The following is a 55,299-nucleotide window of genomic DNA, read 5'->3' on the forward strand; positions in this document are numbered from 1 at the left end:
CATCAGACAAAGACTTAAGGCGCGTCGCCTGAATTCATTTCAGCGCGACGCGCCTTAAGACGTTCCCAACCACGGAGGCATGCCATGAATTCCGTTCACGATATCGAATTGACCGAAGAGACCCCGGCCGCCGCCGGGGCCACCGAAATCGCTTCCGACAACATGCTCGACCACGCCGCCGCCGCAGCGGTCGAAGCCGCCGAACCGTCTGAAGACGATGAAGAAGAAGGCGGCGAAGACGCCGATGAGGAAGCCTCGGGCGGCGAGTCGGAGGATGAGGACGACGAAGACGGCGACGACGATGCGGACGCCGACGAAGAAGCCAAGGCCTCGGGCGACGACGAAGATGAAGACGGCGAAGACGACGACGAGTCCGAAGATGACGACAAGGAAGAAGCGGCCTGAGCCGTTTCTCGCCGCTTGGAAAGAAGGAGGGGCGACACGGGCCGCGTCGCCCCTTTTTGTCGGTCCTGAAGGGTTGCGCGCCTACATTGCCTTGCTGAAGCGCGGCGATATCGGGGGCTCTTGCGGTTGGGCTTGCGGCTGCGCCTGGCCGTCCGAAGCGCCTGCGGTCGCGGCGGCCTTGTTGTCGGCCGTTTTGGTGTCGCCGTTGGGGGCCGCCGCGGCCGTGCCGTTGGGAGACGTGGCCGCAGCCGGCGCAGTGCCGTTTGCCGGTGTTGCAGCCGCCGGCGCTGGGGATTTGGCCGAGGCGGTCGCCGCGGGCGCTGCTGAAGCGCCACCGACGATACCGCCGCGAATGATCGTCGGCGCCTGCGCGTGCCTCTGCCCGGACTTCTCCGGGATTGCGGCCACCTTCTCATCGGTGACGGCTGGCACCGGCTCGTCGAGCGCCACTATGGATGGCGTGGAAGCCTCGGAAACCTTGCCGGGCTCGATCGCGGCCAGCCTGACAACGGATGGCGTCGAGGTTGGAACGCCAGGCACGACAATGGACGAAGCCTGCGCCAAGCCGGTCGTCGCCAAAAGCCCGATACCGACCGCTCCCAGAGCAATTCCAGGAAAAATGCGTAACGGTTTTCCGTCCGCAATTGCGTCAAAGCAAAGCATACGCATCACGATAACTCCCGAGCCCAACAACCGGAAATCCGCACCCTAGGGGCGGCGAATTGATGCCGGCTTGCGCGGAAACTTAACATTTTAGGGATTGATAAATCGCCAATGGCCGCCCTTGCCCCTTGTTCCATGCCGTATTACGGGGACCCGCGTGTTCAGGATCGGTGGTGAATTTGGCTGAGATACTTGCCGTCGGCGAGGCGATGGAGCGGGCGCTGGCGCTGCTCGAAGGCGGCGATGTCGTCGCCATCCCGACCGAGACCGTCTACGGGCTGGCGGGCGACGCCACCAACGGCGTCGCAGTGGCGCGCATCTTCGAGGCCAAGGGCCGCCCGCACTTCAACCCGCTGATCGCCCATGTCGCCGACCTCGCCATGGCAGGCCGCATCGCCGGCTTCGATCCGCTGTCGGTGAAACTGGCCGAGGCCTTCTGGCCCGGTCCGCTGACGCTGGTGCTGCCGCAGCGCGCGCAAAACGGCATCCATCCGCTGGTCACCGCAGGGCTGGATACGATCGCGCTGCGCATGCCGAGAGGCTTCGGCGGTGAGCTGATCGCGCGGCTCGGCCGGCCGCTCGCGGCTCCCAGCGCCAATTCCTCCGGCAGGATCAGCGCCACGACGGCCGAGGCCGTGGCGGCCGATCTCGGCGAGAAGATCAAGCTGGTGGTCGATGGCGGCGCGACGCCCGTCGGCCTGGAATCGACCATCGTCAAGATCGAGGACGGCAAGCTGTGGCTGCTGAGGCCCGGCGGCATCGCTGCCGGCGAGATCGAAGCTATTGCGGGCATAAAGATGATGCGCGGCGCTGCCGGCATCGAGGCGCCGGGCATGCTCGCCTCGCATTACGCGCCGGGCGCATCGATGCGGCTCAATGTCGGCAAGATCGCGAGCGGCGAGGCGCTGCTCGCCTTCGGCCGCGATCGCGCCGAAGGCTGGCGGGATGCCGTGGCGGTGCGCAATCTCTCCGAGGCCGGCGATCTGCGCGAAGCCGCGACCAATCTGTTCGCCTATATGCAGGCGCTCGACCGCAGCGGCGCCGCCACCATCGCCGTCGAGCCGATCCCGCTTGAGGGCCTGGGGGAAGCGATCAACGACCGGCTCGCGCGCGCCGCCGCCCCGCGTGACAAGATCGCCTGAGCACCATAGGTTTGGGCTCATGAACGACCAGCCTTTCGATCTCGACCCCCACCTCATCGACCGGTTCGCGGCAATCGTCGGCGACAAATACGCGCTGCGCGACCAGGCCGACATCGCGCCTTACATAACCGAGCGGCGCGGCCTCTGGCATGGTAGGACGTCGCTGGTGCTGCGGCCGGGCAGCGTCGAGGAAGTGAGCCGCATCATGCGGCTGGCGACCGAGACCGGAACGCCGGTCGTGCCGCAGAGCGGCAACACCGGCCTGGTCGGCGCCCAGGTGCCGGACAAGTCCGGGCACGATATCGTGCTGTCGCTCTCGCGGCTGAACCGCATCCGCGAGATCGATGTTTTGTCGAACACGGTCACCGCCGAGGCCGGCGTCATCCTGCAGACGCTGCAGGAAGCGGCCGACGCTGCCGACCGGCTGTTTCCGCTGTCGCTCGCGGCCCAAGGCTCCTGCCAGATCGGCGGCAATCTGTCTTCGAACGCCGGCGGCACCGGCGTGCTTGCCTATGGCAATGCGCGCGAGCTCTGCCTGGGCGTCGAGGTGGTGCTGCCGACCGGCGAAGTGTTCGACGATCTGCGCAAGCTGAAGAAGGACAACACCGGCTACGATCTAAAAAACCTCTTCGTCGGCGCCGAGGGCACGCTTGGCGTCATCACTGCCGCGGTGCTGAAGCTCTTTCCCAAGCCGAAGGGCAGGGAGGTCGCCTTCGTCGGCCTGTCTTCGGCTCAGGCTGCGTTGTCGCTATTCACCCTGGCGACGGACCAGGCCGGGGCAGCGCTCACTGCTTTCGAGCTGATCGGCAAGAGGCCGTACGACTTCACATTGAAGCATGCGCAGGGCGTGGCGCGGCCGCTGGCCGACGACTGGCCATGGTATGTGCTGATGCAGATCTCGTCGGGCCGCTCGGAAGAGGACGGCAGGGCGTTGATCGAGGAGGTGCTTGCCGCCGGCCTCGAGCGCGGCATCGTCGGCGACGCGGTGGTCGCGGCCAGCCTTGCCCAGGGTGATGCCATCTGGAATTTCCGCGAAGTGCTGCCCGAGTGCCAGAAGCCGGAGGGCGCTTCGATCAAGCATGACATCTCGGTGCCGATCGCCGCGATCCCGGACTTCATCGAAAAGGCGGCCGGGGTGGTGGAGACGGTTTGCTCCGGCGCGCGCGTCGTCTGCTTCGGCCACATGGGCGACGGCAATCTTCACTACAACATCTCCCGCCCCGTGGACTGGCAGGACGCGGCGTTTCTCGACCTGTACCATCCCATGAACAAGGCCGTGCACGACGTCGTGCGCTCCTTCCACGGCTCGATCTCGGCCGAGCATGGCATCGGCCAGCTGAAGCGCGACGAGCTCATCGCCACGGCGCCGCCGATGGCGATCGATCTGATGCGCCGCGTGAAGGCGGCCTTCGATCCGGCCGGAATCATGAATCCCGGTAAGGTTATCTAATTCTTCCAACATCTAAAGCAATTCCAGGAAAAGTTCACAGCGGTTTTCCGTCCGGAATTGCGCAAAACAATGCCGAGAGCGGTTCAGCAATTCTATCAAAAGGATGAACCGCTCTTGTGGTTGGTCGCATTCCGATAACCATCGGCTCCGATCAGCAAAATTTAACTGACTTTCTTAAGCGCGGCGGTAAGAAGCGAGCGCTAATGTTTCTCCTCATAACGAGGCCGGAAAAACCGGCCCGGAGAGAACCGGAAAACGGCCCTCAGGAGAAACAGGAAGGCATTCGATGAACACTGGACTGAAGCCAGTCTGGGCGGGACGCAACATGCGCCTCGACCCGTTTCGCCTGCCGCAGATGGTAAGCTATGCCACACGCGACGACTATGGCGATGTCACCTTCACTATCGACCAGCGCGGCGCCGTCATCCGGCGCATGCTGGAGATGAGCGGCGTGCCGGCGATCATCGCGCTGCCCGCCAATGCGTTCCGCGGCGTCGCCGCCCGCGCCATGGAAGATCCCGACGGCAACGTCACCGTGACGCTCGAACTCCTGCACAATGATCCGATGCTGTCGGTGCCGCTTTTGGTCGCCGACGATCTCGACGACGTCGCCGCCGACTGGCGCGCCTGGGCCGACGCCTATCGCCTGCCGATGCTTCTGATCGAGGCCGACGGCATTGCCCGCACGCTGGAAGAATCGCTCGGCGCCGCCATCAAGGCGCTGCCGCCGCAGGAACGCCGCAAGGGCCGTGTCTCCAACATGCGCCGCCCGCGCTTCCTCGCCCGCCGCAGGACCGGCAATCTCGGCCTGCGGCTCGTCATCGGCGGCGAGGAAATCATCGCGCGGGAGTAGTCTGCTTGTCACGCTGACGATTGGCGAAACCGCCGATGACAGCCTTCTTCTCCCCGTCACTATACGGGGAGAAGTGCCCGGCAGGGCGATGAGGGGCGGCATAGTGACGGGGAGAAGGGAGACTTCCCTTACACCAGCGGCTTCAGCGCCACCCACAGCGCGCCGCCAATCAGCCCCAGGAAGATCAGCCAGCCGACCTGGTTGTTCGACTTGAACAGCTTCAGGCATTGGTCCGGATCGTTGATGTCGAGCCGGATGATCTGGCGCGCCATATGCGCGCCGGCTGCGATCAGCCCGGCCAGCGCCGGCATCGGCACCTGCGCCGAGGCAAAGGCGATGGCGAAGCAGACGAGCGTGCCGCCATAGAGACCGACCAGCCAGGTCTTGGTGTTGTCGCCGAAGAGCCGCGCCGTCGAGCGCACGCCGACGATGGCGTCGTCTTCCTTGTCCTGATGCGCATAGATCGTGTCGTAGCCGATCACCCACAGGATCGAGCCGATGTAGAGCATGATGGCGGGGCCATCGAGGTCGCCGAACTCGACCGCCCAACCCATCAGCGCGCCCCAGGAGAAGGCCAACCCAAGCACGAATTGCGGCCAGTTGGTGATGCGCTTCATGAACGGATAGACGGCGACGATGGCGAGCGAGGCGATGCCCAGCGGAATGGCGAAGCTGTTGAACTGCAAAAGCACGCCAAGCCCGACCAGCGCCTGGATGATCAGAAACGCCCACGCCTGGCGGCGGGTCACCTTGCCGGCCGGCAGCGGCCGCGAGCGGGTGCGCTCGACCTGGTTGTCGATGTCCTCGTCGACGATGTCGTTGTAGGTGCAGCCGGCGCCGCGCATGGCGACGGCGCCGACGAAGAACAGGAGCAGGTACCAGGGCGCCGGCAGCAGCGTCAGCAGCGGATCCGTCGGGCGCGGATAGGCGCTAGCCGCAAGGGCTGCCGACCACCAGCAGGGCCACAAAAGCAATTGCCAGCCGATCGGCCGGTCCCAGCGCGCGAGCTGCGCATAGGGCCACAGCCAGCGCGGCAGCACCCGGTAGACCCAATGGCCGCTCGGTGCGTCGGCGACGCGGCCCTGGGCCGCTTTCGACTGGATGGTTTCCATCGCGATGGAGTGGCAGCAGCGATGGGCGGCGTCAAGCGGCCGCGTTGTCGCTCAAGTGGTGAAAACATCGTGACTGGCGAACCACGCTTTCGCCGTCTCGATGAAGGCGAGCGCCGCCTTCGGCAAGCGCTGGCGCGTGTCGTGGGCGAGAATAATGCGCTGCATGGGAAGCGGGTCGGAAATCGGCTTGCAGATCAGCGGCAGGCCGTCATAGCTCATGTCGCCATGCGGCCTTGTATAGCTGACCGCGACGCCGAAGCCGTTGGCCACCATGCTGCGCTGCAACTCGAACGAGCTTGTCGATGACTGGGTGACGGGCGACAGGCCGCGGCTGAGGAAGAGATCGAGCATGTGCTGCCAGCTGTGCGGCTGATCGGTTGTGATCAGCGGGTGAGCGGCGAGATCCGCCAGGCTGACTGTCTGCTTGTCCGCCAGCACATGGCCGGCCGGCAGCAGCGCGTGCGGCCGAAGCTCATGCAAGAGGATGCGCTTGAAATGCGCCGGCAGGCCGAGATCGTAGGTCAGGCCGAGATCGACGGCGCTGTCGGCCAGGCGCCGTCCGAGCGTCTCGAAGGTCTCGTCGCGGACGATGACGGTCACCGACGGACAGCGCTCGGAGAACGAACGGATCAGCGCCGGCGCGAAATAGGGCGCCAGATCCTCGAAGCAGCCGAGCACCAGTTCGCCGCCGACGTCGGCTTCGCGCGATCCGAGCGCGGCCAACTCATCCGCCTCGGCCAGCACCTGCCTGGCCTTCGCAACGGCGCCGCGGCCGAACGACGTCAGCGCGATGCCGCTTCCCCGCTGGCGCGCGAACAGCTTTTGGCCGAGCGCGTCCTCGATGTGGTCGATCGCCACCGAGATTGAAGGCTGCGACACATTCAGCGCCTTGGCGGCCATGGTGACGCTGCCGTAGCGTGCCACGGCGACGACATAGCGCAACTGCGTGAGGGTCAAAGCCATAGAGTAAAACTATAAGTGAGATGAGAAGTTATTATTTTACTCGATATTAGGCGGCTGCGATAGTTGGGCCCTCAACTCTAGGAGAGCGACATGGCCAGCCAAAAAATCGACGCCGCAACGATTGCCGACTACCAGCGCGATGGCGCGGTCTGCATCCGCGGCGCGTTCAGGGACTGGGTCGATGTCATCGCCGACGGCATCGAGCGCAACATGCAAAACCGCAGCGCCACCGCCTCCGACATCGCCAACGGCAAGGGCAGCTTCTTCGACGACTATTGCAACTGGGAGCGCATCCCGGAATTCGTCAGGATCGTACGGGAATCGCCCGCCGCTGAACTGGCGGCCGCCGTCATGCAGTCGCGCAGCGCGCAGTTCTTCCACGACCATGTGCTGGTCAAGGAGCCCGGAACGCAGAAACCGACGCCATGGCACCAGGACATCCCCTACTATTTCGTCGACGGCAGTCAGACGGTGAGCTTCTGGATCCCGATCGATCCGGTGAAGGAGGCGACGCTTCGGCTGATCGCCGGCTCCCACAAGTGGGACAAGATGGTCCTGCCGGTGCGCTGGCTGAATGACAGCAATTTCTATGCCGACGAGGGCGACTACCTGCCGGTGCCCGATCCCGACAACGACCCGTCGATGAAAGTCCTCGAATGGGAGATGGAGCCCGGCGATGCCATCCTGTTCGATTTCCGCACCGCCCATGGCGCGCGCGGCAACATGACCTCGGCCCGGCGCCGGGCGCTGTCGCTGCGCTGGGTCGGCGACGACGCGCATTATGTCGAGCGTCCGGGCCGCACCTCGCCGCCCTATCCGGGCCACGACATGAAGCCCGGCCAGAAACTGCGCGAGGACTGGTTCCCCATCGTTTTCCAGAGCTGAGGCGTTTTCCGGGGGACTGATCGGCCGGACCACCTCGCCAGGCTCGACCTTGTCTCATCTCTTCTTGATGAGGGCCATGTTCCCGTGCGCAATTGCCGCCAAATTGCCAACACGCCTTGACCCGTCGCCCGCGGACCAATAGCGGGTTCAGGGAGACGATCAGCAAGAGGTGGCCATGAACGTTCTTCTTCTCGGCTCGGGCGGCCGCGAACATGCGCTTGGCTGGAAGATGTCCGCCTCGCCGCTGCTGACGAAGCTCTATGCCTCGCCCGGCAATCCCGGCTTCGGCCGCGTTGCCGAACTGGTCAAGCTCGACATTTCCGACCATTCCGCCGTGGCTGCCTTCTGCCAGGAGAAGAAGATCGACCTCGTCGTGGTCGGTCCGGAAGCCCCGTTGGTGGCCGGCATCGCCGACGACCTGCGCGCCTGGGGTATCCGCGTCTTCGGTCCGTCCAAGGCGGCGGCGCGGCTCGAAGGCTCGAAAGGCTTCACCAAGGACCTCTGCGCGAAATTCAACATCCCGACCGCCGCCTATGGCCGCTTCAGCGATCTCGTCTCGGCGAAGGCCTATGTTGAGAAGACGGGCGCGCCGATCGTCATCAAGGCCGACGGGCTTGCCGCCGGCAAGGGCGTCACCATCGCCATGACGCTGGAGGAGGCGCTGGCCGCGCTCGAGGCCTGTTTCGACGGCGCTTTTGGCGCCGCCGGTGCCGAGGTGGTCGTCGAGGAATATCTGACCGGCGAGGAGGCGAGCTTCTTCTGCCTGTGCGACGGCGCCACGGCACTGCCCTTCGGCACCGCGCAGGACCACAAGCGCGTCGGCGACGGCGATACCGGCCCGAACACCGGCGGCATGGGCGCCTATTCGCCGGCGCCGGTGATGACGCCCGAAATGACCGAGCGAAGCATGCGCGAGATCATCGAGCCGACCATGCGCGGCATGGCCAATCTCGGCTCGCCTTTCGCCGGCATTCTCTTCGCCGGGCTGATGATCACCGATCAAGGCCCGAAGCTCATCGAATACAACACCCGCTTCGGCGATCCCGAATGCCAGGTGCTGATGATGCGGCTGAAGGACGACCTGCTCGTGCTCCTCAACGCCGCCGTCGACGGCCAGCTCGCGCACATGTCGGCGCGCTGGAGCGACAAGGCGGCGCTCACCGTGGTGATGGCGGCGAGGGGCTATCCCGGCACGCCGGAAAAGGGCTCGGTCATCCGCGGCTTGGAGGAGGCCGCGAGCGAAGGCGCCGAGATATTCCATGCCGGCACCGCCATCAACGGCGGCGCGCTGGTCGCCAATGGCGGCCGCGTGCTCAACGTCACAGCAACCGGCGCCACAGTCGGGGAGGCGCAGAAGAAGGCCTATGCGGCGGTCGACCGTATCGACTGGCCGCAGGGCTTCTGCCGCCGCGACATCGGCTGGCGCGCCGTCGAGCGCGAGAAGGCTGGCGCCTGATCAGGCAGCCGCGCTTTTGCGGCCGCTACGCGCCCAGGCCGGCAGCCAGTCACCGTGAGCGGCGATCAGGTCGTTGACCAGCGACCAGATCTGGTCGAGATCGAGTTCGGCCGCGGTGTGCGGATCCATCATCGCCGCGTGGTAGATGTGCTCGCGATTTTCCGCCATCAGCGCCCGCACCGTCAGTTCCTGCACGTTGATGTTGGTGCGAATCAGCGCTGTGAGCTGCGGCGGCAGGTCGCCGATATAGGTCGGCTGTATGCCCGAGGCATCGACCAGGCACGGCAATTCGGCCGCGCAATCGAAGGGCAATGAAGTGATGCAGCCATTGTTGCGGACATTGCCGTAGATCACCGACGGCTCGCCGGTCCAGACCGAGTTCATGATCGAGGAGGCGTATTCCTTCGATTGCTCGACCTCGATCCGGTCGGCCGAGCGGTAGGCCTCCGCCTGTCCCTTCCAGCGCTCGATCTGCTCGATGCAGCGCTTCGGATATTCATCGAGCGGGATGCCGTATTTCTCGATCAGGTCGGGGCGACCGTCCTTGATGAAATAGGGAGTGTATTCGGCGAAATGCTCCGAGCTTTCGGTGACGAAATAGCCGAGCCGGGTCAGCATCTCGTAGCGCACCTTGTTGGGGCAGCGCGGGTTCCAGCCGGGCTTGGGCGCGCGGCCTTCGCGATAGGCGCGGACAAGGTCGGGATAGAGGTCGCGGTACGACCCGTCCGGCTGGCGGTGCTCGAACTTCAGATAGAAGGCCATGTGGTTGATGCCGGCCGAACGGTAGCGGATTTCCTCGTAGGGAATGTCGAGGTCGTGCGCCAGTTCCATCGCCGTGCCTTGCACCGAATGGCAGAGACCGACCTGCTTGACGGCAGGGTATTTCTCGGCGATCGCCCAGGTGTTGATTGCCATCGGGTTGACGTATTGCAGCATGATCGCCTCGGGGCAGACAGCGAGCATGTCCTCGCAGATCTTCCACAGATGCGGCACGGTCCTCAATCCGCGCATGATGCCGCCGACGCCGAGCGTGTCGGCGATCGTCTGGCGCAGGCCGTATTTCTTCGGCACCTCGAAGTCGGTGACGGTGCAGGGCTCGTAGCCGCCGATCTGGAAGGCGACGACGACGAAGTCGGCGCCGGCGAGCGCCTTGCGCTGGTCGGAATAGGTCTCGGCCTTCGCCCTCACGCCGAGTGTCGCGATCAGCTTGTTGACGACGACGGCACTCTCTTCCAGCCGCTGCGGATTGATGTCCATCAGCGCGATCGTCGCGCCTGACAGCGCCGGCCGCTGCAGCACGTCGCCGACAATGTTCTTCATGAACACCGTCGAGCCGGCGCCGATGAAGGTGATCTTGGGATTTCTAGCCACTATGAACCTCCGGCAAATGTTCAGGCCACGTCGAAGGCGGCCCTGACGAGCCGTTCGGTGTAGGCGGTCTTGGGATTGGAAAGCACCTCGTCGACGGGTCCCTGCTCGACGATCTTGCCGTGCTGCATGACGATGACGCGGTGGCAGAGCGCCCGCACCACCTTGAGGTCGTGCGAGATGAACAGATAGCTCAGGCCCCGCTCGTCCTGCAGCTTGCGCAACAGGTCGATGATCTGCGCCTGCACCGAGAGGTCCAGCGCCGATGTCGGCTCGTCGAGCAGGATGAACTCGGGCTCCAGCGCGATGGCACGCGCGATCGCGACGCGCTGCCGCTGGCCGCCGGAGAATTCGTGCGGAAACCGCGACAGGATATTGCCGGGCATGCCGGCGCTGATCAGCGCCTCGCGCACCCGCTCGTTCCGCTCGCGCCGCGTCGCGCCGATCCTGTTGACGACCAGACCTTCCTCGATGATCTGGCCGATCGTCATGCGCGGATTGAGCGAGGAGAACGGATCCTGGAAGACGACCTGCATGCGCGAGCGCAGCGGCCTCATCTCGGCGCGCGTGAGACCCTGGATCGGCTTGCCGTCGAAACGGATCTCGCCACGCTTGGCGTCCAGCAGCCGGAGCAGCGCCTGGCCGAAGGTGGTCTTGCCGGAGCCGGATTCGCCGACCAGTCCGAGCGTCTCGTGGCGGCAGAGTTTTAGATCAAGGTCGTCGACGGCGACCAGCTCGCGCCAGTCCGGCTTCAGGAATGTGCCGTGGCGTAGCGTGAAGCAGACGCGCACGCCGTTCGCCTCGAGGATGGTGCCGGACTTATCGGGCAGCGATTTCGGCCGTCCGCGTGGCTCCGAGGCGAGCAGCCGCTGCGTGTACGGATGCTGGGGATCGGCGAACAGCCGCTCGGTGACGTTGTGCTCGCGCATCTCGCCATTCTGCATCACATAGACGTAGTCGGAGAACTTGCGCACCACGGTGAGGTCGTGCGTGATCAGGATCACCGCCATCCGCATCTCTTTCTGCAGGTTGCGGATCAGGTTCAGGATCTGCGCCTGGACGGTGACGTCGAGCGCGGTGGTCGGCTCGTCGGCGATCAGCACGTCGGGCTCGTTGGCCAGAGCCATGGCAATCATGACACGCTGGCGCTGGCCGCCGGAGAGCTGATGCGGATATTGCTTGAGCCGCGCCTCCGGCTCCGGAATCTGGACATGCTTGAGGAGTTCGAGCGCCCGGGCCCAGGCTTGCCTGCGGCTCACCTTGCGATGCACCCTGATCGCTTCGACGATCTGGCTGCCGACCGTGTAGATCGGGTTGAGCGAGCTCATCGGCTCCTGGAAGATCATCGAGATGCGGTTGCCGCGCAGCTTGCGCCGGGCGCGCTCGGAGAATTTCAGGATGTTCTGCCCGAGATAATCGACACTCGACCTCGGCGATACGGTTGCCCGCCGCGACAAAAGCCCCATCACGGTGCGCGCAGTCACCGACTTGCCGGAGCCGGATTCGCCGACGATCGCGATCGTCTCGCCGCGATAGAGCTGGAACGAGATGTCCTTGACCGCCTCGACGGTGCCATGCTCGACCTTGAAGGCGACCTCGATGTTGCGGGCGTCGATGACGGGCTGGTCATGGCGGCCGTCATGGTCGAGCCGGACGGCTGGTGCGAAGGATTCTGCGAGCGCGATCGTCGTCATTCCGGCCACCTCAATAAGGATCGACGGCGTCGCGCAGGCCGTCGCCCAGCGCGTTGAAGGCGAAGACGGTGACCAGCACGAAACCGACCGGCGACAGGATCCACGGATAGGTGCCGATGACCGAATAGGTCGCGGTATCCTGCAGCATCAGCCCCCACGAGATCAGCGGCGGCTTCACCGCGAAGCCGAGGAAGCCGAGGAAGGATTCCAAGAGCACCACCGTCGGGATCGCCAGCGTCACGGCGACGATCACATGGCTCATCACATTAGGGAAGATGTGCTGCATGATGATGCGCCGGTCGGTGGCGCCGACCGCCATGGCGGCGCGCACATAGTCGATGCGCGCCAGCGCCAGCGTCTTGCCGCGCACCTCGCGCGACATCTGCGCCCAGCCCAGCGCCGACATGACGATGATGACGAAGGCGAGGAAGACATTGGTCGGCGCGGTGACCGGGATCAGCGTCGTCAGCGCCAGATATAGCGGCAGTTGCGGGAAGGCGAGCACCAGCTCGACGAAGCGCTGCATCCAGACATCGAACCGGCCGCCGAAATAGCCGGAGACCATGCCGACGGTGGTGCCGATGACGGTAATGATGAAGACGACCGTCAGCGCGATCATCAGCGAGACGCGCGAGCCGTGGATGGCGCGCGATAGCACGTCGCGGCCGAACTTGTCGGTGCCAAGGAAATGCACCGGCTCGCCGTCCATCGAGCCGAAGAAATGCCGGTCCGCCGGAATGAAGCCGAGCAACTTGTAGGGCGCGCCTTCGACGAAGAAGCCGAGCAGTCGCGGATGGTCGTAGTCGGGGCCGACGATCGGCTGGAATGTGACCGGGTCGAGGTCGGTCGACTCGGCCAGCGCATAGATCCTGGGCCGGGCGGTAAAGTTGCCGTCCTTGTCGTGGAAGCTCGGCACCTGCGGCGGCGCGAAGGCGATATCGGTGGCCTTCGGGTCCAAAGGCGCCAGGAATTCCGCGAGCACGGCCATGAGAAGCAGCAGCACGACCAGGCAAAGCCCGGCCATGCCGGTCCAGGAGCGCCTCAGCCGGCGCCAGACCAGCGCGATGTAGCTTTCATTGCCGTGCGCGGGTTGGCTCACGGCGCCTTCCGCCGGCGGTGGCGGGGGTGATGGATCGCGCGCCAGCATCTAATGCTCCCCGTACTGGCGCACGCGCGGGTCGAGAAGCGCGAGCAGCATGTCGGCGATGATGTTGCCGACGATCAGCGTCGCCGACAGCACCATCATGAAGGTTGCCGTCACATAGACGTCGCCGACCGCCATCGAGCCGACGATTGCCGGTCCGACGGTGGGCAGCGCGAAGATGATCGCCGTCTCGATCTCGCCGGTCAGCATGTAGGGCAGCACCACGCCCTGATACATGACCAAAGGGTGCAGCGCGTTGGGCACGGCATGCCGCATCACCACCGCGCCGCCGGTCAGGCCCTTGGCCTTCGCCGTCTCGACATATTGGGCATTGAGCGTGTCGAGCAGGTTGCCGCGCATCACGCGCATGTTGTAGGCGAGGCCGCCGAAGGTCGCGATCGCCACCACCGGCCAGACATGCTTGACGAGGTCGACGAACTTCGCCCACGACCATGGCGCGCCGCCGTATTGCGGCGAGAAGAAGCTGCCGATCTCCGACACGTTGAACTGGAAGACCAGCAGATAGACGATGATCAGCGCCATCAGGAAGCGCGGCACCGTCATGCCCAGGAACGAGATGGCCGAAAGTGTGGAGTCGATCCAGGTGTACTGGCGTGTCGCCGCCCATATGCCGAAGGTAATGCCGAGCACCGAGGCGAGCAGGTGGCAGACCAGCGCCAGGAGCAGCGTGCGTGGCAGGCGCTCGCCGACCACGTCGGCGACCGGCTTGTTGTAATAGAGGCTGTAGCCGAAATCGCCGCGGGTGACGATGCCGCCGATCCAATTGAGATACTGGACGGGCAGCGGCTTATCGAGGCCATGTTCCTTGCGATAGGCCTGGGCTTGCGCGTCGGCCTCGGCATAGGAAGCGCCGCCCTGGTTGATGAGTTGCGATTTGATGTAGTCGGCATAGTCGCCAGGCGGCGCCTGGATGATGGCGAAGGTGACCAGGCTCAAGATGGCGAGGACGGGGATCGCCGACGCTATGCGCATGAGCAGGAATCGCAACATGGACGGTCTGCTTCCTTTTCTCGCCGGTTCACGCGTTCGCCGCGTTTGGAGGATCTGCTTTTGTCCGGCCGCGCCGCAACGCGGCCGGACGTCTCTTCGTCAGGGAGGTTAACTAGTCCATCGGCCCCTTGTCTCCCGGCTTGCCGGGCAATTCCTCGGGGAACAGCTCATGCTTGGCCTGCTTATCGGCCGCGACGAAGACGCGTTCGCGGATGATCGAATCCTCGGCCCAGTTGAACATGAAGATCGGGGTGCCCTGCGGAATGTTGGAGAAGCGCTTGTTGACGATCAGCGCGCCGGGATATTCCGTCAGGCCGACATTGTAGACGTTTTCCGTCGAGATCTTCTGGAACTTCTTCATCAGGTCGGCGCGCTGGTCGTTGTCCTGCGTCGAGACGAACTTGTTGACGATGTCGACGAGGTCCTTCTCGAACGGCATCAGATCGACCTCGCCGCTTTCCGGCGCGCGATGGTTCCAGCTGGTCTTCGGACCGACGGGGGCAAGCTGCTCGGTGTTCTGCACGACGGAGGTGAGCTCCTGGTCATTGCGCCGGATCAGCCAGTCGAAGCGGCCGGAATATTGGATCGCGTCGCGCTGCGTGCCGTTGACCCCGTTCAGCACGACTCTCAAGCCCAGCTTTTCCATCTGCGCCACGACGCCTTCGGCAAGGCTCTTGTCGGTGGTGTAGTCATTGTTGACCAGCATGACGATCTCGACATTCTTGCCGCCGGCGGTGCCGGCCGGGAAGTTCACGAAGCCGTCGCCGTCCGTATCCTTGAGGCCGGCCTTGGCGAGCTCGGCCTTGGCGCCTTCGAGATCGAACGGATAGTAAACCGTCGACTTGCGATCATAGAAGCTGGTGCCGGAGGAGAAGCCGCCGGGATAGATGGCGGTGAACGGTCCCTTGACCAGCGAGTCGCCGAGCGCCTTGCGGTCGATGGCCATGGTCACGGCCTTGCGGAAATCCTCATTGCGGTTCAGCTCGCGCAGCGCCTGGCCGCGTTCGTCCGGATTGCCCCAGCCATTGGCGGAGAAGTTGAAGCGCAGATTGTAGCCGATGAGGCGCGGACCGAAGGCAAGCCGTGCCGGCGCGTTCTTGTCAGCGGCGCGCTTCAGCGAGGCGACGAAGTTTTCCGGCTGCTCGAGGTTGGAGAAGTCGCCCGAGCCTGCGACCGCCTGGACGTCGCGATCGGCCCAGGTCGAGAGCTTATATTGCAGCTCGTTGAGATAAGGCAGTTGGTTGCCCTTCTCGTCGACCTTCCAGTAGTAAGGGTTGCGCCGCATAACGATGATGTCGTCCGGGCGGTATTCGACCGGCACCCAGGCGCCCATCACCGGCATGTTCATGAATTCCGGCGGGAAGGCGTTCTTGAACTGGTCGTAGGTGTTCTTCGAATATTTCGGATGATGCGGCTTGAGGATATGCGAAGGGCCGGGGCAGAACGTGCCGTAGGCCATCGCGTAGAGATACTGCCTCGGGAACGCCTCCTTGAACGTCCATTCCACGGTATAGTCGTCGACCTTCTTCAGTGTGGTGCCGACGCCGAATGTTTCCGGTGTCGCGCCGTTGAGCGGCGAGACGTTGGGATCGACGACCTCGTCGTCCCAGTAGAACATCACATCATCGGCGTTGAAGGGCACGCCGTCCGACCATTTGGCGCCTTCGATGAGATGCATGGTGAGCTTGTGGCCGTCTTTCGACCATTCCCAGCTCTTGGCGAGGTTCGGCAGCGGCTCGGTGTCCTTTGCATCGACCTGGAACAGCGGCGCGGTGCGTGTCAGGCATTCGGAAAGCGCGATGTCGATTCCGCCCCAGCCTTGCGTTTGGCCAGCACCGTAATTCCAGCCTTCCGGCCTGCCGCCGATGACATGGCGCATCGTGTCGCCATAGACGCCGGTGCCGTCCGGCATGTTGGCGGTCTTGAAGACCAGCGGCTCCTTGGGCAGCCGGTCCTTGAGCAGCGGCAGCTTGCCGGTCTTGACGTATTTCTCCGTCACCCAGTCCGGCTCGTGATACTCGGGCAGCGCTTTGAACTCCAGAATGGAGTCGCGCGCCACATAATGGATCTTGCCCTCGGCTGGAAATGCCGCCGGCGCCGGCGGCACCGTTGGCTCGGAAGCGAAAGCGTTGAGCGCCGGAATTGAAACGCTCAGAACCAATCCGGAGGCAATGCCAATTCTGCGTAAGGTCCTCATAGTCTTCCTCCCACGTGTTAGACGTCTGCTGTTGCCCGCCTTCTATTCGGTGCGGCTGATAGCGGCGGACCAACCTCCCGTCGGTCCGTTTCCACAGCCAAGTTGTCAGCCGGCCTGTTTGAGCGCCGCCTTTTCGGCGCGCAATTCCTCGATCGAGCGCACGCTTCGCCGCGCCGCGCCCGCCCATTCGCGGGTCTTGACGCTCGATTTCGAAAGCCGCTCTTTTGCCGCCGGCACGGCACCGGCGTATTGCGGCAGCCAGGCGGCTTGGGCGACGACCATCTCGTCCACCATCTGCCAGACCTCTTCCGGCGTCGATACCGCGCCGACCAGCGGATCGTGCAGCACAGCGAGCTTCAAGAGGTCGATGTCGCCGGCGATCGCGGCATGCACCGACATGCGCTGGACGTTGATCGAGGACATGCAGGTGGCGGCACAGGCCTCAGGCAGCGTGATGCCGGCCGCCATGTTGATGCCGAAGCGGTCGACGAAGCCGGGTGATTCGATGATGGCGTCCTGCGGCAGGTTGGCGATCACGCCGTTGTTCTTGACGTTGAAGTGCCCGCGATAGACGCGGTTCGTCTCCAGCGCCTCGAGAATGTGGCTGGCATGCTCGTTGGAGCGTTTTGCCGGATCGATCGGCTTCGACGCCGCTTCGAGGAACTGCGGATATTCCGTCTCGAACCAGTTGCGGGTCTCGGTCGAGTAGCGCAGGTAGCCGCCGGTCTCGCCATGGATCCAGTCCGACATGTCGATCCAGCGCGTGATCTCGTCGGGGCGCTTGCGGTACCAGGGCAGATATTCGGAGAGATGCCCGTTGCTCTCGGTCGAATAGACGCCGAAGCGCTTCAGCACGTCGATGCGCAGCTTCTCCTGCTTCGAATAGACCGGATGCGCCTCGAAGGCGGCGATCAATTCGTCCTTGCCGATCGGCCGGCCGTTCAGCCGCAATTCGATGAACCAGGTCTGGTGGTTGATGCCCGAACAGACATAGTCGAGTTCCCGGGGCGATTTCGCGCCGAGCACCTCGGCGATCTGCTCGGCGCCGTGCTGCACGCCGTGGCAGAGCCCGACCGTGTCGACCTTGCCGTATTCGATCGCGGCCCAGGTGTTCATCGCCATCGGGTTGGCGTAGTTGAGGAACTTGGCGCCGGTCGCGGCGACCTCGCGTATGTCCTTGCAGAAGTCGAGGATCACCGGGATGTTGCGTTGGCCGTAGAGGATGCCGCCGGCGCAGATCGTGTCGCCGACGCACTGGTCGATGCCATATTTGAGCGGAATGCGGATGTCGTCGGCATAGGCTTCGAGGCCGCCGACGCGCACGCAGCTGATGATGTAGCGCGCGCCCTCCAGCGCCTTGCGGCGGTCGGTCGTCGCCGTCACCTTGGTCGGCAGATTGTTGGCTTCCACGATCCTGTCGAGGATCGCCTTGATCATCCCGAGATTGTGCTCGCTGATGTCGGTCAGCGCGAACTCGATGTCCTTGAATTCGGGCACGCAGAGAATATCGGTGAACAGCTTCTTGGTGAATCCGACGCTGCCGGCGCCGATAATAGCGATTTTGAAGCTCATCACCTTCACCTCGTTCCAATCGAATGTTAGGCAAGGAGCAGCAAGGGAGGATATGGCCGCACGCCAGCACGCGTGCTCGCCATTCGAGCCGGAAATCCGGCTCTTTCTCCTCCCGCCCGCTCCTCGATCGCGGGACTTTCCCGTTCTTGATGAGCCGGATTATGCGCTTATTCGCGGGCGCGGCCAGAGAAGGATTATGCTTTCGAGGGTAATTTTGTGCTGCAGGACCTGATCGCCAATGGAAAGCTGATGCGGACGATCTCGCTGCCGCGCGGCCGCCAGCGCCTGCATGCCATGCCGACCAGCACCGGCTATGAAGTGCGCGAGGACGAGACCTACGACTGGGATGGGCGCAAGCGCGGCCAGACCCCGTTCACGGTGCTCCAGCATACGATCAGCGGCACCGGGCAGTTGCGCTACGAAAGCCGCAACTATCGCCTGCAGGCGAACGACACGCTGCTGGTGCTGGTGCCGCACAACCATCGCTATTGGTTGGCCAAGGGCGACCGCTGGGAATATTTCTGGATTTCGATGAACGGCGAGGAGGCGTTGCGCATCCATAAGTCTATCCTCAGCGTCTCCGGCCCCGTGTTCCGGCTGCAGCCCGCGACCGTCGATCACCTTGCCGATTGCAGCCTGCGCCTCATCAAGGGGGCGGGTTCGCCGGGCGCGGCGTCGGCGATCGCCTATGAGGCGGCGATGGCGCTCTATGACGATGTCTTCGGCTCGCACGCCTTCGCCGAGAAGCAGAGTGCCATGCAGCCGGTCATCGATCACATCAACGCCAATCTCGACAAGCCGCTGCCGGTGGCGGAGCTTGTCGGGATCAGCGGCCTCAGCCGCGCGCATTTCTCGCGCTGCTTCGCCGAGAGCGAAGGATTGCCGCCGGCCGAATTCGTGTTGCAGCAACGGCTGCAGCGCGCGGCGAAACTGCTGACCAGGGCGGATTTCCTGCCGGTGAAGGAAGTCGCGGTGCTGTGCGGTTTCGAGGACGCGAACTACTTCTCCAAGGTTTTCCGCCGCTGCTACGGCATCAATCCGACCCAGTTTCGCACCACCGGCATGTATGCCAGCCTGGGCAATCATCGCTGACGGCAGCGTTGACTACTGCCTGCGGTGGTCGAGCGTCGTCGAAGCAGTGCTGACCGGATCGGCGGCCGCGAAGGCGGCGTCGAGCTGTTCGGGCGTGCGCTGCCCCGCTCGCTTCCAGGCGACATATTGGACGATGCCGAATCCCGGCCGCTGCGGCACGGTTTTCACCACCGGCATGCGGAACCCGTCGCGGAATTTGCCCCAGCGCGCGCTAAGCACGGCGACCATTTCCTCGAAGGTCGGCGGCGTCGCCACATCGGCATAGGTGATGGTGACCTTGCCGGCGAGTGCTGCCTGGCGCGAGACCGGCACCGGTATCGAGGCGAGGTAATCCGCCGGCACGTCGATCAGCCCGCCGAAGGCCCATTGTTGGCGCAATTCATCGGCTTTCATCGGCGCGACGGAAACGTCTATGTCGTTGGGCGTGCCGGGCACGCGATACGGGCAGCTGAAGCGGCCGCAATTCGCCTTCGCGGAAAACTGCCAGAGCGCGTAGCCCTGCCAGTTGCCCATCGGGAAATGCACGTCGATATCCGGCTTGTAGCGCGCATACCAGAGCGGCAGCCGCGACAGCAGCCGGTAGGTGTAGCGGTTGTCGGCGATGTACTGGGCGGTCTTGCCGTTCGAATAGAGCACCGGGAAGCGGCCGAGGCGGCGATGCACCTGGCGCACGAATTCTTCGGCGTCCTCCAGCGACATCCACTGCGAGGGATCGTTGCCTTCGAGGTCGAGCGCAATGAGATCGTCCGGTGCGGGCTCGGCGAAATCGATGAAATTGTTGGCTTGCTCGATCGGGTTGCCGGGGCGGGCAAGGTGGTAGGCGCCCCATTTCAGGCCGAGCGCCTTGGCCACCACCTTGCGCGTCTGGAACAGCTCGCGCGTCACCGCATAGCGTTTCCACAGCGCCTTGCAGAGTTTGATATCGGTCTCGCCGCCGAAGCAGAAATAGGGTGGCGGCAGTCCATCGGACGCCTTGTTGATGAAGCCGACGATGCGCTTGTCGGTGGCAAGCTCAGCCCAGTCGATGGAGTTGTATTCGTAGGCGTCGATCACCAGCGCGCGGTCGGCGTTCTTCCACGGCTCGGAGAAATCCGAGGCCTTTGCCGCCGTGCCCAGCACCAACGCTGCCGCGAAAAGTGCCAGGCGGCGAAGAGGGCGCGCCGGCTTTTTCAATCAGGGTGTCCCCACTGACCAGAGGACGATCCTGAACCGCTATGGTTAAGGAAGTGCTTCAGGACCGAAGAGCTTCAGCGCTGTCGCTACTGGCAGGAAGAGTGAGAGAGCACGGCTTTTAAACGGAGCGAAGCCATGACTGCGATAAAAAGCGGCCGCTTGCTCGTCCTTGGCGTCGACGACCAGCGCGAAGGATGCGGGAGCGGCCTGCACGCTTCGCCGTAGCGCATCTATGATCAGCGCCGATCCGATCCGTTGTCCTTGGAAACGCGCATCGACCGCGAGCCGACCGATCAATATCGCCGATAAGATCGGATAGCGCGGCAGGCGTTTCGTCTGGTCCTCAGGCAAGAATGCGATGGGCACGCTGGACGCCGCGAGAGTGTAATATCCCGCAATGGCATCGTCGCGATTTACGGCGACAAAGCAATTGCTAACCCGACGTTTGACGTCTTGGCCTGCTTGTTCGCGAAGATAACGGTCGAGTGCCGGGACGCCGCAGCCAAATGCGCTGCGATCGTGGGATGCTTGGAGTGTCTCGATAATTAGATCGATCTTCACCGGGATTCGATGACTAGCCGTTTATAGGCGTCGGCAGCTTTGCGCAGCGCCTCATTCGGCTCCGGCGGATCAAGAATAGCTTCCATCAGGTTGCGCTGATCTTCCATGGATAGACGGATGATGGCGGTCTCCTCAATAGTGCGCTGCGCGGCTTCTTGCGCTGCGGCGACTACAAAGTCACTGACGCTGCGGCCTTGGATTTCGGCGGCGCGCTTCACCATGCTCAGCGCATCTGGCGAGATGCGGGCTTCAAGACGGGCGGAACGTGACTGTTGGTTGGGCATTGCAATCACCTCGGTTTTCTATGTACGGGTTTAAGCCGTACATATCAAGCGATTGCTTTGCGCTCACTGCCGGAAGAGCGACTGCACCTCGAACGGATCGGGTGCTGGCTCCTGCGTCAGCGTGCCTTCGGCGGCGCGCTTCTTGTGATGCGCCAGCGAGCATTGCGGCGAGCACAATATGCCGCGGTCCGTCCAGTAAGCCGGTCCATGCTCCATCTTGCCCTCATGATACCAGAAGCCGGCAGCCCGATAGGGGAGGCCGCATTCGATGCAGCGATAGGCGTCAGGTCTGGAAAGCATGGGTCTCGTCCGGTCTCAAGCCGGACCTCGACGGTCGGCCGCTTCGTATCTAGTACGTCTGGAAAAGAATGCAAAATCCGCGTGACAAAGTTTGACGTTTACGTAAAAAGAAGGTGCGGATCGCGCCATAGGCGGATGGTCTCACTGCGGCTGAAGTCCTACGATCGAACTGCCGCCATGGAGGAGGAGCAGCAGACATGTATCGCGCACCGGTCGAAGACATCGCCTTCACGCTGAAGCATGTGGCCGGCCTGAAGCCGGCGCTGGAGGCCGGCACCTTCGGCGATCTCGGTGAGGACCTGGTAGACGCGATCCTGGCCGAGGCCGGCCGCTTCGCCAGCGAGGAGGTGGCGCCGCTCTACAAGATCGGCGACGAGCATGGCGCGGTGCTGAAGGACGCCGCCGTCACCACGCCGCCCGGCTGGAAGGAGCTTTACCGCCGCTGGATCGAGGGCGGCTGGAACGCGCTGGCCGGGCCGGAGGAATTCGGCGGCCAAGGCTTGCCCATAATGCTCGCCGTCGCCGCGCTCGAAATGTGGAACTCCGCCGCCATGGCCTTCGGCATCGGCCCGACCCTTACCATGGGTGCGGTCGAGGCCCTCGACAAGCACGCCTCCGAGGCGCTCAAGGAAAAATATCTGGCGAAGCTCGTCTCCGGCGAGTGGATGGGCACGATGAACCTGACCGAGCCGCAGGCGGGCTCCGACCTTGCGGCCCTGCGCACGCGCGCCGAGCCCGCAGGCGACGGCACCTACCGCATCTTTGGCCAGAAGATTTTCATCACCTATGGCGAGCACGATTTCACCGACAACATCGTCCATCTGGTGCTGGCGCGGCTGCCCGACGCGCCCGCCGGCACGCGCGGCATCTCGCTGTTCCTGGTGCCGAAATTCCTGGTCGATGACGACGGCTCGCTCGGCGCCCGCAACGACGTCTTCTGTTCCGGCCTCGAGCATAAGCTCGGCATCCATGCTTCGCCGACCTGCACCATGATCTATGGCGACGGTTTTCAAGGCGCGACGCCCGGCGCTATCGGCTGGCTGATCGGCGAGGAGAACAAGGGGCTGGCCTGCATGTTCACGATGATGAACAACGCTCGCCTTGCCGTCGGCATGCAGGGCGTGGCGGTGGCCGAGACGGCGACGCAGAAGGCGATCGCCTACGCCAATGATCGCCGCCAGGGCAAGGCGTCGGACTATGCGGGCGCCGGCATGGCGCCGATCGTCCATCACCCGGACGTGCAGCGCAATCTTTTGACCATGCGGGCGCTGACACAGATCGCGCGCGCCATCAGCTATTCCTGCGCGCACGCCATCGACCGCGCGCGCGTCGCCGAGGGCGAGGCCGCCGCCAACTGGCGCGACCGCGCCAATCTGCTGACGCCTTTGGCAAAGGCTTTCTCCACCGATATCGGCGTCGAGGTCGCTTCGCTCGGCGTCCAGGTACATGGCGGCATGGGCTTCATCGAGGAGACGGGTGCTGCGGCCCTTTATCGCGACGCCCGCATCGCGCCGATCTATGAAGGCACCAACGGCATCCAGGCGATCGACCTTGTGTCGCGAAAACTGCCGCTCGGCGGCGGCGAGCATGTGCATCGCTATATCGGCGAATTGAAAGCGATGGCCGATGCGGTGCGCACCTCCAACATCGAGGGTTTTGGCCGTACCGCCGACAATCTCGACCGCGCGCTTGCCGATCTCGACGAGACGACGCGTTTCCTGCAGAAGCTGACGGCCGACGGCAAGGCCGACGCCGCCATGGCCGGCGCCACGCCCTATCTGCGCTTGATATCGCTCGCCGCCGGCGGTGCCTACCTGGCGCAAGGTGGGCTGGCCGACCGTGGCCGTATAGCGCTCTGCCGCTTCTTTGCCGAAAACCTGCTTGGCGAGACGCGCGCCCTGAAGGAGCGCGTCATCGACGGCGCCGACAGCCTCGCCGCCGCCGGCAAGGCGCTGATCTCGGCCTGAGCAGCCAGTCATTCGAAGGAACCGACCGTGACCGACCATATCATCATCGAGCGCCGGGGCGCCGTGCAGATCATCCGCATGAACCGCCCCGACAAGAAGAACGCGCTGACGCGCGCCATGTACGCGAAAATGTCGGCCGCTCTTGTCGAGGGCGACGCCGATCCGGCGGTTCGCGTCCATGTCTTCCTCGGCGTGCCCGGCGCCTTCTCATCCGGCAATGATCTTGCCGATTTCTTGGTCATCGCTACGGGCGGGGAGGGCGGCAATGAGGTTTGGGATTTCCTCATGGCGCTGGCCAAGGCGGAGAAGCCGATGGTCTCGGGCGTCGACGGCATCGCCGTCGGCATCGGCACGACACTCAATTTGCACTGCGACCTGACCTTCGCCACGCCGCGCACGCTGTTCCGCACGCCTTTCGTCGATCTTGGGCTGGTGCCGGAGGCCGGTTCCAGCCTGCTCGCCCCGCAGATCCTCGGCCGGCAGGGCGCCTTCGCGCTGCTCGGTCTCGGCGAAGGCTTTTCGGCCGAGCGCGCCGAGGCCGCCGGCCTGATCTATGACGTCGTCGCGGAAGATGCGCTGGAAGGCGCAGTGCTGACTGCCGCCAGCGACATTGCCGCCAAGCCGCCGCAGGCGCTGAAGATCGCCCGCGACCTCATGCGTGAGCCGCGCGAGGAACTCATCGCCCGCATCAAGGTGGAGAGCGAGCATTTCCGCGAGCGGCTGAAGTCGGACGAAGCGCGCGCAGCGCTCACCGCGTTTACGACACGGAAGAAGGCGAGCTGACCGAGCTATCGCTGCTCGGCCGCGATGCGGATGCCGAGTCCGATCAGTAGCGTGCCGCTGACCGCTTCGACGATCCGGCGCACAGTCGGTCGGCGCAGCCAGTCGCCGGCCTTGGCGACAACCGTTGCATAGATGGTCAACCAGCTGAAGGTGATCAGCGCGAAGACGACGCCCAGCAGCAACAGCGACAGAAAGGACGGCTGTCCCGCCGGCACGAATTGAGGCAACAGGCTCGGAAAGAACACGGCTATTTTCGGATTGCCGAGATCGCTGATGAAGCCCTGCCGGAACGCGGCAACCGGGGCAAGCCGAGTATGCGGTACGGTCGGTGGCTGCGCATGATGGCTTTGCGCCGGCCAGATGGCTTCACGCAGGGCTTGCATGCCGAGATAGATCAGATAGGCGGCGCCGGCATATTTGACGGCCAGGAAAAGCGGTTCGGAAGCCGTGAGCAGCGCGACAAGGCCGACGCTCGTCGCCAGCGCCCAGATCGTCAGCCCGCAGCCGACACCGAGCGCAGTCAAAATTCCTGCGGAGCGGCCGCCGAGCAAGGTGTTGCGGATGGTGATCGCGGTATCCGGACCGGGTGTCACGATCACCATGATCGAGACGCCAAGGAATGCCAGGAAGATTGCCATGCCGACTCTCCCAAGACCTGAAGTCTTTCCAACAGTATGGCCGGAAATGGGTTCAAGCGTAAGGCGAGGTAGCCGGCCAAATTTCACCTAAAGGTTGGTGCAGGGGTGTCAAAGCAATCCGGTCTGCTCTATTTCCCGATGATGCGTGGCGGGGGCTCGTGAAATGGAGAGGACATGATCCGAGACGCTGCCATCGATCTGCCGGAGCAGATGGAGGGCGTTCATTGACTGATTGAACGCCTCGACATGCTTGCCGATGCTGCAAGGCCCCTGGCGCTGACCTTCAAGCTCTGGTGGCGTTTCTGGCCGCAACTGGTCGCCACGGTGCTCCTGGGCATCGTGTTCGGCGATCTGTTCATGCAGATCGCCGCGCGTGCCGCCCTTGTCAACCACATGGCCGGACTCGCCTTGCTGACGTTTGTCGCGCTGACGCAGCTCATCGTCACCGTCGCCATGTTCCAGACGCTGCTGCCGGCTTTGCCAGCAACGCGTGCCGCGCAACGGGCGGCGCGCGGCGAAAGCGAAGCGGAGCCTGGCAAAGGCAGCGCGCGGCTGGCGCGCATGGTCACCGTCGCGCTGCTGCCCTTCTTCGCCTACTACGCCGCCTGGGGCTTTCTCGGCGACACGGTGCGGCAATATTCCCGCGTCACGCTCGACATGGCGCCCTTCGGCGAAGGGGCCGGCAACGTCCTCGATGTGCTCGATTCGCGCTGGCTGATTTTTTCGGTCGCGATCTCGTGGCTGATCCGGCGCTTCGCCACCGGCATGCAGACGCGCGGCGGATCGCGCTCCTTCTGGCAGATCGTCGTGGTCATCTGCGAGACCAACTGGATCTTCATCGGTCTCTATGTGATCTCGCGCTGGAAGGACGAGATCGTCGGCTGGATCATGAGCCGCAACATCTTGTCCGTCCTGCAGGCCGCCGCGGACAGTATCGCCAATCCGATCGCAAGCGCCTTTGCCGATCCGATGGTTCCGGTCGAGGTCACCTCCGTCGATACGACCGCCAGGCTGGTCAACCTGTTCTTCTACATGCTCCTGCCGGTGATCTGGCTGGTGCTCGCGGCACTGATCTATGGCTACGACGTGCGCGACGACAAGGAATTGATGCGCATGCACCGGCGTGTCGAACATTTCGGCGAGCGCTATCTCGCCATTCCGAAATTCCTGCGCGACTTCGTCGAGCACTTCATCTCCGGCTACCGCTCGCGCTATCTGCCGATCGCCAATGGCGTGCGCATCACGCTGAGCTCGGGCGTGGTGCTCATCGTCACGCTGATCGTCGGCTACCGGCTGATCGACTGGCTGGCGGCCTGGGCGTGGCTCGGCATGACGCGCATCGTCGGCCCGCATGAGCTCGATACCTGGCAGGTGCTTTCCGAGGGCGTCTCGCTGCTCTTCGGCAGCCCGTTCCAGGATTCATCGACCGGCATTCTCGTCGAACCGGTGAGAATCTGCTTCCTCGCCGCGATCCTCGAAACGGCATTCGCGCTGCCGAAGCGCCAGACAATTGACAGCGTGCAGCCGGCCGGGTCGCCGGACGACGCGGTGGCCGAGGCCCAAAATGCTTGAGAATGCCGGCTCCCGCCTGAAGGCATGGTTGGCGGCCGGCATCGGCACCGTGGCGGCGATTGCTGTAGCCGGCGTCATGGGTGCCTTCGGCGCAAGGCAAGAGCCGCTGCCGGTTCTGGTGCCCGCCGGCCGGATCGAAACGGCCCAATGGCTGCTGAGGCCGCTCAAAGCTTACTCCGCCGAAGGCGAGAACCTCTATGGCGTGCCGCTCAAGCCCGGCGCGAAGGCGCTGGTCCTCGAGCTCGAGATGACCAACCGGACGGCCAAATCGACGAAGGATTATTTCGACGTACTTCAGGCGAACCTGGCAATGGTCAATCCGACGAAACCTTTCATCGTGCTCACGCGCGATTCCACGCTGTCGCCGGAACTGCACCCCGGCATGCCGGGGCGCATGGCCTATATCTGGCAATTGCCGGACGGCACGGCTCCGCCGGCGAGCCTCGAGCTGACGGTCATCCGCAAGACCTACAAGCAGCGCGACAATCTCTACGGCCTGCCCGGTTGGTTCAATCCGGCGCCGGTGGGCACGCTCACGCTGCCCGTTGGCAGCGGGCCCGGCAGCGCGGATATCCAGCCATGATGCGCAAGCTCGCCAATATCGTCCTGCTGCTCGTCGCGGTGTCGCTCTGCTACGGCCTGCAGCTGTCGAAGCCCCATCATGGCGACCTGATCGGGCCGATCCCGGCGCGCGGCAAGCTCGGCGACACGGTCGTCGGGCGAGGCTTCGAAATCCGCGCGGAGAAGGTGGAATTCGCCCGCAAGCTGAAAGCGGACAGGTTCGGCGACAGCAAGGTTCTGACCACCGGCGGTATCTGGGCCGTTGTCACGGTGGAGTTTGCGGCACGGGCGCAATCGACGACGGTGGCGGTCGCGTCCTGGCGCGGGCCGACGGGCCTGACCTATGACCAGACCGAGCGGCTGTCCTTCACCGATGGCCTGCTTCCGGTGGCCATCGACCCAGGTCTGCCGAAGAAGGCGAGGCTGATCTTCGAGCTGCGGCCGGATGAAGCGAGCGATGCGGTGGTGCTGGTTTCGGAAAAGCTGATGTCGGCGCTCGATTCCCAGGCAGAGATATGGCTCGGGCCGGTCGCCATCGGACCCGACGGTTTGCCGCCCGGCACGGTCGACACGCTGGATATGACGCAGCCGATCTGAGGGGTATCGAATGACGGCGCAGATTGTGGATCGCGAGAGCGCAACGAGCGAGCGGAAATGGCGCCGTCGCAGCCTTTGGTCGCTTGTTCTGCTCATCCCGCTGAGCCTCGCCATCGAGTCCTACGACAGCGTCAAGGCGCTGCTTGGCGACAGCGACCTTTTCCCGCGCCGCGTTGCCTGGGGCGAAAGCGCGCGCTTCGGCGGCAGCGACTGGAAGCTGACGGATCTGCGCGGCGCCTTCGGCATGTCAAACCTGCCGCCCGATTCGGTGCCGGTGCTGGCCGACTTCAAGGTGAAGATCGGCGATCCCGACCTGCAGAACCGATGGCTCGGCTGCAAGGTGATGCTGATCGACAAGGATGGCCGGCGCTGGTCGCCGACCTCCATTGTGTCGCTGAAAGCGACGGACAATGTGCAGACCTGCATCTCGGCAATCTTTTCCGGCGCCAAGAGCGGCGACACGCTCAACCTGCGCGAGACGTTCTTGGTGCCGAAGGAAGCGACCAAATCGGTGCGCCCGGCCGTCGGTCTCGCCAGCGAGCGGCCGCATTTCCTGCTGTTCCAGCTGGAAAAGGACTGATTTTCAGCGGCCATTCGAAGGTTAAGGGTAAAGTCGCGTCTTGTCCCAGCCGCCCTTGGCGTTGCGCGAGAACATGATGCGGTCGTGCAGCCGGAACGGACGGTCGTGCCAGAACTCGATCGTCTGCGGCACGATCCGAAAGCCCGACCAGTGTTTCGGCCGCGGGATCTCGCCGATCGCGTAGCGCGCCGTGTATTCGGCCACCGCCTTCTCGAGCGCGAAGCGGCTTTCCAGCGGCCTTGACTGTTTCGAGGCCCAGGCGCCGATGCGGCTGCCGCGTGGCCGCGTCGCATAGTAGGCGTCGGCCTCGGCATCGCTGACAATCTCCACCGGCCCGCGCACGCGCACCTGGCGGCGCAGCGATTTCCAGTGGAAGCACATCGCCGCCTTCATGCTGCCAAGAATCTCGCGGCCCTTGGTGCTCTCGAAATTCGTGTAGAAGACAAATCCCTTTTCGTCGAACCCCTTGAGCAGCACCATCCGCACATCCGGCATGCCGTCGGCGTCGACGGTCGCCAGCGCGACGCCGTTGGCGTCGTTGATCTCGCTCTTGGTGGCGTCCTCCAGCCATGCGGCAAAAAGCCGGAACGGCTCCGCCGCCTCGGTGAAGTCACTGCTTGTTAACTCGGTTTCGTTCATAGTTTTCCAAATTTTTAACATTGCGGGAGGAGTTCGCCGATTGTCGCGTATCGCGCAAGCTTTTGACAGCGGGCAATGGAGCGTTATTGCTTCGGCCAGCGCCAAGGCTGCGTTGCTGACATTGGCGCTTCCGCTTGCGGCCTGCGGCGCCGGCGGCTTCAGCCTGGAGAAGGCGGAGGTCGACCGCTCGATCATCACGTCCAGCGCGCCGTCCTCGCCCGCCCAGCCGGCGAGCAGCGACAAGGATTCGGACCAGACCACGATCGGCAACGCGGTCTCCTCCGCCGACATACAGGAGCTCGGCGGTCAGGCGGTGCCGTGGGCCAATGCCGGCACCGGCTCGCGTGGCGCGATCACCGAGCTGGTGGAACTCAAGGATGGCGGCCTCACCTGCCGCCGCTTCAACGCCACGCGGGAGAGCTTCGACGGCGTGGCCTTGTACAAGGGCGAACTCTGCATGGCCAGCGCCGGCGGTTGGCGCATGCAGGAGTTCAATGCGCTCTGATCTGGTCGGCACGCTCTGATTTTCGATTGCCGATCCCTCTTGCGCCACTGGAATTTCTTCCTATGCGAGCGCATATAGGGGGCAACCGTGGACTCATTCTCTCTTTCAGGCAGGAAGCATGCGCGACCCCTATGAGGTGCTGGGCGTTGCCAGAAACGCATCGGCCAAGGATATAAAATCGGCGTACCGCAAGCTCGCCAAGCAGCATCATCCGGACCAGAATCCGAATGATCCGAAGGCGAAGGAGCGTTTTGCCGCCGCCAACCAGGCTTACGAGATCGTCGGCGACGAGAAGACGCGCGCCGCCTATGATCGCGGCGAGATCGACGCCGACGGCAAGCCGAGATTCCAGGGCTTCGAAGGCGCGGCCGGCGGTGGCGATCCGTTCGCCGGGTTCCGCCGTCAGCAGCAGGGTCCTGGCGGCGCGCATTTCGAATTCCGCACCGGGCGCCCGGGCGGCGATCCGTTCGACGGCAACAGCGACATTTTTAGCCAGATCTTCGGCGATGCCTTCTCAGGCGCCCGTGGCGCCGGTCGAGGCGACCGCCGCCAGCCGGTCCAGGCCGCCGATTTGAACGTCACGCTGGACATCACCATCGAGGAGGCGGCCACCGCCGAGAAGGTGACGGCGATGTTCCCCGACGGCCGCAAGATGGCGGTCAAGCTTCCGGCCTATGTCGAGGATGGCCAGACCATCCGCCTCAAGGGGCAGGGTGAGCAGGGCCCCGGCCAGCCCGGCGACGCGCTGGTCAAGATCCACATCCGCCGCCATCCGCGCTACCGCATCGAGGGCCGCGACCTGCATGTCGACCTTCCGGTCGATCTGGCCGACGCCGTGCTCGGCGCCAAGGTGGCGGTCGAAACGCCGACCGGCAAGCTCGCGGTCAACGTTCCGGCATGGTCGAGCTCCGACAAGGTGCTGCGCCTGAAAGGCAGGGGTTTGCCGGAAAAAGCAGGCGGCCACGGCGACCTCTACGCCCATGTGCGGCTGATGCTGCCGGAAGGCGGTGATGCCGATCTCGAAGGCCTGATGCGCGACCGAAAAGGCTGATCGAGGCGATTTTCTCCTCAAGCCAGTCTGTTTTCGACGCTTGAAGGGGCCCTGTGCCTGTGCGATAGGGCTCCACACGAAGCAGACATTCTTGCGGAGAACGCGCACATGGCGGGTGGACAGGGCCTGATGGCCGGTAAGCGGGGCCTCATCCTCGGCGTCGCGAACAATCGGTCGATCGCTTTCGGCATCGCCAAGGCCTGCGCCGACCACGGCGCCGAAATCGCGCTGACCTATCAGGGCGAGGCCTTCAAGAAGCGCGTCGAGCCGCTGGCGGCGGAACTCAACGCGCATGTCGCCGGCCATTGCGACGTCACCGACCCGGAAAGCCTTGACGCTGTCTTTGCCGACATTGCCCAGCACTGGGGCAAGCTCGACTTCCTCGTCCATGCCATCGCCTTCTCCGACAAGGACGAGTTGACCGGCCGCTATGTCGAGACGACGCGCGATAATTTCCTGCGCACCATGGACATTTCGGTGTTTTCCTTCACCACCATCGCCAAGCGCGCCGAGCCGTTGATGAGCGAAGGCGGCTCGTTGCTGACGCTGACCTATTACGGCGCCGAAAAGGTGATGCCGCACTACAATGTCATGGGCGTCGCCAAGGCAGCGCTCGAAGCCAGCGTCCGCTATCTCGCCGTCGACCTCGGCGCCAAGAAGATCCGCGTCAACGCGATCTCGGCCGGCCCGATCAAGACCCTGGCAGCCTCCGGCATCGGCGACTTCCGCTATATCCTCAAGTGGAACGAGTACAACGCGCCGCTGAAGCAGACGGTGACCCAGGAAGAGGTCGGCGATTCCGGTGTCTATTTCCTGTCGGACCTGTCGCGTGGTGTGACCGGCGAGGTCCATCACGTCGATTCCGGCTACCATGTGGTCGGCATGAAGGCGGTCGACGCGCCGGACATCTCGACTGTCAAGGACTAATTCTCTCTCCGCCTACCCTTCCATCCAGGCCCTCGCCCGACCTCCGGAAGCCCTGATGTATCCGCTCGTCTACCTCGCGCGCCATGGCCAGACGGAGTGGAACACTGAGCGTCGGCTGCAGGGTCAGGCCGACACCGACATCAATGAACTTGGACGCCAGCAGGCGACTGGCAACGGCCGGCGCCTGGCCGCGATGATCGGCAAGGGTGAGGATTTCGACTTTGTCGCGAGCCCGATGCGGCGCACGTGCGAAACTATGGAACTGATGCGGGCGGCAATGGGGCTCGACCCGCTCGCCTACCGCACCGAACCGCGTCTGGTGGAATTGAGTTTCGGCGACTGGCAGGGTTTTACGTTTCGTGAGCTCGAGACCCGGCATCCTGGATCGACGCATGGACGTCGCGCCGCCAAATGGGATTTCCAGCCGCCCGGCGACGGCGCCGAGAGCTATCAGATGCTGCTCGAACGGACAAAGCCGTGGTTCGACGCGCTTGACCGGCAGACGGTCTGCGTCACCCACGGCGGCGTCATGCGCTGCCTGTTCCGCTTTGTGGAGGGGGTGTCGAAGCAGGAGGCGGCGAGCCTCGAGATCCCGCAGGACCGCCTGCTCCGGCTGGAGGGCCGCAGCCTGGAGTGGCTGTAAACGCTGCGGCCTGCCGAATTCAGGTCAGGCCGGCCTCACCTGAATTTAGTTCGCGTCGCTGTCCGGCAGCTGCATATCGGTCACGACGTTCTCGCCGTTGGTCACGTCGAAGGCGATGACGATGTCCATGCCGGGCTTTAGCGCGTCGAGATCGGTTTCGGCGTTGAGCTTGTAGGACTTGCCGTCGTCCAGCGTCAGCGTCAGCGTGTCCTTGTCGACCTTCTTGATCAGGCCTTCAGTCTGACCGGCGAATGCGGCGGTGGAAATCATGAGCATGGCGCCAACAGCGCCAATCAGGGTACGCATCGTCGTCCTCTTTGGTCATTGCGCCGGCTGGTCAGCGGCGGATCCTCAACGGCGGATGGAAGAGAGCAGAAACCAACCGAATGTGTCAAAACTAAATCCTTGAGATCACAGATTGATGCATCCGATCACCGTTTGACCGCTGTGGAAAACGCCAATAGAAGGCACCCTTGAACCGGCGAACCGGGCTCCGCCGCCGGGCAGGGCGTTTTTCTATGTCTCACAACACATTCGGCCATCTTTTTCGCGTCACCACCTGGGGTGAAAGCCATGGCGCCGCGCTCGGCTGCGTTGTAGACGGCTGCCCGCCCGGCATCCGCTTCAAACGCGAGGATATTCAGGCCGAGCTCGACCGGCGCCGCCCCGGCCAGTCGCGTTTCGTTACCCAGCGCCGCGAGCCGGATGAAGTGAAAATCCTCTCCGGCTTCATCCTCGACGAGGACGGCGAGACGATGATCACCACCGGCACCCCGGTGTCGATGCTGATCGAGAATGTCGACCAGCGCTCGAAGGATTACGGCGAGATCGCGCGCCAGTACCGGCCGGGCCATGCCGACTACACCTATGAGGTCAAATACGGATTGCGCGACCATCGCGGCGGCGGCCGCTCCTCGGCGCGCGAGACCGCGGCGCGGGTGGCGGCCGGCGCGCTGGCCCGCAAGGTGGTGCCGGGCATGGTGGTACGCGGCGCGCTGGTCTCTATGGGCGAAAAAGCAATAGACCGTGCCAACTGGAACTGGAATTTCATCGGCGACGCCGGGAACCCGTTCTTCACGCCCGATCCGGCGTCGGTTCCCATCTTCGCCGCCTATCTCGACGGCATCCGCAAGGCGGGCTCCTCGGTCGGCGCGGTGATCGAGATCGTCGCCGACGGCGTGCCGGCAGGCCTCGGCGCGCCGATCTATGCCAAGCTCGACCAGGACATTGCCTCCGGCCTGATGTCCATCAACGCCGTCAAGGGCGTCGAGATCGGCAACGGCTTCGAGGCGGCGCGCATCACCGGCGAACAGAACGCCGACGAGATGCGCATCGGCAATGACGGCAAGCCGGTGTTTCTGTCGAACAATGCCGGCGGCATCCTGGGCGGCATCTCGACCGGGCAGGCGATCGTCGCCCGTTTCGCCGTCAAGCCGACCTCCTCGATCCTCACGCCGCGCAAATCCATCGACAAAGACGGCAAGGACGTCGAGGTCATGACCAAGGGCCGCCATGATCCGTGCGTCGGCATCCGCGCCGTGCCGATCGGCGAGGCCATGGTTGCCTGCGCGATCGCGGATCATTATCTGCGGCACAGAGGACAGACAGGGAAGGCAGTAGGCAGTAGGGATTAGGCAGTAGGCAGCATGCCAGCCCGAGACAGCCCTTTTCCTTCCCTACTGCCTATTGTCTAATTCCTATTCCCTGCGAGCGAAGCGAGCGCCTATGCCTTACGACCAGAAGAAGATCGTCGAAGCGATCCGCGCCTTTGAGCGCGGCGAGATCGTTGTCGTCATGGACGATGACGGGCGCGAGAACGAGGGCGACCTGATCGTCGCAGCCGTTCACTGCACGCCGGAAAAGATGGCCTTTATCGTCCGCAACACTTCCGGAATCGTCTGCACGCCGATGCTGCGCGAGGATGCGAGGCGGCTGAACCTTGCGCCCATGGTGGCCGACAACGATTCCGCGCACACCACCGCCTTCACCGTCAGCGTCGACTTCAAGCACGGCACCACGACGGGCATATCGGCCGACGACCGCACGCTGACCGTGCGCAACCTCGCCAACGGCAATGTCGGCGCCTCCGACTTCGTGCGCCCCGGCCACATATTCCCGCTGATCGCGCGTGAGGGCGGCGTGCTGATGCGCTCGGGCCATACCGAAGCCGCTGTAGACCTCTGCAAGCTCGCCGGACTGCCGCCGGTCGGCGTCATTTCCGAGCTGGTCAACGACGACGGCACCGTCAAGCGCGGGCCAGAGGTCCAGGCCTTCGCCGAAGAACATGACCTGAAGCAGGTTTCGGTCGCCGATCTCATCGCCTACCGCCAGCGCAAGGAAACGCTGGTCGAGCGGGTCGCCTGCTCCGACATCGACACGCCCGGCGGCAAGGCGCAGGTCTTCACCTACACGCTGCCCTGGGATTCCATGCACCATGTCGCGGTCGTCTTCGGCGACATCCGCGACGGCGAGGAGGTACCGGTGCGGCTGCATTCGGAAGATGTCGTGACCGACGTCTTCGGCACCAGCCACCGGTTGGACGGCATCATGAAGGCGATGGGCGAGCGCAAGCGCGGCGTCATCGTCTATCTGCGCGAAGGTTCCGTCGGCGTCGCCCATCAGGAGCGCAATCGGCCGAAGAGCAGCGACCGCGAGGATCATGAGGAAGCGCGTCGGCGCGAAAACGAGTGGCGCGAGATCGGTCTCGGCGCCCAGATCCTCAAGGATTTGGGCATTTCCTCGATCAACCTGATCGCCTCGCGCGAGCGCCACTATGTCGGCCTCGAAGGTTTCGGCATCCACATCGCGAAGACCGAGATTCTGTAGGCGAAGCAAAAAGGCCGGCTGAAAGAGCTGGCCCTTTTTGTCATTCGGCCGGAATGACCGCTTCGCCGCGGTCCAGACCGCGGCGCGTCTGATCAACGGCGCCAGCAGCCAGGCCTCGCAGCGCATCGCCAATTCGAAAGACCCTGCGGCGACGTCGAAGGAGGCGATAGCGGCGTTCAAGCAACTGCTCGAAGGATTAAAAAGCAAGTAGCATCCGGCACGCGGTGCTCTAGGCAATCGCCTAAGTCGGCGCTGCCCCTCACCCTAACCTCTCCCCGTGAAGGACGGGCACGCTAGCGCCGGAGCGTGACCCTTCTCCCCGTCCTTCACGGGAGAAGGTGCCGGCAGGCGGATGAGGGCAGCACTGTCTTCAACAATTGTCCCCCGCTCAAAATCGCTCCGACATTGACAATGGCAAGGGTGAGCGCATCCTTCCCGGCCATTCTCTGAGGTGGGAGAGTCGGGGCCATGTGGGACTTCAGCATCGGCCGGTCGGTGTCCATCATGATGCGGACATGGCCGTTCATCGTCTTTCGCATGATCGTCTATTTCGGCATCACGGTCGCCTACATCATGGCGACCGGTACCGGCGCCAGTGTTGGCTATGGCGTCGGCCATATCTCGACCGACCCCGACGGGCCGATGTCGTTTGCCTTGTGGGGCGGGGTTGTCGGCTTCGGCGTCGTCTCGATCGCCCTCTACTGGATCCGCGAATACATCCTCTATGCCCTGAAGGCCGGTCACATCGCCGTCATGGTCCATCTTATCGACGGCCACGATGTTCCGGACGGCCAGGGCCAGATCGCCTATGCGCGCGAGGTGGTGACCAAGCGCTTCGCCGAGGCCAACATCCTTTTTGTCGTCGACCAGCTGGTGAAGGGCGCCATCCGCGCCATCACCGGCCTGATCGGCGGCATCGCGGCATTCCTGCCCATTCCGGGCTTGAGCGGCATCGTCAGCTTCATCAACACGGTCATCCGCCTGTCGCTGACCTATGTCGATGAGATCATCCTCGGCTACAACATCCGCATCAATTCGAACTCGCCTTTCGAGACCGCCAGGCAAGGCGTCGTGCTCTACGCGCAGAACGGCAAGCACATGGTCAAGAACGCCGTCTGGTTGGCGGTGATCATGTGGGGTGTGTCCTTCGTCATCTTCCTGCTGATGCTTGCCCCGGCAGCCGCCATCCTCTGGGTGATGCCGGGGCAACTCGCCGGCTGGGCCTTCGTGCTGGCCATTGTCTTCGCCTGGGCCTTCAAGGCGGCCTTCATCGAACCCTTCGCCATCGCTTCGCTGATGCAGGTCTATTTCGCCACCATCGAAGGCCAGGTTCCCAATCCGGAGTGGGATCGGCGCCTGGCCGAGACCTCGTCCAAGTTCAGGGAGCTGCGCGACAAGGCGCTGGGCTCCTTCGGCGGCTCGCGCTGGGATACGCCGCGGACTGCTTGATCAGCAGCCCCTTGACCACGAAGGCAGGCTGATCACGGCTTCACCATTTCGCCGGAACCAAGGCGGGCAATTGCCGATTTGAGCGGCGCCTCGCCGGCGCCGCAAAAGGTCTCGCTCATCACCAGGTCGCCCAGTGGCAGGCGCTTGCCCCAGCCATGCGCTTCGAGATCCGGCCTCGGCGCGAATTCCGAAACGCGGCCGACGCAAAGATAGGCGATCGGCGTGACATGTTCGGGAATCGACAACAGCCGCTTCAGCGCCTCGGTATCGATGATGCTCACCCAGCCGACGCCGACGCCTTCGGCGCGCGCCGCCAGCCAGAAATTCTGCACCGCGCAGACGGTGCTATAGAGGTCCATTTCCGGATTGTGCCAGCGCCCGAGCGGCGAGTCTTTTGACCGTTGCCGGTCGCAGGTGATGCAAAGATTGAGCGCGCTTTCGCAGATGCCTTCGAGCTTCAGCTTGCGGTAGAGCGCCTGCCGCTCCGCCTCGATCGCCGGCAATTCCTGCTCGCGCGCGGCCAGAAAAAGGTCGCGCACCCGCCGACGCCTTGCCGCATCGCGGATGACGATGAAATTCCACGGCTGCATGTAGCCGACGGACGGCGCGTGATGCGCTGCGGTGAGCAGCCGCGCCAGCACGCCATCGTCGAGATCGTCGGCAACGAAATGGCTGCGCACGTCACGCCTGGTGAACATTGCCCGGTAGACCGCGTCGCGCGCCAATTGGTCAAAGTCGTCGCCGCCGGCGGCGGCCATTCGTGCCTGCATCGCTTGTCCCCTTGCGATAAGCAGTCCTCCGCCTGACCATGCGGACGACCATGTCTGCCGGGCCGGTCTTCTGGCTCGGGATCTACCCGCATCCGGCGCCTTCCCGTCTTGGACAGTGGCTTTGCCGGCGCGGTCCCCCTCACAGCGTTGGGCACGCCACGGATTTCAACCGTGTTCCCGATTCTCCCGCGTCGCGGGCACCAGGCAGCGGCAGGACTCTATCGCGAAGCTTAAGCCGCGCCAATGCCGCCTGCGACACGATCGGGCGCGATTTTCCCCAATCATTCGGCGCTGAAACATGGCTATCCGGGTGACAGGTGCCTAGATTAGGCTCCATGACCACTCGTCTTTACACCCATCCGGTATTCCTGGAACACCTCACGCCGTCCGGTCATCCCGAGCGGCCCGACCGTTTGCGCGCCATCGAGCGCGTGCTGGACGACGAGGCTTTTTCGGCCCTCGACCGCGTCAAGGCGCCGGAAGGCGACGAGGCAACCATCCTCTATGCGCATCCGGAAGATTTTGTTGCCCGCGTCCGCGCGGCCATCCCCGCGAGCGGTATCGTCTCGATCGACGCCGACACCAGCGCCAGTCCGAAAAGCTGGCAGGCCGCGGTGACGGCGATCGGCGCCGCCAATGCGGCGATCGACGATGTCTTCGAAGGCCGCGCCGCCAATGTCTTCGTCGCCGCTCGCCCGCCCGGCCATCATGCCGAAAAGACGACGGCGATGGGCTTTTGCCTGTTCAACACCGCGGCGATCGCCGCCCGTCATGCACAGAAGAAGCACCAGGCCGATCGCGTCGCCATCGTCGACTGGGACGTGCATCACGGTAACGGCACGCAAGACATTTTCTGGGACGATCCGTCGGTGCTCTATTGCTCGACGCACCAGATGCCGCTTTACCCGGGCACCGGCGCCAAGAGCGAAACCGGCGCCGGCAACATCGTCAACGCGCCGCTCGCGCCGAGCACCGGCAGCGACACGTTCCGCGACGCCTTCCTGTCGCGCGTGCTGCCGTCGATCGACGCTTTCAAGCCGGACCTGATCATCATTTCCGCGGGGTTCGATGCGCACCATCGCGATCCGCTGGCCGAGATCAACCTGACCGAGGATGATTTCGACTGGGCGACCGGTCAGTTGATGGACCGCGCCGGGCGCCACAGCGGCAACCGGCTCGTCAGTCTGCTGGAGGGCGGCTACGATCTGCAGGGACTGGCATTTTCGGTCGCCGCCCATGTCGGGCGGCTGATGAAGGGATGAATTATGGCTGATGAAGCTAATCAAGACGTCAAGGCGATGAGCTTCGAACAGGCGCTCGATGCGCTGGAGAAGATCGTCGATGACCTGGAGCGCGGCGACGTTCCTCTCGACCAGTCGATCAAGATCTACGAGCGCGGCGAGGCGCTGAAAGCCCATTGCGACCGGCTGCTCAAGGCGGCAGAGGACAAGGTCGAGAAGATCAGGCTGTCGCGCGACGGCAAGCCGGTGGGAACGGAGCCGCTCGACGCTGAGTAAGGTGTGCTGATATTCAGGTGAGGACGGCCTGCAAATGGCGGTCTCCTGCGCTTCCGGTGCTCACGTACTTTAAGTACGCTCCGCTCCGGTTCTCGGAAGCCATCATTTTCGGCTCGGACTGACCTGAATCTCAACACACCTCGGTGATAGTCCCAACCGGCGGGGACACGAAAAGACAGGAGGCCTGCAAGCATGTGCCGAAACATCAAGACCCTGTTCAATTTCGATCCGCCGGCGACCAATGACGAGGTCCATGACGCGGCATTGCAGTTCGTGCGCAAGCTGAGCGGCTCGACAAAGCCCTCCAAGCGCAACGAGCATGCGTTCCACCACGCCGTCGAGGCGATCGCCGCAGCCGCGCGCGAGTTGCTGGACTCGCTGGAGACGACACAGGAGCCACGCAATCGCGAGGAAGAGGCCGCCAAGGCGAAGGCGAGATCCGCCCTCCGTTTCGCGTGAGGCCGATATGAGCTTCTTCCCGGGTAACGATCCTGAGGCCGGCGACGCGTTTGCCTGCGACCAGATCGAGTTGATGGTCATCCCCAACGCCAAGGACATTGGCGGTTTCGAGGTCCGCCGTGCCTTGCCGACGGCAAAGCGCCGGCTGGTCGGCCCGTTCATCTTTTTCGACCGCATGGGCCCGGCGATCCTGCGCGCCGGCCACGCGATCGACGTGCGCCCGCATCCGCATATCGGGCTTTCCACCGTCACCTATCTGTTCGACGGCAAGATCAGGCATCGCGATTCGCTCGGCACCGAAATGGTGATCGCACCCGGCGACGTGAACCTGATGACCGCCGGCCGCGGCATCGTCCATTCGGAGCGCACGCCGGAAGAATTGCGCGGTGCGCCGATGTCTGTCTCCGGCCTGCAGACCTGGCTGGCGCTGCCGGATAGCAAGGAAGAGATCGCTCCAGTGTTCGAGAACACGTCGGTGATCCGCCTGCCCGAGATCGACGCCGAAGGCGTCAGTGGCCGCGTCGTCATCGGCGAATTTTCCGGGCTGCGCTCGCCGGTCGCGACCGCCTCGGAGACGCTCTATGCCGATTTGCGGCTGGCGGCGGGCGCCAGCGTGAAAATCCCCGCCGATGCCGAGGAGCGCGCCATCTATACACTGGAGGGCGAGGTTTTTATCGCCGGCGACCGCTTCCCGGCCGAGCGGCTTCTGGTGTTCAAACCGGGCGAGGAGATCGTCGTTTCGTCCGAGCGCGGCGCGCATTTCATGCTGTTCGGCGGAGCATCGCTCGGCTCCAAGCGTTATATCTGGTGGAATTTTGTTTCGTCCTCGAAAGAACGCATCGAGCAGGCCAAGGAAGAATGGAAGACGGGCCGCTTCGATATCGTTCCTGGCGATGAGGAAGAATTCATTCCGCTGCCGGAAGGTTAGAGCAGGATGGACATCCTACGCCGCCGCGTCACTGACACGCATTTACATTCGTCCTCCGGCGGCATATTTCGCGCATGATCGAGGCGCATATTTGTGAAGGTTGGAGCAATTCCAGGAAAAGTGTGAAACGGTTTTCCGTCTGGAATTGCGTGAAAACAAAGAGACAGAGCGGTCCCGTGAAACGGTTAACCGCTCTGATGCAAGGTTAAGATTTCAGCAGGCCGCACCAGAGTGAACCCGAAACCCGACACGCCGCTTCTCGACAAGGTCCGCATTCCCGCGGATTTGCGGGCGCTTGACGAGAGCGAGCTGCCGCAGCTGGCGACGGAACTGCGCGCCGAGCTGATCGATGCCGTGTCGCACACCGGCGGCCATCTCGGCGCCGGGCTGGGCGTCGTCGAACTGACGGTCGCGCTGCACTATGTCTTCAACACGCCGCAAGACCGGCTGATCTGGGATGTCGGCCATCAGGCCTATCCGCACAAGATCCTGACCGGCCGCCGCGACCGCATCCGCACGCTTCGCCAGGAGGGCGGTCTCTCCGGCTTCACCCGGCGGGCCGAGAGCGAATACGACCCCTTCGGCGCCGCGCATTCCTCGACCTCGATTTCCGCCGGCCTCGGCATGGCCATGGGCCGCGACCTTTCGGGCGGCCGCAACAATGTCATCTCCGTCATCGGCGACGGCGCGATGTCCGCCGGCATGGCCTACGAGGCGATGAACAACGCCGGCGCGCTCAATGCCCGCCTCATCGTCATCCTCAATGACAACGACATGTCGATCGCCCCGCCGACCGGCGCGATGAGCGCCTACCTGGCCCGGCTCGCCTCCGGCAAGGCCTATCTCGGCCTGCGCGATTTCGGCAAGAAGCTGACCTCCTATCTCGGCAAGCGCGCCGACAATGCCATCACGCGCGCCGTCGAGCACGCGCGCGGCTATGTCACCGGCGGCACGCTGTTCGAGGAGATGGGCTTTTTCCACATCGGCCCGATCGACGGACACAATCTCGAGCACCTGATCCCGGTGCTGAAGAACGTTCGCGACAATGCCGACGGCCCGGTGCTGATCCATGTCGTGACCCAGAAGGGCAAGGGCTACGCGCCGGCCGAAGCCGCCGCCGACAAATATCACGGCGTCAACAAGTTCGACGTCATCACCGGCGCGCAGGCCAAGGCGCCGGCCAACGCGCCGAGCTACACCAAGGTTTTCGCCGAGAGCCTGATCCAGGAAGCGCGCGAGGATGACCGTATCGTGGCGATCACCGCCGCCATGCCGAGCGGCACCGGCCTCGATCTGTTCGGCGAGGTGTTCCCGACCAGGACCTTCGATGTCGGTATTGCCGAGCAGCATGCGGTGACCTTCGCCGCCGGGCTCGCCACCGAGGGCTACAAGCCCTTCGCCGCCATCTATTCGACCTTCCTGCAGCGTGCCTACGACCAGGTCGTGCATGACGTGGCGATCCAGAAGCTGCCGGTGCGTTTCCCGATCGACCGTGCCGGCTTCGTCGGCGCCGATGGCGCCACCCATTGCGGCGCCTTCGACACGACCTTCCTGGCCTCGCTGCCAGGCTTCGTCGTCATGGCAGCCGCCGACGAGGCCGAGCTTCGCCACATGGTGCGCACGGCAGCCGACTACGACGGCGGCCCGATCGCCTTCCGCTATCCGCGCGGCAACGGTGTCGGCGTCGACATGCCGGAACGCGGCTCGGTGCTCGAAATCGGCAAGGGCCGTATCCTCAAGGAAGGCACCAAGGTGGCGCTTCTGTCCTTCGGCACGCGGCTGCAGGACTGCCTGCTGGCGGCGGAAGAGCTCGGTGCCGCGGGCCTTTCCACCACCGTTGCCGACGCCCGCTTCGCCAAGCCGCTGGACGAGGATCTCGTCCGCCGCCTCGCGCGCTCGCACGAGGTTCTTGTGACGGTTGAGGAGGGCGCGGTCGGCGGCTTCGCCAGCCACGTGCTGCATTTCCTCGCCCATGAAGGCCTGCTGGAAAACGGCCTCAAGGTGCGCCCACTGATCTTGCCCGACGAGTTCACCGATCACGCCAAGCCGGAGAAGATGTATGCCGACGCGGGCCTCGACACGGCCGGCATCGTGCGCACGGTCTTCGCCGCCCTTGGCCACGGCGTGCAGGCGCAGCGCGCCTGATCCGAATTCTCAACGTGCTGAATCGGTTTGCCGGATTCGGAAGCAATTCCCAGCAAAAGTGTGCGGCGGTTTTGCGTCCGGAATTGCGTTAAATCAGAATCATAAGTGTTTGTTAACGCTTTTGTTTGGCGGTTCGGTTACCCTGTCTTTTGGCCGATTTTCAACGGCGCCCTGCTAAGACCTTGGTCCCAGGCAGGGGATAAGAACAATGAAATCGTTCCTTTGCGGTATGGTCCTTGTGATGGCCATGGCCGCGCCGGTGGCAGCCGAAACGCGTTACGACCGCAACCTCGAAAAGGCGGTGATCGAGATCGTCGTCAGCAAGATGGGCAACATCCGCGGCGCCTTCTCCTACAAGCAGGCTCCCCAGTTGGTGGTGGTGCCGGAAGCCGCGCCGGCCGCTCCGGTTCCGATTGAGCCACGCAAGCAGGCCTCCAACAATGACGGCCTGATGCCGGCCGTCGAGCGCCCGGTCTCGCGGACGATTTTCTGATGCATGTCGCCCAAAAGTGCCCTGCGGTTTTGGGGCAACGACATGCATCAATTAAAAATCAGAACCACAGATCGCGCACGCAGCGGCCGTCGCGCGGCAGGTCGTCGAAGCTGTCGAGCCCGTCGAAATGGTCGATCGGCAGGTCGGCGACGGCCTCCGGCGGCGCCAGCCTGACGTTGACGGCGATGCGGGTGCGGCCGCTGGAGCCGGAACGCAGGCCGCGCCAGGCGAGAACGCAGGCGCAGGTCGGGCAGAACAGGATCTCGAGCGCCGGCTCGGCCACTTCGGCGCGTGTGTAGGAACGCATCGGCCCGGCGATGCGGATGCGCTCGTCGACATAGTCATAGGCCCAGAGCGTGCCGTAGCGGCGGCAAAGCGTGCAGTTGCAGGCCGTGATCGATCCCGGATCGCCTTCCAGGGTCCAGTGCGCGGCGCCGCAATGGCAGGTTCCTTTGAGCATTGCCTCCTCCTCAGGCTGGTGAAACGACCCCGCATTCTGCCGTGCCGCGCGCCATATTCAACACGCTGCCATTGCCTTCGCGACCAGCTTTCGCCAATGAAGGCCGATGAGTTCTCCTGTGCCAGCCAGAGCGCGCCTAAGGCTCGACGAACTGCTCGTCGCGCGCGGCCTGTTCGCCAGCCGTTCGCGCGCCCGCGACGCGATCGAGCGCGGCACCGTCGCCGTTGATGGCGCGGTTGCCCACAAGCCGGGCCAATCCGTTGCGCCGGATTGCGTCGTCGCCATCGACGACCCGGCGCAGGCCTATGTGTCGCGCGCGGCGCTGAAACTGATTGCCGGCCTCGATCATTTTGACCTTTCTCCCTCGGAGAGCGAGGCGCTCGACATCGGCGCCTCGACCGGCGGCTTCACCCAGGTTCTGCTTGAGCGTGGCGCCGCCCATGTCACGGCGATCGATGTTGGCCATGGCCAGATGCATCCCGATATCGCCGCCGACCCGCGCGTGACCGTGATCGAGGGGCTGAACGCCCGCGACCTCACGATAGCGGACCTCGGCGGCCGCGTTCCGGACTTCCTCGTTTGCGACGTCAGCTTCATTTCGCTGAAACTGGCGCTGCCGCCGGCGCTTGCGCTGGCCGGCGAGGGCGCCAGGGCGCTGCTTCTCGTCAAGCCGCAGTTCGAAGCCGGCCGCGAAGCGATCGGCAAGGGCGGGCTGCTCAAGGACCCGAGCGATGCCGAGCGCATTGCCGCCGGTTTGCGCGACTGGCTTGCCGCCATGCCGGACTGGCATGTGCTCGGCCTGCACCCGTCGCCGATCGAAGGCGGCGACGGCAATCGCGAATCCCTGCTTGCCGCGATCAAGGACGCGAAACCGCGATGAGCGCGCGCTTCACCATCGCCAGGCTCGGTTCGCAGGCAGACGGCATCGCCAATGCCGATGGCGGCGAGGTCTTCATCCCATTCACGCTGCCGGGCGAGACGGTCACCGCCGCGCGCCAGAAAGACCGCGCCACGCTGATGTCGGTGCTGGAAGCCTCGCCGCTCCGGGTCGATCCGCCCTGCCGCCATTTCACCGAATGCGGCGGCTGCGCGCTGCAGCACTTCGAAGCCGAGGCTTACCGGCAGTGGAAGCGCGAGCGGGTCATTCAGGCGTTGAAGGCCAAGGGCATCGCCGGCGCGGTCGACGCGCTGGTGCCGTGCGCGCCGCAGACCCGCCGCCGCGTCGTCTTCAGCGCAAGGCGTGGCGAGGCCGGCATGCTGCTCGGCTTCGTGCGCGCGCACTCCTCCGAAATCATCCCGATCGAGGAGTGCCCGATCTCGCTGCCGGTGATCGTTTCGTCGCTCGATCGCTTGCGCAGGCTCGCCGATCTGGTCTGCGCCACGCCGAAAGCCTTCCATATGACGGTTACCGTTACTGCCTCCGGCCTCGATGTTGCCGTCCAGGACGCGGGCAAGCTCGGCGAAAACCAGCGCCGTATCGCCTCGAATTTCGTTCTTGCGGAGGGCTTGGCGAGACTTTCGGTCGACGGCGAGGTGATTGTCGAGCCGAAGAAGCCGGTGGTGCAGTTCGGGTCAGTCGCCGTCGCCGTGCCGCCCGGCGCCTTCCTGCAGGCGACGGAGGCCGCCGAGCAGACGATGGCCGACCTCGTCGGCCAGCATCTGTCGCGCGCGAAAAAGGTCGCCGACCTTTTTGCAGGCTGCGGCAGCTTCTCGCTCCGGCTTGCGGCGAAGTCGGAGGTTCACGCCGTCGAGGGAGATGCGCCGGCCCTTGCGGCGCTCGATCGCGCCTTTCGTTTCGCCAGCGGCCTGAAGCGGGTGACCGTCGAACGCCGCGACCTCTTCCGCCGGCCGCTGACCTTCAAGGAATTGAACGGCTTCGACAGCCTGGTCTTCGATCCGCCGCGCGCCGGCGCGGAGGATCAGTCCAAGCAGATCGCCCGCTCGGACGTGCCGCTGGTCGCGGCCGTGTCCTGCAATCCGGTGACGCTGGCGCGGGACCTGCGCATCCTCCTCGACGGCGGCTATCAACTGAAGAGCGTGACGCCGATCGACCAGTTCCTGTGGTCGCCGCATGTCGAGGCCGTCGCGCTGCTGGAGAAGCCGAAGCGGCGGCGGTAGTTCACAAGCGGCGGTTCGCAAGAAATTTTGTGAAGCCTCTGTTCTTTCGACGAAATTGCGCCCTAAAGCCGCCTTTTTGCGAGACAAAAATTCACGGCGTTCGGGAAACGTTCCGACCTCTCGAGCGTTTACCATTTTAAATGGATGGCGGATTGCAATGCGGACGCTTCAGAGGTTCCTCGAACTCGTCGTCGTTCTCGTCATATTTGCGGTCGGTTCCGCAGCTGGGGCTCTTGCGCAAGGTGAAAAGCGGCTGGCCTTCGTCATCGGCAACGGCGCATATCAGTCCGGCGAACTCGCGACGGCCGCCAACGATGCGGGTCTGATTGGACAGACCTTGCAGGCAGCCGGTTTCGATGTGGTCGGCGCGCGTGATGTGGACCAGGAATCGCTGCGCGGCGCCTTCCGCGATTTCCTCGCCAAGGTTTCGGCCGCCGGTCCCGACGCGGTCGTTTTCGTCTACCTCGCCGGGCACGGCGCGCAGTTCGAAGGCGAGAACTATTTCCTGCCGGTCGATGCCAACATCGCCAATCCTGCCGATGTGCCAATCCAGGCCATTCGGATCTCCGATCTCACCCGCCCGCTCGCGGCCTTGCCGACGAAGGTCAACATCATCGTGCTCGACGCGGCGCGGCCGAATGCCTTCCCGCAGATGAAACAGCCGCTGGCCGGCGGCCTCGCGCTGGTCGATCCCGACCCGAACATGCTGATCGCCTTCAATGCCGCTCCGGGAACCGTCGCGCCGGAGGGCAAGGGACCCTATGGCGCCTATGCCCAGGCGCTGGCCGAGATGATGCGCGAGGGCGGCCTGCCGCTCGAAGACGTGTTCGACCGCACGCGCCTGCGCGTCAACGAAGTGACGCAAGGGGCCGAGGTGCCTTGGAACGCTTCGAAGATCAACGCGCCCTTCGTCTTCTTCGACCGCGCGCCGGATGCGCCCGCGCCCAAGGTTTCCGAGGCCGAATCCCAGGCCAACCGGACAAGGGAGATTCGCGACTTTAATGCCCGCGACGCCTATGTCGCGGCGCTCGACCGCGACACGCTGCGCGGCTACCAGGATTTCCTCGTCGCCTATCCGCACGATCCGATGGCCAAGCGGGTGCGCGCCATCATCGCCGCGCGGCGTGAGGCGATCACCTGGCGTCAGACCTGGACGCGGGATACGCCGGAAGCCTACTGGTCCTACCTCGAACGCTATCCGCACGGACCGCATGCCTGGGACGCGCGCCGCCGGCTGGAGCATTTCGACGCCGAGCTCGAGCCGCCGCCGAGCTTCACCGTCATTGTCTATGACGTGCCGCCGCCGCCGCCGGAGGAAATCGTCTATATCGACCGCCCGGTGCTCTATTTCGACGACCCAGATTTCGACTTCGAACCGCCGCCGCCGGTCGCAATCATCTTCCTGCCGCCACCGCCGCCGGATTTCATCGTGCTTGAGCCACCGCCGCCGCCGATCGACGTCTTCGTCCTGCCGACACCGGTGTTCGTGCCGATACCCGTGTTCATCAACCCGCCGCGTCACATCGTGCCGCCGCGGAACGACATCATCTTCAACAACATCCACAACACGACCGTCATCAACAATATCAACACGACGATCAAAAACGAGACCATCAATCAGGCCGCGCAGCCAGACGCCAGTGTTCAGGGTGGCCGCGCCGCAGGCCAGAAGACGACCGCGGGCGCTGTTGGTGCCCGCGCGGATGCGCTGGCGGCCAGGGTTGCGCTGCCGCCGCTGCTGCAGAAGAAGGCGGCCATGTCCCGTAAGATCCCGTCCAATCAGCAACAGGGCGGCCAGAAACAGGGCGGCTTGCCGCCGAAGCCCGGCCAGCGTGTTATCTCGGGCCAGCAGCCCGGTGCTGCGACTCCGCTGTCGAAGGACCTGTCCGCCCGCAAGCTTGGAACCGACCACGCCTTGCCGGGAGCCGATGGCAAAACGCTGCCGCTCGTCAACGGCAAACCAGTGCTTAGTGATCGGAATTTGCCAGGCAGCAAGTCCAGGAAGCAGCTCGGCAGGCAAGGCATTGTGGGCGGTAACCAGGAGGCGACGGGAAATGCCGGCGCCGCCGTGACCGGAGAGCAGGGCACCGGTCAGCAAAAGGGCAAGAAATTGCGCAAGCTGCCCACCGTCAACGGCATGCCGGCCGACAACGGCCAGGGCGCGCAGGAGAGGTTCGGGAAGAACAATCCGAACGTGCTGTCCGGCCAGGACAACCGCAAATCGAAGAAGCTGACGCGCAAGGATTTGTCGGCCGGCCGGTCCATTGTCGAACCGGGTGATCAGGGCCCGGCCAAGGGAAACAAGAGCAGGAAATTCCGCAAGCTGCCGACCGTCAACGGTGAGCCGGCCGACAACGGGCCGAGCATGCAGAAGCGGCTCAGGAGGAACAATCCGTCCGTGTTCTCCGACGAGAATCAGGGCTCGGCCGCCGGGAACGACAGGGGCAGGAAGTTCCGCAAGCTGCCGACCGTCAACGGCGAGCCGGCCGACAACGGGCCGAGCATGCAGAAGCGGCTCAGGAGGAACAATCCGGACGTGTTCTCCGAAGAGAATCAAGGCTCGGTCGGCAGGAACGACAGGGGCAGGAAGTTCCGCAGGCTGCAGAACGAAGAAGGGTCCGGCGGCGCGGAGGTCGACGTCCAGCGCAACTTCAAGGTCAACAGGCCGAAGGAGAATGCGCAGCGCCAGTACAAGCTGCAGGAACAGCCCAACGGTGAGGCGTCCTCCAGGCCGCGGAGGCCTGAGTTCCGCGCGCAACCGAGGCCTGAGGTCCAGGAGCGGCGTCTGCCGCAGCAGCCGAAGCAGCAGCAGCCGCAAGGAAACAAGAAGTTTGCCTGCGGGAATCCGGGCGAGCCACCCTGCAAGGAGTAGGCTGTCGAGCCAGACGATAGGTTGCCGTTGCGCGGGCCGGACTTTCCGGCCCGCGACTTGTAAGGCAGGGAGCACCTGCGTACAGACCCGCAAAGGCTGGTCCGCTCCGGGCTATGCGGGCCGCTCAGCTTACAGGCCTGGTGGCCTCCGTCAGGTTTTCGGCGTGCCGCCGCGCTGATTGATCGACACCCAGATATTCGGGTTCTGCTGCGACTGGCGCTTCAGGAAATAATAGCCGGTCGCGTTCCAGGGCCGGACTTCGTCGACCAGATTGTCGAGGACGAGGTCGCCCTTGTCGGTCTTCACCGTCAGGATGGTGTGACCTTCATTGTTCAGGTCGCGCACCACCGTCATCAGCAGCGCCTGGCGTGGGAATCCCGCTTCCATGAGAAGCTTGCGCTTGTAGAGCGCATAGATCTTGCAGTCGCCCTTGCCGTCCACCGGATAGTCCCAGTGGTCCATCATCGTGCCCCAGTGATCGTAGTTGCTGACGGGCTTGATGGCGCGGTTCGCCTTTTGGTTTATCCGCTTGAGGGTGCGCAGGTTCTGGGCGCTCAGCTTGACGCTCGTCGCCGGCAGAGCCGCCACTTTGCACTCTTTCGGCCGGCGGTGGCAGAAATCGAGCCAGCCATAGGGAACGCTGGTGCGTCCTCCGACCGCGGCGGAGCGGACCGTATCCGCGGAAGATTGCGTCGATGGCCGGTTGAACAACGTCGACTGCGCCGCCGCCGGGTCGGCAGATAGGGACGTCGCGCCGATCAACGAAACAAGGCCAAGGAGGAAAGAAGAGGTCAGGACGCCAGGGGAACGCAACAATGCCAGACACCACCGCAACGAGAAGACTGGCGATGAGTTAATGCGGAAACGCCGGCCAAGGCAATTGAACAATTAATAATTTGCTAACACGATCGTGTCCGTGTCCGGCGGGGGCCGCTACGCCTCTTGCAGATTGGTATCAATCGCGGGCATGGCGCCGCTGCGCTTCGTCAAGGACGCTCGCGTGCAAGTCTTGCAGCGTTTTTGGCACGCCACTGTGCGGCAGGATGCCAAACACCTGCTCCGGCCGCGTCGGGGCAAAAGCCTGCTCCGGTCTCAGAAGAACGCCCTCCGGCGTGTCTTCGACCTGGAGGCGCGTACCAGCGCCCCAGTCCCGCCGTTTTCAGATCGCGCTGGGCAGGGTCATCCGTCCCTGGTCGAGACGGTCGTTATGAATTTTTCGGAGCCGGTCATTAGCTTAACAATACCGGAATCGTTCCTTTGCCTCAAACCCGGGTGCCGCCCACCGTCATCTGGTTCATCCTCAGATGCGGCTGGCCGACGCCGACGGGCACGCCCTGTCCGGCCTTGCCGCACATGCCGATGCCGTTGTCGAGCTTCATGTCGTTGCCGACCATGGTCACGCGATGCATGGCGTCGGGTCCGTTGCCGATAAGCATCGCGCCCTTGATCGGCTGGGTCACCTTGCCGTCCTCGATCATGTAGGCCTCGGTGCAGCCGAAGACGAACTTGCCGGAGGTAATGTCGACCTGGCCGCCGCCGAAGGAGACGGCATAGATGCCGTTCTTGACCGAGGCGATGATCTCCTCTGGGTTCATGTCGCCCGCGGTCATGTAGGTGTTGGTCATGCGCGGCATCGGCTGGTGCGCGTAGCCCTCGCGCCGGCCGTTGCCGGTCGCCTTCATACCCATCAGGCGCGCGTTCTGGCGGTCCTGCATGTAGCCGACCAGCTTGCCGTCCTCGATCAAGACGTTGCGCGCCGAAGGCGTGCCTTCGTCGTCGACGGTGAGCGAGCCGCGACGCTCGGCGATCGTGCCGTCATCGACTACTGTGACGCCCTTTGCCGCGACCTGCTGACCCATCAGGCCGGCGAAGGCCGACGTCTTCTTGCGGTTGAAATCGCCTTCCAGGCCATGGCCGACCGCCTCGTGCAGCATCACCCCCGGCCAGCCGCTGGAGAGCACGATATCGAAGGTGCCGGCCGGCGCCGGAACGGCCTCGAGATTGACCAGCGCCTGCCGCAGCGCCTCGCGCGCTGCATGCTTCCAGCTCTCCTCGGTAAGGAACTCGCCGAAGCTCTTGCGGCCGCCCATGCCGTAGGAGCCGCTCTCCTGGCGATCACCATCGCCGACAACCACCGAGACGTTGATCCTGACCAAGGGACGGATGTCGCGCACCACCTGGCCGTCGCCACGCACGATCTCGACGTGCTGCCAGGATGCGGCGAGCGAGGCCGTCACCTGGCGCACGCGCGGATCGGCGGCGCGCAGCCAGGCGTCGATCTCCTGCAACAGCTTGGCCTTGGCCTCGAAACTGGGCGAGGGGATGGGGTTCTCGTCGCCATAGAGGTGGCGATTGGTGCGCGCGGGCGCTGCGGCAAGCGTTCCGGAATAGCCGCCCTTGACCGCCGAGACCGCGTCGGCCGCGCGCAACAGTGAGGCTTCAGACAAGTCGCTCGAATGCGCATAGCCGCTCGCCTCGCCGGCGACGGCGCGCAGCCCAAAGCCCTGGTCGGTGTTGAAATTGGCCGTCTTCAGCCGGCCATTGTCGAACATCAGCGCTTCGCTCTCGCTGTATTCGAGGAACAACTCGCCGTCGTCGGCGCCCTTGATGGTGTCGGCGACGATCTCTTTGACGCGGTCGTCGGAAATGTCGAATTGGCCGATCAGGCTGTTCATGGCAAGGCTGTCCGCTGGCGGTTTCGTCTTCCCCGATGTAGGGGCGAAGTGAGGTCAAGACAATCGCCAGCGTTCACACGGGATCGTCATCGCCGTGGGCCGACCGACCGCATTGCAACCGCCAGGCTCAGGGCAGGGCGGCGAAGCCTTCGCCGAATCCCTTGAGATCGACGGGAATGCCGATGCCTTCCTCGGGCGTCTGAAAGACGATGAAGGTGGCCGAGGTGCCGTTCTTCAGCGTGTCGAGCAGCGGCTTCTCGAGGATCACTTCCGCATAGCAGCCATCCTGGAAGCAGCGCACGAAATAGGCGCGGCCGATATCCTTGCCGTCGACATTGAGGCCAAGCCCGTTGGGCAAGAGCACGCCGAGCGGCGCCAGCACCCGCAGGATCTCGGCCTTGTTGTCGGCGGTGCGCAGCACCACCACCGAAAGCCCCATTTCCGGACGGTCCTCGGCGACGACATTCTGCATCATCACGCATTGCTCGGAGGTCGCGCCGGCCGGCGTGTCGCAGATGATCGACCACGCGCCATGCGTCGACTTGACCGTGCCGCTGGGCGGCGCTGCGGTCTGAGGTGGCGCGGCGTTCGCCGCGCTGGCGCCAAGCAAGGCGGCAAGGAAGACGACCTTCGCCAGGGGTCTCGAAAGCCAGGAAGTCATGACGGCTCCATTGCGAATCACGGCACTTTAAGCTGCGCCAAGGCCAAGTAAAGGACGAGACCGTCGCCGGCCCGCCCAGATACCGGCAATTACGCGCTTTTCCAGAGCAAATTCGCCCGAATTGCGACCGTCCGCCACGCGACGCGGCGATGGCAGGGGATGCCCTTCGGGCTGCGCGCAAAAATGCCGCACGGCTTCGTCCGCTCCTTCCTTGCAGAGGGAATTAGAGTATGGTTTGAACCACCTTAGGGACAGACCGGGATTCCCCATCCCGGCGTCGTTCGTTATTGGTGCGATCCGATCGCAGGAAGTGGGAGACGAGAGGGCGATGAGAAAATTCCAGGCAAGCGCCAAATTGATGGCAGGTGCTGCAGCCGCAGGCGCGCTCTTCTCCAGCGTATCCGCCTACGCGGATCAGCCGCGGCCTTGGGAGACCGCCTTCCAGGCACCGGCGACCGATATGATGCGACAGATCGAGTGGTTCGGGAACTACACGATGTGGTTCGTCGTCCCGATCACAATCCTGGTGCTGGCACTGCTTGCCGTTTGCGTCCTGAGGTTCCGCGCCAGCGTGAATCCGGTTCCTTCCAGGACCAGCCACAACACCCTCATCGAGGTGATCTGGACGGTCGGGCCGGTCATCGTGCTGTTGCTCATCGCTATCCCGTCGTTCCAGCTGCTCACCGCGCAATACACGCCGCCTGAGGAAGCCAAGCTCACCGTCAAGGCGACCGGCAACCAGTGGAACTGGGACTACGAATATCAGGTCGACAAGAGCTTCTCCTTCAACTCGGCGATCCTTCAGGATGGTGATCGCGCCAAGGCCGGCAAGGAAGACCGCGCTCTCTATCCGCGCCTGCTCGCCGTCGACAACGAGCTGGTGGTGCCGGTCAACACCATGACCCGCGTGCTGATCACCGCCACCGACGTCATCCACTCCTTCGCCGTGCCGTCCTTCGGCATCAAGATGGACGCCGTGCCCGGCCGCACCAACGAGACCTGGTTCAAGGCCGAGAAGGAAGGCCTCTATTACGGCCAGTGCTCACAGCTCTGCGGCAAGGATCACGCCTTCATGCCGATCGCGGTTCGCGTCGTGTCCGATGCGCAGTTCAAGACCTGGCTGGAGACGGCCAAGACCGACGTGCCCGCCGCCAACAAGGCGCTGATGGCCGAGATCGATGGTACCAACAAGGTAGCGGCCGCTGGCAACTGATGCCGCGGGTTAGCAAGAATTAGGGAACGGAGCCGAATATGGCAGAGGCTGCAGCTCACGACCACCACGACCACAGGCCGCATGGCTGGGTCCGCTGGGTGTACTCGACCAACCACAAGGACATCGGCACGCTCTACCTGATCTTCGCGATCATCGCCGGCATTGTCGGCGGCGCGCTCTCGGTCGCCATCCGCATGGAGCTGCAGGAGCCGGGCATCCAGATCTTCAGCGGCCTGGCGCAGATGGTCTACGGCATGCAGGGCGATGCCGCCATCGACGGCGGCAAGAGCATGTACAATGCCTTCGGCGCCGCGCACGGCCTGATCATGATCTTCTTCATGGTGATGCCGGCCCTGATCGGCGGCTTCGCCAACTGGATGGTGCCGATCATGATCGGCGCGCCGGACATGGCCTTCCCGCGCATGAACAACATCTCCTTCTGGCTGCTGCCGCCGGCCTTCATCCTGCTTCTCAGCTCGATGTTCGTGCCGAGCGCGCCCGGCGCGTTCGGCGTCGGCGGTGGCTGGACGATCTATCCGCCGCTCTCGACCTCCGGCCAGCCTGGCCCGGCGATGGATCTTGCGATTCTGTCGATCCACATCGCCGGCGCCTCGTCGATCCTCGGCGCGATCAACTTCATCACCACCATCTTCAACATGCGCGCGCCCGGCATGACGATGCACAAGATGCCGCTGTTTGCCTGGGCGGTGCTGATCACGGCCTTCCTGCTACTGCTCTCGCTGCCGGTTCTGGCGGGCGCCATCACCATGCTGCTCACCGACCGCAACTTCGGCACCTCCTTCTTCGTGCCGGACAATGGCGGCGACCCGATCCTGTTCCAGCACCTGTTCTGGTTCTTCGGCCACCCCGAGGTGTACATCCTGATCCTGCCGGGTTTCGGCATCATCAGCCACATCGTCTCGACCTTCTCGAAGAAGCCCGTCTTCGGCTATCTCGGCATGGCCTACGCCATGGTCGCGATCGGCGCCGTCGGCTTCATCGTCTGGGCGCACCACATGTACACGACCGGCCTGTCGCTCGACACGCAGCGCTATTTCGTGTTTGCCACCATGGTCATCGCGGTGCCGACCGGCGTGAAGATCTTCTCCTGGATCGCCACGATGTGGGGCGGCTCGATCTCCTTCAAGCCGCCGATGCTGTGGGCGCTGGGCTTCATCTTCCTGTTCACGATCGGTGGCGTCACCGGCGTTCAGCTCGCCAATGCCGGCCTCGACCGCTCGCTGCACGACACCTATTTCGTGATCGCCCATTTCCACTACGTGCTGTCGCTGGGCGCGGTGTTCGCCATCTTCGCCGGCTGGTACTATTGGTTCCCGAAAATGACCGGCTACATGTACTCGCCGATGATCGCCAACACCCACTTCTGGGTCACCTTCGTCGGCGTCAACCTGATCTTCTTCCCGCAGCACTTCCTCGGTCTCGCCGGCATGCCGCGCCGCACCGTCGACTATCCGGACGCGTTCGCCGGCTGGAACATGGTCTCATCCTACGGCTCCTACATCGCGGCCGTCGGCGTTGCGATCTTCCTCTATGGCGTGTTCGAGGCTTTCCAGAAGAAGCGCGTCGCTGGCGCCAATCCGTGGGGCGAGGGTGCCACCACGCTCGAATGGCAGCTGCCTTCGCCGCCGCCGTTCCACCAGTGGGAACAGCTGCCGAAGATCAAGTAAGGCGGCTGCCCGAAATACGAGGCCGCCGGAGAGCCGGCGGTCTTGGCCAACGGAATGATGGACTTTAAGTACGCATGGCTCTTGCCGACCACAAATTGATGGAGGAAGTTGGCTTTCGCATGTCGGAAGCCACCGCGGGCGATTTCTTCGCTCTCCTCAAGCCGCGCGTCATGTCGCTGGTCGTCTTCACGGCCTTTGTCGGCATGGTCGCGGCGCCCGTCGCCATCAATCCGCTGCTGGCGGTGATCGCTATCCTGGCGATCGCGATCGGCGCCGGCGCCTCGGGCGCGCTCAACATGTGGTACGACGCCGATATCGACGCGGTGATGACAAGAACCGCCGGCCGTCCGGTGCCGGCTGGGCGCGTCACGCCGGGTGAGGCGCTGAGCTTCGGCCTGGTGCTCTCCGCGCTGTCGGTGATGACGCTGGGCGTCCTCATCAACTGGCTGTCGGCCGCGCTTCTTGCCTTCACCATCTTCTTCTACGCCGTCGTCTACACGATGTGGCTGAAGCGCTGGACGCCGCAGAACATCGTCATCGGCGGCGCCGCCGGCGCCATCCCGCCGGTGATCGGCTGGGCCGCGGTGACCGGATCGGTCAGCCTCGAAAGCCTGATCCTGTTCCTGATCATCTTCCTGTGGACGCCGCCGCATTTCTGGGCGCTGGCGCTGTTCAAGTCGGACGACTACGCCCGCGCCGGCATCCCGATGATGCCGAACGTCGCCGGCCAGGCCTCGACCCGTCGCCAGATCTTTGCCTATGCGTTGATCCTGGCGCCGGTCGGCGTGCTGCCCTGGCTGCTCGGCTACACCACGGCTGCCTATGGGATTGTCTCCGTCGCGCTCGGCCTGGGCTTCGTCTGGTATGCCTGGAAGGTGCTGGGCATGAGCGACGACGACCGGGCGATGAAGCCGGCCAAGGCGCTGTTCGGCTATTCGCTGCTCTATCTCTTCGCAATCTTCGCCGCCTATCTCGTCGACAGCGTGGTCGGGCGCGCCCTCGTCATGGGGGGAACATGATCGTGGCCGACAAGAACCTCGAACTGGTCACCTTGACCGAACGCCAGCGGAAGGCGCGGCGCAACCGCTCCGTCGCCATCGGCGTCGCGCTCGCCGCGCTCGTCATCATCTTCTACATCGCCACCATCGTGCGCTTCGGCCACCATGCCTCGGGCCTGATGCCCACGAATTTGATGTGAGGCGGCGATGAGCGTCGAGACCAGACCCGTCAGGAAGAA

Annotated in this window: 55 protein-coding genes, 1 pseudogene and 1 riboswitch (1 of these 57 cut by a window edge); of the genes and pseudogenes, 35 read left to right on the plus strand and 21 right to left on the minus strand. The window is 64.2% G+C overall.

Annotated features, from left to right (window positions below; genetic code table 11):
- Positions 1–84: 84 nt before the first annotated feature.
- Positions 85–405, plus strand: a complete 321-nt coding sequence (locus AU465_RS31435) for an ATPase (RefSeq protein WP_192256643.1) — start codon at positions 85–87, stop codon at positions 403–405.
- An 81-nt stretch (positions 406–486) separates the two neighbouring features.
- Here AU465_RS31435 and AU465_RS31440 read toward each other — a convergent pair whose 3' ends face one another.
- On the minus strand, positions 487–969 hold the full coding sequence (locus AU465_RS31440; RefSeq protein WP_192256645.1) for a hypothetical protein: 483 nt from the start codon (positions 967–969) through the stop codon (positions 487–489).
- Between the two features lie 278 nt (positions 970–1,247).
- On the opposite strand from AU465_RS31440, the gene AU465_RS31445 reads away from it, so the two are divergent.
- The 3 genes from AU465_RS31445 to AU465_RS31455 all read left to right on the plus strand — a co-directional run bounded on the left by AU465_RS31445 (position 1,248) and on the right by AU465_RS31455 (position 4,513).
- Positions 1,248–2,210, plus strand: a complete 963-nt coding sequence (locus AU465_RS31445; RefSeq protein WP_192256647.1) for an L-threonylcarbamoyladenylate synthase — start codon at positions 1,248–1,250, stop codon at positions 2,208–2,210.
- Between the two features lie 19 nt (positions 2,211–2,229).
- The gene (locus AU465_RS31450) at positions 2,230–3,660 is read left to right on the plus strand and encodes an FAD-binding oxidoreductase (RefSeq protein WP_192256649.1); all 1,431 of its coding nucleotides are present in this window, start codon (positions 2,230–2,232) and stop codon (positions 3,658–3,660) included.
- Between the two features lie 286 nt (positions 3,661–3,946).
- Positions 3,947–4,513 carry a DUF6101 family protein gene (locus AU465_RS31455; protein WP_192256652.1) on the plus strand — a complete coding sequence of 189 codons (567 nt, stop codon included), beginning with the start codon at positions 3,947–3,949 and terminating at the stop codon, positions 4,511–4,513.
- Positions 4,514–4,641: 128 nt separating this feature from the next.
- Here the strand turns inward: AU465_RS31455 and ubiA are convergent, their stop codons facing one another.
- Positions 4,642–5,625: a 4-hydroxybenzoate octaprenyltransferase gene (ubiA, locus tag AU465_RS31460; protein ID WP_192256654.1), complete on the minus strand. Its 984-nt coding sequence runs from the start codon at positions 5,623–5,625 to the stop codon at positions 4,642–4,644.
- Positions 5,626–5,676: 51 nt separating this feature from the next.
- On the minus strand, positions 5,677–6,588 hold the full coding sequence (locus tag AU465_RS31465) for a LysR family transcriptional regulator (protein ID WP_192256656.1): 912 nt from the start codon (positions 6,586–6,588) through the stop codon (positions 5,677–5,679).
- A gap of 90 nt (positions 6,589–6,678) precedes the next feature.
- On the opposite strand from AU465_RS31465, the gene AU465_RS31470 reads away from it, so the two are divergent.
- On the plus strand, positions 6,679–7,473 hold the full coding sequence (locus AU465_RS31470) for a phytanoyl-CoA dioxygenase family protein (RefSeq protein ID WP_192256658.1): 795 nt from the start codon (positions 6,679–6,681) through the stop codon (positions 7,471–7,473).
- Positions 7,474–7,648: 175 nt separating this feature from the next.
- Entirely contained in the window at positions 7,649–8,929 is a 1,281-nt protein-coding gene (gene purD / locus AU465_RS31475; RefSeq protein WP_192256660.1) for a phosphoribosylamine--glycine ligase, read from the plus strand.
- On the opposite strand, the gene AU465_RS31480 is transcribed toward purD, so the two are convergent.
- From AU465_RS31480 to AU465_RS31505, 6 genes are all read right to left on the minus strand, one after another.
- Complete coding sequence (locus tag AU465_RS31480; RefSeq protein ID WP_192256662.1) at positions 8,930–10,300, minus strand: alpha-glucosidase/alpha-galactosidase; 1,371 nt, start codon at positions 10,298–10,300, stop codon at positions 8,930–8,932. It abuts the gene before it with no gap.
- Between the two features lie 20 nt (positions 10,301–10,320).
- Positions 10,321–11,991 carry an ABC transporter ATP-binding protein gene (locus AU465_RS31485; protein WP_192256664.1) on the minus strand — a complete coding sequence of 557 codons (1,671 nt, stop codon included), beginning with the start codon at positions 11,989–11,991 and terminating at the stop codon, positions 10,321–10,323.
- 10 nt (positions 11,992–12,001) lie between these two features.
- A complete protein-coding gene (locus tag AU465_RS31490) occupies positions 12,002–13,138 on the minus strand; it encodes an ABC transporter permease (RefSeq protein WP_192256666.1) in 1,137 nt (378 codons plus the stop codon).
- Positions 13,139–14,146, minus strand: a complete 1,008-nt coding sequence (locus tag AU465_RS31495) for an ABC transporter permease (RefSeq protein WP_192256668.1) — start codon at positions 14,144–14,146, stop codon at positions 13,139–13,141.
- Between the two features lie 112 nt (positions 14,147–14,258).
- Positions 14,259–16,343 (minus strand): ABC transporter substrate-binding protein, encoded by a 2,085-nt coding sequence (locus tag AU465_RS31500; RefSeq protein WP_192256670.1) that lies wholly within the window; start codon positions 16,341–16,343, stop codon positions 14,259–14,261.
- Positions 16,344–16,448: 105 nt separating this feature from the next.
- Entirely contained in the window at positions 16,449–17,915 is a 1,467-nt protein-coding gene (locus tag AU465_RS31505; RefSeq protein WP_192256672.1) for an alpha-glucosidase/alpha-galactosidase, read from the minus strand.
- A gap of 249 nt (positions 17,916–18,164) precedes the next feature.
- Here AU465_RS31505 and AU465_RS31510 point away from each other — a divergent pair, with 249 nt between their 5' ends.
- Entirely contained in the window at positions 18,165–19,007 is an 843-nt protein-coding gene (locus AU465_RS31510) for an AraC family transcriptional regulator (RefSeq protein ID WP_210325348.1), read from the plus strand.
- A gap of 12 nt (positions 19,008–19,019) precedes the next feature.
- Here AU465_RS31510 and AU465_RS31515 read toward each other — a convergent pair whose 3' ends face one another.
- The 4 genes from AU465_RS31515 to AU465_RS31530 all read right to left on the minus strand — a co-directional run bounded on the left by AU465_RS31515 (position 19,020) and on the right by AU465_RS31530 (position 21,325).
- Positions 19,020–20,180: a glycoside hydrolase family 25 protein gene (locus tag AU465_RS31515; RefSeq protein WP_192256676.1), complete on the minus strand. Its 1,161-nt coding sequence runs from the start codon at positions 20,178–20,180 to the stop codon at positions 19,020–19,022.
- 45 nt (positions 20,181–20,225) lie between these two features.
- Complete coding sequence (locus AU465_RS31520) at positions 20,226–20,741, minus strand: GNAT family N-acetyltransferase (RefSeq protein ID WP_192256678.1); 516 nt, start codon at positions 20,739–20,741, stop codon at positions 20,226–20,228.
- The gene (locus AU465_RS31525) at positions 20,738–21,025 is read right to left on the minus strand and encodes a type II toxin-antitoxin system TacA family antitoxin (RefSeq protein WP_192256680.1); all 288 of its coding nucleotides are present in this window, start codon (positions 21,023–21,025) and stop codon (positions 20,738–20,740) included. Before AU465_RS31525 ends, AU465_RS31520 begins: the two co-directional genes overlap by 4 nt.
- Positions 21,026–21,088: 63 nt before the next feature.
- Complete coding sequence (locus tag AU465_RS31530) at positions 21,089–21,325, minus strand: hypothetical protein (protein ID WP_192256682.1); 237 nt, start codon at positions 21,323–21,325, stop codon at positions 21,089–21,091.
- Between the two features lie 197 nt (positions 21,326–21,522).
- Between AU465_RS31530 and AU465_RS31535 the strand changes: the two genes are divergently transcribed.
- On the plus strand, positions 21,523–23,292 hold the full coding sequence (locus AU465_RS31535; protein WP_192256684.1) for an acyl-CoA dehydrogenase family protein: 1,770 nt from the start codon (positions 21,523–21,525) through the stop codon (positions 23,290–23,292).
- A gap of 27 nt (positions 23,293–23,319) precedes the next feature.
- A complete protein-coding gene (locus AU465_RS31540; protein WP_192256686.1) occupies positions 23,320–24,075 on the plus strand; it encodes a crotonase/enoyl-CoA hydratase family protein in 756 nt (251 codons plus the stop codon).
- 5 nt (positions 24,076–24,080) lie between these two features.
- Here AU465_RS31540 and AU465_RS31545 read toward each other — a convergent pair whose 3' ends face one another.
- On the minus strand, positions 24,081–24,713 hold the full coding sequence (locus AU465_RS31545; protein WP_192256688.1) for a LysE family translocator: 633 nt from the start codon (positions 24,711–24,713) through the stop codon (positions 24,081–24,083).
- A 246-nt stretch (positions 24,714–24,959) separates the two neighbouring features.
- Here AU465_RS31545 and AU465_RS31550 point away from each other — a divergent pair, with 246 nt between their 5' ends.
- The 4 genes from AU465_RS31550 to AU465_RS31565 are packed head-to-tail and all read left to right on the plus strand — an operon-like array spanning position 24,960 to position 28,023.
- Positions 24,960–26,285 carry a hypothetical protein gene (locus AU465_RS31550; protein ID WP_192256690.1) on the plus strand — a complete coding sequence of 442 codons (1,326 nt, stop codon included), beginning with the start codon at positions 24,960–24,962 and terminating at the stop codon, positions 26,283–26,285.
- Positions 26,278–26,868, plus strand: coding sequence for a hypothetical protein (locus AU465_RS31555; RefSeq protein ID WP_192256692.1), 591 nt, complete (start codon positions 26,278–26,280; stop codon positions 26,866–26,868). The genes AU465_RS31550 and AU465_RS31555 overlap by 8 nt, the downstream gene beginning before the upstream one ends.
- On the plus strand, positions 26,865–27,443 hold the full coding sequence (locus AU465_RS31560) for a hypothetical protein (RefSeq protein ID WP_192256694.1): 579 nt from the start codon (positions 26,865–26,867) through the stop codon (positions 27,441–27,443). Before AU465_RS31555 ends, AU465_RS31560 begins: the two co-directional genes overlap by 4 nt.
- A gap of 10 nt (positions 27,444–27,453) precedes the next feature.
- Complete coding sequence (locus AU465_RS31565; protein WP_192256696.1) at positions 27,454–28,023, plus strand: hypothetical protein; 570 nt, start codon at positions 27,454–27,456, stop codon at positions 28,021–28,023.
- Positions 28,024–28,044: 21 nt separating this feature from the next.
- On the opposite strand, the gene pdxH is transcribed toward AU465_RS31565, so the two are convergent.
- Positions 28,045–28,662: a pyridoxamine 5'-phosphate oxidase gene (gene pdxH, locus AU465_RS31570; protein ID WP_192256698.1), complete on the minus strand. Its 618-nt coding sequence runs from the start codon at positions 28,660–28,662 to the stop codon at positions 28,045–28,047.
- 40 nt (positions 28,663–28,702) lie between these two features.
- Here pdxH and AU465_RS31575 point away from each other — a divergent pair, with 40 nt between their 5' ends.
- The 4 genes from AU465_RS31575 (at position 28,703) to AU465_RS31590 (ending at position 31,788) form a co-directional block, all read left to right on the plus strand.
- Positions 28,703–29,167, plus strand: a complete 465-nt coding sequence (locus AU465_RS31575) for an RT0821/Lpp0805 family surface protein (RefSeq protein ID WP_192256700.1) — start codon at positions 28,703–28,705, stop codon at positions 29,165–29,167.
- 118 nt (positions 29,168–29,285) lie between these two features.
- Positions 29,286–30,218: a DnaJ C-terminal domain-containing protein gene (locus AU465_RS31580; protein WP_192256702.1), complete on the plus strand. Its 933-nt coding sequence runs from the start codon at positions 29,286–29,288 to the stop codon at positions 30,216–30,218.
- 108 nt (positions 30,219–30,326) lie between these two features.
- Positions 30,327–31,145 (plus strand): enoyl-ACP reductase FabI, encoded by an 819-nt coding sequence (gene fabI, locus AU465_RS31585; protein ID WP_192256704.1) that lies wholly within the window; start codon positions 30,327–30,329, stop codon positions 31,143–31,145.
- Positions 31,146–31,200: 55 nt separating this feature from the next.
- Positions 31,201–31,788 carry a histidine phosphatase family protein gene (locus AU465_RS31590; protein ID WP_192256706.1) on the plus strand — a complete coding sequence of 196 codons (588 nt, stop codon included), beginning with the start codon at positions 31,201–31,203 and terminating at the stop codon, positions 31,786–31,788.
- A gap of 45 nt (positions 31,789–31,833) precedes the next feature.
- Here AU465_RS31590 and AU465_RS31595 read toward each other — a convergent pair whose 3' ends face one another.
- Complete coding sequence (locus AU465_RS31595) at positions 31,834–32,094, minus strand: DUF1344 domain-containing protein (RefSeq protein WP_059186700.1); 261 nt, start codon at positions 32,092–32,094, stop codon at positions 31,834–31,836.
- Positions 32,095–32,306: 212 nt separating this feature from the next.
- Between AU465_RS31595 and aroC the strand changes: the two genes are divergently transcribed.
- The 4 genes and pseudogenes from aroC to AU465_RS31610 all read left to right on the plus strand — a co-directional run bounded on the left by aroC (position 32,307) and on the right by AU465_RS31610 (position 36,063).
- Entirely contained in the window at positions 32,307–33,422 is a 1,116-nt protein-coding gene (aroC, locus tag AU465_RS31600; protein ID WP_192256715.1) for a chorismate synthase, read from the plus strand.
- 91 nt (positions 33,423–33,513) lie between these two features.
- Entirely contained in the window at positions 33,514–34,614 is a 1,101-nt protein-coding gene (gene ribB / locus AU465_RS31605) for a 3,4-dihydroxy-2-butanone-4-phosphate synthase (RefSeq protein ID WP_192256717.1), read from the plus strand.
- Between the two features lie 73 nt (positions 34,615–34,687).
- Positions 34,688–34,825: pseudogene (locus tag AU465_RS36860) on the plus strand (TetR family C-terminal domain-containing protein); the annotation flags it as partial.
- 257 nt (positions 34,826–35,082) lie between these two features.
- On the plus strand, positions 35,083–36,063 hold the full coding sequence (locus AU465_RS31610; protein WP_192256719.1) for a hypothetical protein: 981 nt from the start codon (positions 35,083–35,085) through the stop codon (positions 36,061–36,063).
- 32 nt (positions 36,064–36,095) lie between these two features.
- Here the strand turns inward: AU465_RS31610 and bluB are convergent, their stop codons facing one another.
- Complete coding sequence (gene bluB / locus AU465_RS31615; RefSeq protein WP_192256722.1) at positions 36,096–36,833, minus strand: 5,6-dimethylbenzimidazole synthase; 738 nt, start codon at positions 36,831–36,833, stop codon at positions 36,096–36,098.
- A gap of 43 nt (positions 36,834–36,876) precedes the next feature.
- Positions 36,877–37,053: riboswitch (cobalamin riboswitch) on the minus strand.
- A gap of 115 nt (positions 37,054–37,168) precedes the next feature.
- Between bluB and AU465_RS31620 the strand changes: the two genes are divergently transcribed.
- From AU465_RS31620 to AU465_RS31645, 6 genes are all read left to right on the plus strand, one after another.
- The gene (locus AU465_RS31620; RefSeq protein WP_192256724.1) at positions 37,169–38,095 is read left to right on the plus strand and encodes a histone deacetylase family protein; all 927 of its coding nucleotides are present in this window, start codon (positions 37,169–37,171) and stop codon (positions 38,093–38,095) included.
- A gap of 3 nt (positions 38,096–38,098) precedes the next feature.
- On the plus strand, positions 38,099–38,350 hold the full coding sequence (locus tag AU465_RS31625; RefSeq protein ID WP_095778033.1) for an exodeoxyribonuclease VII small subunit: 252 nt from the start codon (positions 38,099–38,101) through the stop codon (positions 38,348–38,350).
- A 192-nt stretch (positions 38,351–38,542) separates the two neighbouring features.
- A complete protein-coding gene (locus AU465_RS31630) occupies positions 38,543–38,809 on the plus strand; it encodes a DUF2277 domain-containing protein (RefSeq protein WP_192256725.1) in 267 nt (88 codons plus the stop codon).
- Positions 38,810–38,816: 7 nt separating this feature from the next.
- On the plus strand, positions 38,817–39,737 hold the full coding sequence (locus AU465_RS31635) for a pirin family protein (protein WP_192256727.1): 921 nt from the start codon (positions 38,817–38,819) through the stop codon (positions 39,735–39,737).
- 231 nt (positions 39,738–39,968) lie between these two features.
- Positions 39,969–41,882, plus strand: coding sequence for a 1-deoxy-D-xylulose-5-phosphate synthase (gene dxs / locus AU465_RS31640; protein WP_192256729.1), 1,914 nt, complete (start codon positions 39,969–39,971; stop codon positions 41,880–41,882).
- Positions 41,883–42,090: 208 nt separating this feature from the next.
- Complete coding sequence (locus AU465_RS31645) at positions 42,091–42,375, plus strand: hypothetical protein (RefSeq protein ID WP_192256731.1); 285 nt, start codon at positions 42,091–42,093, stop codon at positions 42,373–42,375.
- A 58-nt stretch (positions 42,376–42,433) separates the two neighbouring features.
- On the opposite strand, the gene AU465_RS31650 is transcribed toward AU465_RS31645, so the two are convergent.
- On the minus strand, positions 42,434–42,835 hold the full coding sequence (locus AU465_RS31650) for a GFA family protein (RefSeq protein WP_192256733.1): 402 nt from the start codon (positions 42,833–42,835) through the stop codon (positions 42,434–42,436).
- 106 nt (positions 42,836–42,941) lie between these two features.
- Between AU465_RS31650 and AU465_RS31655 the strand changes: the two genes are divergently transcribed.
- From AU465_RS31655 to AU465_RS31665, 3 genes are all read left to right on the plus strand, one after another.
- A complete protein-coding gene (locus AU465_RS31655; RefSeq protein WP_192256735.1) occupies positions 42,942–43,715 on the plus strand; it encodes a TlyA family RNA methyltransferase in 774 nt (257 codons plus the stop codon).
- Positions 43,712–44,953: a class I SAM-dependent RNA methyltransferase gene (locus tag AU465_RS31660; protein WP_192256737.1), complete on the plus strand. Its 1,242-nt coding sequence runs from the start codon at positions 43,712–43,714 to the stop codon at positions 44,951–44,953. The genes AU465_RS31655 and AU465_RS31660 overlap by 4 nt, the downstream gene beginning before the upstream one ends.
- 157 nt (positions 44,954–45,110) lie before the next feature.
- Positions 45,111–47,825, plus strand: coding sequence for a caspase family protein (locus AU465_RS31665; protein WP_192256739.1), 2,715 nt, complete (start codon positions 45,111–45,113; stop codon positions 47,823–47,825).
- A 150-nt stretch (positions 47,826–47,975) separates the two neighbouring features.
- On the opposite strand, the gene AU465_RS31670 is transcribed toward AU465_RS31665, so the two are convergent.
- The 3 genes from AU465_RS31670 to AU465_RS31680 all read right to left on the minus strand — a co-directional run bounded on the left by AU465_RS31670 (position 47,976) and on the right by AU465_RS31680 (position 51,161).
- A complete protein-coding gene (locus tag AU465_RS31670) occupies positions 47,976–48,641 on the minus strand; it encodes a transglutaminase-like cysteine peptidase (RefSeq protein ID WP_192256741.1) in 666 nt (221 codons plus the stop codon).
- A 446-nt stretch (positions 48,642–49,087) separates the two neighbouring features.
- Positions 49,088–50,500 carry a metalloprotease TldD gene (gene tldD, locus AU465_RS31675; protein ID WP_192256743.1) on the minus strand — a complete coding sequence of 471 codons (1,413 nt, stop codon included), beginning with the start codon at positions 50,498–50,500 and terminating at the stop codon, positions 49,088–49,090.
- Positions 50,501–50,627: 127 nt separating this feature from the next.
- A complete protein-coding gene (locus tag AU465_RS31680) occupies positions 50,628–51,161 on the minus strand; it encodes an invasion associated locus B family protein (RefSeq protein WP_192256745.1) in 534 nt (177 codons plus the stop codon).
- Positions 51,162–51,489: 328 nt separating this feature from the next.
- Between AU465_RS31680 and coxB the strand changes: the two genes are divergently transcribed.
- From coxB to AU465_RS31705, 5 genes are all read left to right on the plus strand, one after another.
- The gene (gene coxB, locus AU465_RS31685; RefSeq protein ID WP_192256747.1) at positions 51,490–52,374 is read left to right on the plus strand and encodes a cytochrome c oxidase subunit II; all 885 of its coding nucleotides are present in this window, start codon (positions 51,490–51,492) and stop codon (positions 52,372–52,374) included.
- A 38-nt stretch (positions 52,375–52,412) separates the two neighbouring features.
- Complete coding sequence (ctaD, locus tag AU465_RS31690) at positions 52,413–54,062, plus strand: cytochrome c oxidase subunit I (RefSeq protein WP_192256749.1); 1,650 nt, start codon at positions 52,413–52,415, stop codon at positions 54,060–54,062.
- Positions 54,063–54,136: 74 nt separating this feature from the next.
- Complete coding sequence (locus tag AU465_RS31695) at positions 54,137–55,081, plus strand: heme o synthase (protein WP_192256751.1); 945 nt, start codon at positions 54,137–54,139, stop codon at positions 55,079–55,081.
- Positions 55,078–55,260 (plus strand): cytochrome c oxidase system small membrane protein, encoded by a 183-nt coding sequence (locus AU465_RS31700; RefSeq protein WP_192256753.1) that lies wholly within the window; start codon positions 55,078–55,080, stop codon positions 55,258–55,260. The genes AU465_RS31695 and AU465_RS31700 overlap by 4 nt, the downstream gene beginning before the upstream one ends.
- A gap of 7 nt (positions 55,261–55,267) precedes the next feature.
- Positions 55,268–55,299, plus strand: partial view of a cytochrome c oxidase assembly protein gene (locus AU465_RS31705; RefSeq protein ID WP_192256755.1) — the beginning only. The gene runs 598 nt beyond the window's last position; the window shows 32 of its 630 coding nt (coding positions 1–32); the start codon lies at positions 55,268–55,270; its stop codon lies off the right edge, out of view.

The organism is Mesorhizobium silamurunense (assembly GCF_014843905.1).
In the GTDB taxonomy this organism is placed as follows: Bacteria; Pseudomonadota; Alphaproteobacteria; order Rhizobiales; family Rhizobiaceae; genus Mesorhizobium; species Mesorhizobium silamurunense.

Excerpts from the sequence above, each read along its gene's own strand:
- AU465_RS31700 (WP_192256753.1), top strand. The coding sequence starts at position 55,078 with ATGATCGTGGCCGACAAGAACCTCGAACTGGTCACCTTGACCGAACGC.
- AU465_RS31510 (WP_210325348.1), top strand. The coding sequence starts at position 18,165 with ATGCGGACGATCTCGCTGCCGCGCGGCCGCCAGCGCCTGCATGCCATG.
- coxB (WP_192256747.1), top strand. The coding sequence starts at position 51,490 with ATGAGAAAATTCCAGGCAAGCGCCAAATTGATGGCAGGTGCTGCAGCC.
- fabI (WP_192256704.1), top strand. The coding sequence starts at position 30,327 with ATGGCGGGTGGACAGGGCCTGATGGCCGGTAAGCGGGGCCTCATCCTC.
- ubiA (WP_192256654.1), bottom strand. The coding sequence starts at position 5,625 with ATGGAAACCATCCAGTCGAAAGCGGCCCAGGGCCGCGTCGCCGACGCA.
- AU465_RS31635 (WP_192256727.1), top strand. The coding sequence starts at position 38,817 with ATGAGCTTCTTCCCGGGTAACGATCCTGAGGCCGGCGACGCGTTTGCC.
- AU465_RS31535 (WP_192256684.1), top strand. The coding sequence starts at position 21,523 with ATGTATCGCGCACCGGTCGAAGACATCGCCTTCACGCTGAAGCATGTG.
- AU465_RS31680 (WP_192256745.1), bottom strand. The coding sequence starts at position 51,161 with ATGACTTCCTGGCTTTCGAGACCCCTGGCGAAGGTCGTCTTCCTTGCC.
- AU465_RS31645 (WP_192256731.1), top strand. The coding sequence starts at position 42,091 with ATGAAATCGTTCCTTTGCGGTATGGTCCTTGTGATGGCCATGGCCGCG.
- AU465_RS31660 (WP_192256737.1), top strand. The coding sequence starts at position 43,712 with ATGAGCGCGCGCTTCACCATCGCCAGGCTCGGTTCGCAGGCAGACGGC.
- AU465_RS31555 (WP_192256692.1), top strand. The coding sequence starts at position 26,278 with ATGCTTGAGAATGCCGGCTCCCGCCTGAAGGCATGGTTGGCGGCCGGC.
- AU465_RS31650 (WP_192256733.1), bottom strand. The coding sequence starts at position 42,835 with ATGCTCAAAGGAACCTGCCATTGCGGCGCCGCGCACTGGACCCTGGAA.
- AU465_RS31560 (WP_192256694.1), top strand. The coding sequence starts at position 26,865 with ATGATGCGCAAGCTCGCCAATATCGTCCTGCTGCTCGTCGCGGTGTCG.
- AU465_RS31490 (WP_192256666.1), bottom strand. The coding sequence starts at position 13,138 with ATGCTGGCGCGCGATCCATCACCCCCGCCACCGCCGGCGGAAGGCGCC.
- AU465_RS31665 (WP_192256739.1), top strand. The coding sequence starts at position 45,111 with ATGCGGACGCTTCAGAGGTTCCTCGAACTCGTCGTCGTTCTCGTCATA.
- AU465_RS31695 (WP_192256751.1), top strand. The coding sequence starts at position 54,137 with ATGGCTCTTGCCGACCACAAATTGATGGAGGAAGTTGGCTTTCGCATG.
- AU465_RS31470 (WP_192256658.1), top strand. The coding sequence starts at position 6,679 with ATGGCCAGCCAAAAAATCGACGCCGCAACGATTGCCGACTACCAGCGC.
- AU465_RS31620 (WP_192256724.1), top strand. The coding sequence starts at position 37,169 with ATGACCACTCGTCTTTACACCCATCCGGTATTCCTGGAACACCTCACG.
- AU465_RS31580 (WP_192256702.1), top strand. The coding sequence starts at position 29,286 with ATGCGCGACCCCTATGAGGTGCTGGGCGTTGCCAGAAACGCATCGGCC.
- tldD (WP_192256743.1), bottom strand. The coding sequence starts at position 50,500 with ATGAACAGCCTGATCGGCCAATTCGACATTTCCGACGACCGCGTCAAA.
- AU465_RS31630 (WP_192256725.1), top strand. The coding sequence starts at position 38,543 with ATGTGCCGAAACATCAAGACCCTGTTCAATTTCGATCCGCCGGCGACC.
- bluB (WP_192256722.1), bottom strand. The coding sequence starts at position 36,833 with ATGCAGGCACGAATGGCCGCCGCCGGCGGCGACGACTTTGACCAATTG.
- AU465_RS31550 (WP_192256690.1), top strand. The coding sequence starts at position 24,960 with ATGCTTGCCGATGCTGCAAGGCCCCTGGCGCTGACCTTCAAGCTCTGG.
- ctaD (WP_192256749.1), top strand. The coding sequence starts at position 52,413 with ATGGCAGAGGCTGCAGCTCACGACCACCACGACCACAGGCCGCATGGC.
- AU465_RS31610 (WP_192256719.1), top strand. The coding sequence starts at position 35,083 with ATGTGGGACTTCAGCATCGGCCGGTCGGTGTCCATCATGATGCGGACA.
- AU465_RS31485 (WP_192256664.1), bottom strand. The coding sequence starts at position 11,991 with ATGACGACGATCGCGCTCGCAGAATCCTTCGCACCAGCCGTCCGGCTC.
- AU465_RS31435 (WP_192256643.1), top strand. The coding sequence starts at position 85 with ATGAATTCCGTTCACGATATCGAATTGACCGAAGAGACCCCGGCCGCC.
- purD (WP_192256660.1), top strand. The coding sequence starts at position 7,649 with ATGAACGTTCTTCTTCTCGGCTCGGGCGGCCGCGAACATGCGCTTGGC.
- AU465_RS31625 (WP_095778033.1), top strand. The coding sequence starts at position 38,099 with ATGGCTGATGAAGCTAATCAAGACGTCAAGGCGATGAGCTTCGAACAG.
- AU465_RS31500 (WP_192256670.1), bottom strand. The coding sequence starts at position 16,343 with ATGAGGACCTTACGCAGAATTGGCATTGCCTCCGGATTGGTTCTGAGC.
- AU465_RS31545 (WP_192256688.1), bottom strand. The coding sequence starts at position 24,713 with ATGGCAATCTTCCTGGCATTCCTTGGCGTCTCGATCATGGTGATCGTG.
- AU465_RS31495 (WP_192256668.1), bottom strand. The coding sequence starts at position 14,146 with ATGTTGCGATTCCTGCTCATGCGCATAGCGTCGGCGATCCCCGTCCTC.
- AU465_RS31465 (WP_192256656.1), bottom strand. The coding sequence starts at position 6,588 with ATGGCTTTGACCCTCACGCAGTTGCGCTATGTCGTCGCCGTGGCACGC.
- AU465_RS31565 (WP_192256696.1), top strand. The coding sequence starts at position 27,454 with ATGACGGCGCAGATTGTGGATCGCGAGAGCGCAACGAGCGAGCGGAAA.
- aroC (WP_192256715.1), top strand. The coding sequence starts at position 32,307 with ATGTCTCACAACACATTCGGCCATCTTTTTCGCGTCACCACCTGGGGT.
- AU465_RS31525 (WP_192256680.1), bottom strand. The coding sequence starts at position 21,025 with ATGCCCAACCAACAGTCACGTTCCGCCCGTCTTGAAGCCCGCATCTCG.
- AU465_RS31595 (WP_059186700.1), bottom strand. The coding sequence starts at position 32,094 with ATGCGTACCCTGATTGGCGCTGTTGGCGCCATGCTCATGATTTCCACC.
- AU465_RS31505 (WP_192256672.1), bottom strand. The coding sequence starts at position 17,915 with ATGAGCTTCAAAATCGCTATTATCGGCGCCGGCAGCGTCGGATTCACC.
- AU465_RS31450 (WP_192256649.1), top strand. The coding sequence starts at position 2,230 with ATGAACGACCAGCCTTTCGATCTCGACCCCCACCTCATCGACCGGTTC.
- AU465_RS31655 (WP_192256735.1), top strand. The coding sequence starts at position 42,942 with ATGAGTTCTCCTGTGCCAGCCAGAGCGCGCCTAAGGCTCGACGAACTG.
- ribB (WP_192256717.1), top strand. The coding sequence starts at position 33,514 with ATGCCTTACGACCAGAAGAAGATCGTCGAAGCGATCCGCGCCTTTGAG.
- AU465_RS31530 (WP_192256682.1), bottom strand. The coding sequence starts at position 21,325 with ATGCTTTCCAGACCTGACGCCTATCGCTGCATCGAATGCGGCCTCCCC.
- pdxH (WP_192256698.1), bottom strand. The coding sequence starts at position 28,662 with ATGAACGAAACCGAGTTAACAAGCAGTGACTTCACCGAGGCGGCGGAG.
- AU465_RS31590 (WP_192256706.1), top strand. The coding sequence starts at position 31,201 with ATGTATCCGCTCGTCTACCTCGCGCGCCATGGCCAGACGGAGTGGAAC.
- AU465_RS31455 (WP_192256652.1), top strand. The coding sequence starts at position 3,947 with ATGAACACTGGACTGAAGCCAGTCTGGGCGGGACGCAACATGCGCCTC.